Raw genomic sequence first — 41,285 nt, forward strand, 5'->3', positions numbered from 1 at the left:
ACCAGCCGTTGGGCCGGTGCCATCTCGCCGTGCAGGATCGCCTGCCGCAGCTTCGCCAGCGCGAGCTGTTTGGCCTGCTCCCCGGTGCCCGGACGGGCTTCCTCCTGCATCGTGCCCTCCCTGAGTGAGTGCCTGTCGAACCTAAATCTAGGCCAACAGGATTGTCAACAATTTTGTTCTCATGGATGTGGCACTGTTTGCCGGACTGCTCACAGGGCTACGCGCACCGGCAGGATCGCCGCCGAGGGGTGTTCGGGACCGTGAGGGACGCTCTGGTCGGCCGCCCGGAGGGTCGTGGCCGTGGCGAGCGGCTCGCCGGTGCCCGGGCTGCGGGCGTAGCGCGGGAAGGCGCCGCTGGAGACCTGGACCCGGATGCGCCGGCCGCGCCGGAAGCGGTGGGCAGCCGGCCACAACCGGACGGCGGCGCGGCCGAATTCATCGGCACCGGTGCGGCTGGCCAGGCCGTAGCAGACGCCCCGCTGTGGCGATGACCGCCGCCCAGTCCATGTTCGCCGCGCCAGAGTTCGCCGTGCTTGGACACGCTCGGGGCCGCCAGGACGAGATGCGCAAGGCGCTCGCAGATCCGCTCCAGGCCCGCTAGGCCAGCCGTTCGTGGGCGCGGCCGACGTTGGGTTCTCGGATTCGTTGTACGAGCTCGATGCGGCGAAACGTTCCGATTAGGCGACGCCGTCCCGCCGACAGCATGCCTTCTCACCACAGGGCAAGGACAGGGCCGTCCACGCCCGCCACCCCCGTCTCCGTGACTTCTCCCGCCCACTCAGCGGGTGCCGGCCCACGCCTCGCGCCAAGCCCAAAGGCCCACGGGCCCCACCCTGGCTGACGCTGATCGCCCCTTCGGCCTGTTCATGGTCGGTCTGGCCGACTCCGTCGCCTCCATCGCCAACCCCGGACCTCAACACGACCACGGCGACCTGCAATGGCCGACGATCCTGTCTCCTCGTCCTCGCAACCGCATTGATCCTCGGCGGCGATCTCGGCGACCGCTTCGGCCGACGCACCGTCTACCTGATCGGCGTCGCCGGTTTTGCCGTCGCATCCGTCGAAGTGCCAGCGACTCCGGTTCCTGTAATAGGGCGCACCTCACTGGAGAGCCAGCGCGCTCGCGAAGGCCTGAGTTGGGCCTCCGAGCCGGGCCGTCACAGCGGACGCGAATCAGCGAGGGCGGCCGATCCTGTCGGCCGCCCCGGCTCCTTCTACGCGGCCCGCTGCGTCAGCCACGTCCGCTTCGGCCGGCAGACCAGGCTGCCGTCCACAACCTTGCACCAGGTCTGGTAGTCGGAGGAGAACAGCCGCTCGCCCGCCCAGGCGTAGGCGTCCGCGTCGGGCTTGGTGTGGGGCGTGTGCGCCACGAAGTTCGACGCGTCGTCCACACTGCCCGTGCCGTCATAACGGGCGACCTGGGGGTACGGGAAAACCGGCCGCGTTCGCGTCACCGTGCCGTTCGTGATGTTCGACGCGATGATCTTCCCCGGGCTGGTCGCGGTCTCCGTCCACGCCATCACCGGGGTAAGGACGTCGAACGTGTTCGGGCCCTCGCCGCCGCCGCAGTGCGCCACTCCCGGGAATAGGTACAGCTTGGCGAAGCTGTCGGCCTTTTTCGTCTCCGCCGCCTCGCGCAGGGCGTCGTAGTACGCCAGCGTCCCCTGCGGTGAGATGTGCTGGTCGTTCCAGCCGTGCCAGAGGAGCAGCTTGCCGCCGCTCTTGGCGAAGGCGCTGAGGTCGGGGTCCAGGGCGGCGAGGTAGCTGGAGGACTGGACCGTCCTCCAGAACGAGTCCACCGTGAACTCCAGGTCGGAGAGCTGGAAGTCCGGGTCGGGGGCGTTGGTGTGGGCAAGGTAGCGGGTGAACGACGTCACAAAGTTCTCGCTGGCCACCGTCTGGCCCTGGCGGGCCGGGACGAACAGCGTCCATTCCAGCTCGGAACCCCACTCGTGGGCGATCTCCGGCTCCAGCTTGCGGCCCTTCGCGTCCGTGGCACCGTCGTGCAGGCGCTGGACCACGCCTGCCTGGGCCTCGGTGAGGCAGGTCGACGGGGCCTGACTGGCCTCGCACACCAGCGTCTCGGGGTCGAAGTCGCACTGGCGTGGGTCGTCGAGCAAGCCGTCCGTCAGGCCGTCCAGCGCGTCGCAGGCGTCCAGCACAGCCTGGTGGATCACGGGTAGCTTGTCGGCGAGGAGGATGTAGTCACCGTCCGCGCCCTTGTTCGTGAGGACGTTCCACGCGTGGTGAAAGGTGTTCTGAACGACCATGTTGTTCGCGGGTGCACCGGCCGCTATGCCGTCGAAGTCGTCGGGGTAGCGCTGCGCCTCCATCAGGGCTTCACGGCCGCCGTCGGAGCAGCCCGTGAAGTAGGAGTAGGCGGGGCGCTTGCCGTAGAACCGGCCGATGACCGCCTTGGCGACCTGGGACGTGACGTGCACGCTCCGGTAGGCGAAGTCGATCTGCGCCTGCGGGTTGTTCAAGGCCCACGAGCCGTCGTTGAGCCCCTGGTGGCCCATGTCCGTCGTGGCGCTGGCGACCGTGCCGTCCTTGACGACCGGACAGGTCGACGCCTGGCCGTAGTTGATGTTGGCGCTGCCGCACAGGCCACCACAGCCGGTCTGGACGTAACGCTGGGTCCAGCCATTGACCGGCAGGCGCATGACAATGGTGTTCGCCGGAGCGATGGTTCCGCGCGCCTCGCAGTACGGGGCGGACACGTCCGTCGTCACGACCTTCGCTGAAGAGATCGTGACCGAGGCGTCGGTGACGCCGTCGAGGTCGAGTCCCGTCACATCCGCGCACTCCATCACAGGCTTTACGGCGGGCAGGTCCGCCAGGCCGTCCGCTGTGACCGCGGGGCGGGACGCCGTCGCGCCGCTCGCGGAACTCGCACCCAGGAGCGAAGCGAGCATCGCCGCGACCGCCGCGCAGGCGACAGCAGTCGATCTCGTCCGACGCGGGAGGCCAGAAAGGCCACGGGCTGAGGACCTACGCATGAATTGCCCCTTTCGGTCTCAGGCGCGCAGCTGCGAGCTACGGCGCCACCAAACGGATAGCGTGGGGGAAGTTGAAAATATCGTCAACAATTTTGACTGCAATCCGGAGCGGAGGGTAAATTTCCGGCCAGGCCCTTGGGCCCGGCAATACAGGGCAATGCGGCCAACACCGTCGTCAGAGGCGAGCGAGCGTGTCGGATTTCAGCAGGCGCCACCGCCGCCGCTACCGTGGTACCGGTCGTGGTAGGTGGGGGAAGACTCGCGGTAGTGGGGCTTGAAGGCACGGGCAGATAGAGCTGGCCATCGATGGCGATCCGGGAGTCCCCTGTCCCGCCTGGTGAAGGTGCCCGTCCGCTTGCCGGCGGAAACGGGACTGCCGCCGTACTGCGATGTCCAGGTCGACCTGCGCACCGAGGGCGGACACGTATCCCGGATTGAGGTGTGGGTGCCGCTTGCCTGGAACGGACGCTTTCTCGGCGTGACGGGCGGGGGAAACCGCACGGCGCCGGACTACGTCTTCCGTGAGTATGTGCGACAGGCAAACCTGCCGCGAGGCGTCCGCAATGGTTTCGCGACGGCGGCGACGGACGGAGCCAACAAGGATTCGCGTTTCGCGGATTGGGGACAAGACGTTGACACAGGCGAATTGGACTGGGATCTCATTCGGATCTGGGCTCATCTCGCTACTCATCACACCGCCGTTGTCGGTAAGGCGGTGACCCGGGCGATTCACGGGGCCGAGCCCAGGTACTCCTATCTCCAGGGAACATCCGGTGGCGGTCGGCAGACGTTGCTGAGCGCGCAGCGATACCCCGAGGACTACGACGGCATGTGGGCCGGTGACTGCGCGCTCGATTACGCCAAGCTCTCCGTCGGATGTCTGTGGCCGTTGCTCGTGATGAAGGAGCATGACAATTACATGTCACCGGCGAAGCTGTCCGCTTTCCGGGATGCAGCTGCCGCGGCTCTGGAAGGTGAGACCGGCGTCGTAAACGACCACATCGGCGTGTTCGACACCTGGCGCTTCGACCCCTTCCAGATCGTTGGAGCCCTCACGGAGGACGGGCCGATCACAGAGACTGACGCCACCGTAATGCAGATGATTTGGGACGGTCCTCAGCCAGCGGACGGAACGCGACTGTGGGGCGGATTCCCCGCGACCACCGAGACCTGGGGTCAGAACATCGGTCAAGTCGGGATGGCGGTCACCGCCGAGGAGGACGGCCGGCGGGTGCCCGTACCGTTCGTGATGGCCGAGGCGTTCGGGCGCTGGTATTCCGGTGATCCCAACTGGGATTGGAGGACTCTCAATCTCGACAACTTCGAAGAGTTCTTCAACGGTGCCGCCAAGCGATTCGCAGAGGTCGCCACTGTCGACCCTGACCTTTCCGGCCTGAGGGACAGCGGACACAAGTTGCTCCTCAGTCATGCGGTCAACGATGAGGTCATTACGCCGTGGGGAGTGCTCGGCTATTTCCGCAATGTTCTGGATAAGATGGGCGGAGTCGAGGGAACACGTGACTACGTCCGCCTGTTCATGGGCGCGGGCGATGCTCACTCTCACATCACGAAGGGACCGGGGATCTCCTTGGCTGCAGGCATGAAGGCGCTCATGGCCTGGGTCGAGGAGGGTATCGCTCCGGATGTCATCGCCGGGGAGAAGTTCGATCTGAGCGAGGAGCGCATCACCCAGACTCGTCCGATCTACGCGTACCCGTATGCCCCCCGTTACGTCGGAGGCGACCCTCTGGACGCCTTGAGCTACGAGAAGGCTCTCGTCCCCTCGTCTTCACTGGGTGCGCCTTTGTCGTAGCAGGCGCATTTTGCAGGGTGTTATGTCCGTTTCTGACGGGTCTGGTGTCGCCCGTTCGTAGGTACGGAGACATTCCGGACGCCTGTCATGGCGTGTGCACGGTGAGGCCGTGGCATAGAACGAATGCCGTCAACGGACTTGACCGACGAGCAGTGGGTGCTGATCGCGCCGCTGATCACCGCGTGGAAGCTGGAGCGGGTAGCGCGGTCGGCAACGGGAGACCCGGGCGCCTGCGACCTCCGTGAGGTGGTGAACGCGATGTTCTATCAGAACCGGACGGGCTGCCATTGGGAACTCCTGTCCGCGCGACCTGCCGGCCTGGTCGGCGGTGGTCTTCTACTTCACCCTGTGGCGCAAGGACGGTCTTGACCAGCTGATTCAGGAAATCCTGTGGTGCCAGGTGAGAGAGCGGGCCAGACGATTAGCCTCGAACTTTCGTGAAGGGTCGTCGGATTCCCCGGCGACCCTTTTCGGTTGTTCGGGCTGTTCGCAGGGACGGGAAAGTACTGGTCAGCCTGGGTTTGGGAGGGCTTCGCGCCGTGTCAGGGCGGCGGTGATCACATCGGTCCACGGCCAGTGCTTGGCGAGGCGGAGGATGCGGCGCCGATGCGTCATCTGCACCACATGCAGCGAATCGGCGAACCGCCCGTTCTGCGCTTCACCATCCACCTCGGCGTTCCGGTCCGTACGGACTCCACCCCCTGAGGTATGTCTGGAGCTCATCTGGCGTCGGCTCCCTTGGAGTCGGCATCCCCAGGAGCCGTCCAAGGGGTCGATTGCCTGCACGTATTCACGTGTCCACTCCAACCAACGTCGGGTTGTCTCCAGACTCAACTCGTCCACAGCACGGCACAGTTCGGCAAGACGACGTTCCAGGGCATCGCAGTAGGCACCGAGTACGGCGGCTTCCTGCCAGCGTCCGGCCTCCTCCTGAAGCACACCTGCGAGTTGATCCCGAACAGTGGCTTCCTCCATGGCCGCCCGCCGCGAACCTCACCCTCCGCCCTGGCCTTCTTCTCACGCTCCCTGCTCTGTGCGTCCTCCCCCGCTCGCGTCTCGATCTCCTCGAGAATGACACTCAACGCATCCTCAAGCACCCGGAGCTTCCGATCGCGCCAGCGGCCTGGCGCCTTTCGGCCGCCGGCTCCGTGAGTTGGGATGCGGGCCCTCGGTGAGGTACATCTCCAAGCCACGGGCACCGAAGCGGGCCTTCTCGATGCGTCTGCCAGGCGGTTCCAGGCCGTGTCGCTTCGCGTAGTCGACGACGCGCCGCCACTCCACGACCTCGTCGTCATCGGGGTCTGCGAGACGGACACGCCCTTCGCCGAGCAGACGCTGGACCAACTCCTGCACCTTCGCAGGTCGGGCACGAGCGACGGGCCGTTCACTGTAAGGCGTCTGACTGGGCTTGCGATCCGCGCCTCCCCGCCGCCCACCTGCTCCCGCCGACGCTGGAGGCTCAGTGGACGCCTCTTGGACGCCACCGCCCTCAAACGTGGGATCCTCGGGGTGACGGCGGTGCCGGAGGTAGAAGCGGCCAGCCTCGGTGACCTCCGCACGGCCGCGCCCTCCAGCCCGGCCGACCGTCAGAAGCCCACGGTCGCGCAGGGCATAGGCTGAGCGCCACTCCCCGGCGACCAGGCTCGAGGCTCCTCACCGGCCGCGACGCGTTCGAGAAGAGCGCGCTGCCGTTCGTTCAGGGGGACCACCTGTGCACAGCTCACACCGCGCTCCCACACGCCCCATAGAGCCGAAAGAGTGACCCTCAGCCCGGGGCAACCAAGTGTGGCAGAGTTGGCCACTTCTGTGCGCCCCAGCCCCTCGGAAGTCACTCAGCGTGCCTACGCCAGGGAGAGTCTTTCGTCTCGTCGCCGCTGATGACGTCGGCTGTTCCTGGGGAGAATCTGGGGAGTCTCCACGCCGCTGGGGAGCGCGTGGGGAGGATCGGCTACATAACTCGGCACGAACCTGAAAGGCTCTGAAAGACGCATCTACGCAGGTCAGCCACGGGTTCATCTGCATCACCGCAGGTCAGCGCCACCCCATAGACAACTTCAGGACGTACGTCCCCCGGTCGTCCCCCTCGACGAGACCGGGCAGCGATCCACCCTCCCGCAGAGGGGTGATGTAGCGGGTCGCGGCGACCTTGCTCAGCATTTCCTCAGGCCACCCACTTCATTCACCTTGCAATCCACGGTCGACTTCAATGACCGTTCGCCCTGCTTCCGCCTCCGGCATGAAGTGAGCATAGTAACCGAGGGTGATCACCGGCGAAGAGCGGAGTCAGCCACCGCGCCACGGTCACCACGGACTCTCCCGCCGCGCCCACTGCCAGGGCTTCACTCCCTTGTAGGTGTTCCACGAACTCCCCGCGCTCCTCATCGGCGGCTGCCCGATTCCTGCCACGTGGCGAGGCGATCTCATGCTGTAGTGCTCCGCGAGCCGCACCGGTGCGCCCTCAAGCTGCTCTGCGCCGGCGACACCGTCGATCTCGCTGATTCCGGCATTCGTCGAGTCCCAACAGCGGTGGGCTGTGAACGCACCCCACCCACCTCGCCGTCCTCGTCCGCGCCGGGGCACGCTTCGAACGCGGCCGGCTCGGTGAACGGCCACGGACGACTGCGACCTGAACGGAGTGGCGGACCCTCCTCGAAGTTCGAGACCATCCGGTCATGTCGGATGGCGCACCAGGGCAGAACCTTCCGGTCGGCTTCGGATTCCGGCCGTATCGCGGCGACGAAGACCACGACCCCATGGCCGCGGTGCGGCTGGGTTGTGCTGAACGGGACCGGGCCGACCCCCACTCGGTTGTGGAAGGGATACCGACAGCGGCCGAGATCGCCGAAGCCTCGGCCAAGCTGGAGGAGCCGTCCAGGAATCAGATGCTGGTGGTGCACGACGGGGCCGTCATCGGCTACACGACGATCCGGTGGTGGCAAGAGCGGGACGACACATGGCTGTATCTGCACCGCGGCTACCTCTTGCCCCAACACCGCCGCCAGGGCATCGGCTCAGCCATGCTGAGCTGGGCCGAAGCGCGGATCCGCCAGCTCGTCATACAGCATGGAACGGCCCGGACGGCAGTGATCGGCGCGAACGCCATGGCCTCCGAAAAGGAGGCAACGGCGCTCCTGCTCACCGCCGGCTACCGACGTGTCTTCAGCCTGGTCGAACTGAAACTGGGCGATCTCCCGCAATTGCCAGAGCTGGGTAGCGAACTGCCGTCCGGGATACGGACGGGGCCGATCGGGACAAGCCACTACCGTGCGGCCTGGAGGACGGTCGTCGATTCATATGCGGACAACGGATTCACACGGAAATGGACTTTCCAGGACTTCATCGACAGCGCTGACCCGGCGTGCTGGAGAGCCGCGTGGAACGGGCAGGACATGGTCGGCGTCGCCCTCTGCTCCATCCGCCGTCACCACCCCACCGTGGGAGAGGTCGAAGAGCTGAGTGTCCGGACCGACCACCGACGCCGGGGAATCGGCCGGGTCCTGCTGCTGGAAGGGCTGCGAAGCCTTCGCGAGCAGGGTGCAACGACTGCGCGGCTGTACACGGGGACGGCAAATCCTCACCGGGCCTACGATCTCTACGAGAGCGTGGGATTCCGGCGGCTGAACGAGTACGTCCGTTACCGCAAACCGCTTGCTTGATCAACCGGTCATTCAACTGTCCGGGCAGTCCACGGCACACCGTCCAGTTCCTGTGGTCACCAAACCTTCACAGCTGTCGGCTACCGAAAGGGGCTCGGAGGGAAACCCGGCGGGGAACAGTAGAGAGGGAATCGTGTGATCACCGTCGCTGTGTTGCTGTTGCCCGCTTTGGGATTGCTGTTGTGCGCCATGGACCGAATGGAGGACCAGCTGTGGGCCAGGCCACCGAAGGCCCGCCACGCCCGACGCCATCGGCTTCGTCTGGTCCACAGCAACGGCCCCCCTGCCACAGAGCACAGGTCAGGCGGCAAGGTGCGCAGGGCCTCCCCGCAGCATGGCGAGGCCGCATGACGTCCCGCTCCTGGGCTACTCGCCCGGTGCGGGGTTAGGCAGTGAGCCCCCGTCGCGCTCTCCGGGTTCAGCTCGGGGAGCTCGACGCGTTTCCGCCATGCTCTGCACGGTCCCCGCAGGGGGCGGATACTGAACGCAGGGCCGGGCAGACGTGAGGTGTCCACGGCCCCGCGAAAGATCCGGTGATACGCATGGCCTCCTCCGTCTCCGGGCAGGGACCCGGTACGCCTCCCCGTAGCGACGACCTCGTGCACGAGGTCGAGCAGTTGCGCATCGAGAAGGAGCAGCTACGGCGGGCCGTCACCTCCCACGCGGCTGTGGATCAGGCCATCGGAGTCCTTGTCCTCGTAGGGAAGATCACACCCGAGGACGGTTTCACCGTATTGCGTGAAATCTCCCAGCACACCAACACCAAGCTGTCCTCCATCGCTGAGCAGATCGTCAAGCATGCACAGGGCGCGGACCTGCCGGACACCGTCCTGACCGAACTGCGCGCCGCGCTCGCACGCAGGACGTAATCTGCCGCCTCACCGATCTGTGTCGTGCCGCCCCGCTCGCTGTGCCAGGAGTACCTCGACTCCGGCCGTCTCCCCCTTCCCCACGAACCGGAAGAGCCCCCGCTGAACACCCTGTTCCTCGTCCGGCGCCCCGGCGCGGTGGCCAACCCCGATGTCCCAAAAAGCGAGACGGTCCTCCATCAACGAGCTACGCCGACTGTGCGCGCCCGCAGGCGCAAGCGGATCGGAATCTCCGGCCTCCATCCCACGCGCCTCCCCGCATAGGATCCGGGACATGGCGCTGACGATGCACGAAGTGGACCGGTTCGAGGCGGCGAGGCCCCGTCTGGAGGCGATCGCCTACCGCCTCCTCGGCTCGGCGAGCGAGGCGGAGGACGCGGTGCAGGAGACGTTCCTGCGCTGGCAGGCGGCCGACGTCGACCGGGTCGAGGTGCCCGAGGCCTGGCTGACGAAGGTGCTCACCAACCTCTGCCTCAACCAGCTCACCTCGGCTCGCGCACGCCGGGAGACCTACGTGGGCCAGTGGCTGCCCGAGCCGCTGCTCGCCGGCGACCCGATGCTCGGCCCCGCCGACACCGCCGAACAGCGCGAGTCCGTCTCGTACGCGGTCCTCACCCTGCTGGAGCGCCTCTCCCCCAACGAGCGGGCGGTGTACGTGCTGAAAGAGGCCTTCGACTACCCGCACCGGGAGATCGCCGCGATCCTGGACATCAGCGAGGCCGCCAGTCAGCAGATCTTCCACCGCGCGAAGAAGCACGTGGCGGCGGGCAAGGCCCGTACGGAGATCGACGAGGCGGCGGCCCGGCGGATCGTCGAGGAGTTCCTCGCGGCGGCCACCAGCGGAAAGACCGAGCCGCTGGTCAAACTTCTCACCTCGGACGCGATCGCGGTCGGCGACGGCGGCGGAAAGGTCCCGGCCCGCGCCAGGGCGTTCGAGGGCGCCCTCGCGGTCGCGAAGTTCATGCGGGGCCTGTTCAAACCGGCTCCGGTCAAGCGGGCCTTGGTCGGCGGCTCACCCGAGATCCACATCTCGACGGCCAACGGCGGCCCCGCGGTCCTGGCGGTGGTCGACGGCCGAGTCGTCGGGGTCATCTGCCTGGAGATCGGCGGGGACGGCATCGCCGCGTTCCGCAGCCAGGTCAACCCCGACAAGCTGGAACGCGCGACCGAGGTGTGGGCGGCCACCGAGCACGGGGAGCCCCTGTTCCATGCCTTCTGAGCCGACTGATCGCGGCTGCTGAGCCCGCTGGGCCTCTCCTCCAGCATGGTGTGACCTGCTTCACATGCTGTTCCTGTCAGGAAAGCCGGGGCTGCTCGGTTCAAGGGGCGTGACCGAGCAACGGCAAGCCTCGAACCCGCGCAGACAGGAGCAGAAAATGCAGCACCGCATCATCGTCCTCGGAGCCGGCTACACCGGAGCGACCGCCGCCGGGCGCCTCGCCAAGCGGCTGCACCGCGCCGACGTCGCCATCACCCTCGTCAACGCCGAGCCCGACTTCGTCGAACGCGTCCGGATGCACCAGCTCGCGGTCGGCCAGGAGCTCAAGCCCCGTCCCTTCGACGAGATGTTCGCGGGCACCGGCGTCGAGGTGAAGCTCGCCGAGGTCGCCGGGATCGACGCCGACCGCAGGACCGTCACCGTCGTCGACCCGCACGGCGCCGGACAGCAGGAACTGGAGTACGACACCCTCGTCTACGCCCTCGGCAGCGGCTGGAACCCGCAGGGCGTCCCCGGCACCGCCGAGCACGCCCACGAGATCTCCGGCCGCACCGGCGCGCTCCGGCTGCGCGAGCGGCTGGCCGGGCTGGACGCGGGGCAGCCCGTGGTGATCGTCGGCGGCGGACTCACCGGCGTGGAGGCCGCGACCGAGATCGCCGAGACCCGCCCCGACCTGGACGTCGCGCTCGTGGCCCGCGGCGGCTTCGGCGACTGGCTGTCCGACAAGGGCCGAGGACATCTGCGGAAGGTCTTCGCCGGGCTCGGCGTCACCGTGCACGAGCACACCGCCGTCACCGCCGTCGAGGCCGACCGCGTGCTGACCGACGGCACTCCCGTCCCGGCCGCGGTCACCGTGTGGGCCACCGGCTTCGCCGTCCACCCGATCGCCGGGGCCAGCACGCTGGAGGTCTCCGGCACGGGCCAGATCGTGGTCGACGGGACCATGCGCTCGGTCTCGCACCCCGAGGTGTACGCCGTCGGCGACGCGGCCCTCGTGATGGGCCCCGGCGACAAGCCGCTGCGGATGTCGTGCGCCTCGGGGGTCCCGACCTCGTGGCAGGCCGCCGACACCATCGCGGCCCGCCTGACCGGCGGAAAGCTCCCGAAGATCGAGCCCCGCTACTACCAGCAGTGCATCTCGCTGGGCCGTAAGGAGGGCCTGATCCAGTTCGTGACCGCGGATGACCAGGCCCTCCCCAAGGCCCTCACCGGTCGCTTCGCCGCCTTCTACAAGGAGATCATCTGCAAGGGCGCGGCCTGGGCCGTCGCCCACCCGACCGTGGGCATGCCGGTGCGCCGCCGCCGTACGGCGCAGCCGACCCCTGCGGGCGAGGTGATTCCGACGGACGCGACGGCAGAGGTCACGGCCTGAGCCACACGGCACCACCCTTCCGCCGACGTCGCCGATCGCCGACCGACAGCTTTCAGACAGCTGGTTTTGACACTGTCGTGATCCCGGACAGGCCAAGATGTGCACCCTGTCTGAACGTTCAAGCACAGGTCCGCCGTATCCATGGGCGAAAGTGCGAAGCCATCTCGGAAGGAACCGTCAGCATGACCAGCGAACCGACCAAACCCGCTTCGATCCCGGGCCGTCGCACCGTCATGGCGGCCGCCGGCGTGGCGGGACTCGCCGTCGCGCTGACCGCGTGCGGATCGGACGACGACTCGTCGACCTCCGTCTCGTCCGGCGCCGGGGCCGGCGACACGACCGGTGGTGACACGACCGGCGGCAGCACGGGCGGCGGCGACAGCGCGGGCGGCAAGGAGATCGCCAAGACCTCGGACATCCCCGAGGGCGGCGGCAAGATCTTCGAGAGCGAGGGCGTCGTCGTCACCCAGCCCGAGGCGGGCACCTTCAAGGCGTTCTCCTCCGCGTGCACCCACCAGGGGTGCGCGGTGAAGACGATCGCCGACGGAGTGATCAACTGTCCCTGTCACAACAGCAACTTCTCGATCGCCGACGGCAGCGTGAAGAGCGGACCGGCGACAAAGGCGCTGCCGGCCAAGACGGTCACCGTGTCCGGTGACTCGATCACCCTCGCCTAGCGTTCTCTAGGCGCCCGTGGGCCGGCCCGCGGGCCGCTCGAAGCAGGCCACCACCTCGTCCGTGGTCGCGACCGTGGCGACCAGCGCGAGGGTGTGGCGGATCATCGCGGGGGTGTAGTCGGCAGGCACCCCCGCGATGGCGTCACCGGGCACGACGACCGTGTAGCCGAGGTTGACCGCGTCGAACACGGCGTTCGGCACGGCCACGTTGGCCGAGACCCCGGCGACGACCAGGGTGCGGCAGCCCAGGTTCCGCAGCAGCGCGTCGACATCGGTGCCCGCCAGCGGGGACAGCCCGTGCAGCCGCCGTACGATCAGGTCCTCCTCGGCGACCTCGATGGGCGGCGCGATCCGTACGGCCGCGGTGCCCGTCAACTGCCGTACGGGCAGCCGTTCGGCCGCGCGGAACAGCCGGGCGTTGCGGTTGGCGCCCCGGCCGTCGGCCCGCCGCTCGGCGACGGCGTGCAGGACCTGGACCCCGCACCCGTGGGCCGCGGTGACCAGCCGGGCGACCCGGCCGAGCGCCCCCGACGACCGGGCCTCCCGGGCGAGTTCGGGCAGGGCACCGCCGGGCCCGACGACCCCCTGCTGGCATTCCACGGTGAGCAGGACGGTGGTGGCGGGATCGAGGAGCCCGCCCAGCTCCGGCCGCCGCTTCGACTCACTCGCGTTCGCGGGCATGCCATCCCCCTGTCACCGGCGATCGGGCGGTGGAGCGTAACGCCCCTTGCGCGGGGACGGAAGACGACCGATGCTCTTCGGACGCCACGCCAGAGAAGGGGACTCCATGACCGCCACCCAGCGCCGGGGCCGCAAGATCATGATGGAACCCGCCGAACTGGACGAGTTCCTGAGCGCACAGCGGACCTGCCGGGTGGCGACGGTCGCGCCCGACGGCGCCCCGCACGTCAGCCCGCTCTGGTTCGTCTGGGACGGCACCTCGCTCTGGCTCTACTCGATCACCCGCAGCAGACGCTGGTCCGCGCTGCGCCGCGATCCGCGCGTGGCCGTCGTCGTCGACGCGGGCGAGGAGTACGGCGAACTGCGCGGCGTCGAACTGTCCGGCACCGTCGAATTCGTGGGCGAGGCGCCGCGCACGGGCGAGCCGGTCCCCGAACTCGTCGAGGTGGAGCGGCTGTTCGCCCGCAAGAACTTCGGCATCGACGAGATGCCCCACGACGGCCGGCACGCCTGGCTGCGCCTGACCCCCGCCGCCGTCGCCTCCTGGGACTTCCGCAAACTGGGGTCCACGTAACCGGAAAGCCGGGATCCACCTCACCGGACCGGGCCGTCCGGGTGCGGCGCCGGTCCGCCCCGCGAGCCGAGGCGCACCACAAGCCGACGCGCCCGCCCCCAGCCGTCACCCCACCTGCCGCCCGGACCCCCTCACGCGTCCCCCGCCGCCCGTAGCGCCTCCACCGCCGCCCTGATGGACGGCCGCCGGTCGGCGTCCGAGCGCCACACCGCGTAGACGCTGCGGTGGACCCGATGGCGCACCGGCACGGTCCGCACCCCGGCCGGCATCGGGTCTCGGCCGAGTCGGGGCGCGATGCAGACGCCCAACCCGGCGGCGACCAGGGCGAGTTGGGTGTGGTGTTCGCCTGCGCGGTGGGCGATGTGGGGCTCGATGCCGTTGGCCCGCAGTGTGTAGAGCAGCCATTCGTGGCAGAACTCGCCCTCGGGCCAGACGACCCAAGGCTCCTGAGCCAGCTCCCGCAGGTCGATCTCGTCCCGGTCGACGAGCGGATGGTCCTCGTGCAGGGCCACCTCCACCGGGTCGTTGAGGATCGCGGCCCTGGCCAGCCCCTCGGGCACGGGCAGCGGCTTGTTGTACCAGTCGAGCACGACGGCCAGGTCGACGTCGCCCCGGATCACCGCGTTGACGGCGAGTTCGGGTTCCAGTTCCCGCGACCGCACGCGCAGCGCGGGATGGTCCTCGCGCAGCGCGCGGAAGACGGCGGGGAAAAGCCCCCGGAGGGCCGTGGGGAACGCGGCCAGCCGAAGCTCGCCGACCACCTGCCCCCGCTGCGCCTCGAGTGCCGACTGCGCCAGCTCGACCTGCGACAGGATGCGCGCGGCATGCTCGGCGAGCAGCCGCCCCGCGTCGGTGAGGCGCACTCCCCGCCCGTTCTTGGCGAGGAGTTGCTGCCCCACCTCTCGCTCCAGCTTGGCCATCTGCTGCGAGACGGCCGAGGTCGTCACGTGCAGCCCGTCCGCCGCCCCGCTGACCGAGCCGTGCCGGGCGAGGGCGTCCAGGGTGCGCAGGCGCTCCAGATTCAACATGTAAGCGATGCTACGAGAATCAGCTCACCAAATCTCGCTTGTGCTACGAGATCATGAGGCGCCATCGTGGTGCGCATGACCACCGCCACGCCCACCCGAGCCCCCGGTCGTGTCCCCGACCGCTCTCGCGCCACCGTCGACTGGCGGCTGCGCTTCGCCTTCCTCTCCCTTGTCTGGGGTTTCAGCTTCCTCCTGATCAAGGTGGGCACACAGGCTTACGCGCCCTTCCAGGTCACGTTCGGGCGGCTGCTGTTCGGCACCCTGGTCCTCGCAACGGCGATGGCGGTCAGGCGGGAGCGCCTCCCACGCGGTGCCCGCACCTGGGGACACCTGACCGTGGCCGCCTTCTTCCTCAACGCCCTGCCGTTCTCCCTGTTCGCCTACGCGGAGCTGACCATCCCGTCCACGCTGGCGGGCATCTGCAACGCGACCTCACCCCTGTGGGGCATGGCCCTCTCCCTGGTCGCGCTCTCCGAGGACCGCCCCACCCGGGTGCGGGTCGCCGGTCTCGGCCTCGGCTTCCTCGGTGTCCTCACCGTGCTCGGCGCCTGGCAGGGTTTCCACGGTCTGGACGCCACCGGCACGACGATGGCCCTGCTGGCCTCCCTCAGCTATCCCGTCGGCTGGATCTACGTCCGCCGCACCCTGGCCGGCACGACCGCGTCGCACCTCTCCCTCACCGGGGCCCAACTGCTGCTCGCCACCGCCCAACTGGCCGTCGTGACACCGCTGTTCACGAGTCTGCCGACCAGCTTCCCGGTGCTGCCCCTGCTGGCGGTCGTCGCGCTGGGCGCTCTCGGCACCGGGGTCGCGATGCTCGTCCAGTACGGCCTCGTCTCCGAGGTCGGCCCGACGACGGCCCAGATGGTCACGTACTTCATCCCGGTCATCGCCACGGCGGCCGGTGTCGCGCTCCTCGGCGAGTCCCTGGCCTGGTCGACGCCGGTCGGCGCGGCGATCGTCCTGGCCGGTGCGGCACTGACACAGGCGAGGCCGCGCACCCGCGCCGCGCTCACGCACCGCCCGAGGCGACGTCACACGTAGCCCGACCCCGGCCCCGACCCCGACCCGATCGCCGAGGCCACCGCGTCCGCCACCCTCCCGATCTCCCCCTCGGTGAGGGTGGAAACGGTGATCCGGATCCCCTGCGGGGCGCTCATCCGGAAGCGCGCCCCGGGCGCGACGGCCCAGCCCGCGTGCAGCAGCCGGGCGACCGCGCCGGTCTCGTCCGGCACCCGGATCCACACGTTCATCCCGCTGACCCCGTGCGCCTCGACCCCGCGCCGCGCGAGGGCGCCGATCAACGCGTCCCGCCGCAGCCCGTACGCCGCCGCCACGCGTACGGCGTCCACCGCACCGCCGGACCACAGCCGGACGACGGCCCGCTGCACCAGTCGGCTCACCCAGCCCGGCCCCAGCCGCTGCCGTCCCCGCACCCGGTCGACGGTGGCCGCGTCGCCGGTGAGCACCGCGAGCCGCAGATCGGGGCCGTACGCCTTGGCAACCGACCGCACGAAGGCCCAGCTGCGGGTGCCCCCGGCGAGCGGATGCAGGGGCTGTTCGACGATCCGGTAGCCGTGGTCGTCCTCGATGAGCAGGGTCTCCGGATGTTCCCGCAGCACCGACCGCAGGGCACGCGCGCGAGCGGCGCTCACGGCCGCGCCGGTCGGGTTCTGCGCCCGGTCGGTGACGATCAGGGCCCGCGCCCCGCCCTCCAGCGCCTTGCGCACGTCGTCGGGGAGGGGCCCTTCGTCGTCCACGCCGACCGGCACGACCCGCAACCCGAGCGCCGGCACCAGATCGAGCACGCTCCCCCAACCGGGGTCCTCGACGGCGACGGCGTCCCCCGGTTTGAGATGGACGGCCAGCACCCGTTCGATGGCGTCGAGCGACCCCGAGGTGACGGTGACCGGTCCGTCCGGCACCCCGTCGGCGTCCAGGTCGGCCCGCGCGATCCGCGCCAACTCGGGCTCCACCGCGCCCGATCCGTAGAGGACGGGTTCGCGGTCGCCCTGCTCGGCGGCAGCAGCGAAGACTTCCGCCAGGCGCGGCAGCAACGCGGGGTCGGGATTGCCGTCGGCGAGGTCCCGGACCCCCTCGGGCACCTCCACCCGGATGTACTCCCGCCCCGTCGTCGCCGGCCGGGACCGCACTCGGCTCCCCCGGCGTCCGGCGGTCTCGATGACCCCGCGCTCGCGCAGTGTGCGGTAGGCGGCCGCGACGGTATTGGGATTCACCCCGAGCCGGTCCGCCAACTCCCGCATGGGAGGCAGCAGTTGACCCGGCTCCAGCCCGCCCGAGCCCACTGCCTCCTCGACGCTCGCCGCGATTTCGGCTGCGCGCCGTCCACTGATCCGGTATTCTCCTAGCACAAAGCAGATTATGCACTAGTGCAATGGAGAGCGCAATGACGGGGACCCAGCGGTCGACGACACCCGAGCCGACGACACAGCCGCCCGCCGCCTACACCTCCACCGAGCGCACCGTCCCCACCCGGGGCGCCCAGAAGGCCTCGTACGACAGGGAACTGGTGCACTCGATACTGGACGAGGGGTACGTCTGCCATCTCGGCTTCGTCCGCGACGGCGCCCCGGTGGTGCTGCCGACGCTGTACGGCCGGGTGGGCGAGACGCTCTATGTGCACGGTTCGACGGGCTCGCGCCCGCTGCGGATGACGGGCCAGGCCGACCCGGGCCTCCCGGTGTGCCTGACGGTCACCCATGTGGACGCGCTGATCCTGGCCCGCTCCGCCTTCCACCACTCGATCAACTACCGCTCGGTGGTGGTGCACGGCACCGCACACCAGGTGACCGACCCGGAAGAGCGGCGGATCGCCCTGGACGCCCTGGTCGACCATGTCGTACCGGGTCGCTCGCAGGACTCACGCCCCGCCAACGGCAAGGAGTTCGCGGCCACGGCCGTGATCCGCCTGGACCTGAACGAGGTCTCGGCCAAGACGCGCACCGGCGGCGTCAACGACGAGCCCGATGACCTCGCACTCCCCCACTGGGCCGGCGTCGTCCCCCTCCGCAAGGGCTACGAGCCCCCGATCCCGGACCCCGACCTGACCCCGGGCACGGAACTCCCGGCCTACCTCAAGACCCTGTAACCGCCGACCACCCCGCGCCCCGAAGGGGCGCGGGGAACTGCGCGATCAGCCACACTCAACCTGCTGTCCGCAGTCGGCAGAGGCCCCCGCCCCCATCCCGCACGCCGCAAGCCCCCGACTCCTTGGTCACCCCCGCCCCACCGACACCTCGGCCGCCACCCCTTCCCCACCGGACGCCACCTTCCTCGACGCCCTCCTGCCCGGCGCGGACCGCTGCGCGACGAACGCCCCCGCCAGCACCACCAGTCCACCGACGATCTGCGCCACCCCCAGATGCTCGCCCAGCAGCACCCACGCGAGCACGGTCGCCACCACCGACTCCAGGCACCCCAGCACCCCCGCCACCTGCGGAGACAGCCACCGCACGGCCATCACCCCGGTCCCGTAGGCGAGCACCGTGGCGATCAGCACCACCCACCCGAGCAGCAGCCACGCCGGAACAGCCGTCCCGTCCATCAGCGCGGTACCCCCGAGCACCTCCCACTCCATCCCCCACGGCCGGGCCACCACCGTGAGCGCCACAGCTCCCACCAGCAGCCCGTAGGCGATGACACCGAGCGGGTTCGGCGCCTCGGTGCCCGCCTCGCTCCCCTGGTCGGACAGGAGGAAGTACCCGGCCTGACAGCAGGCGGCCCCGAGCGCCAGCAGCAGCCCCAGCGGATCGAAGCTCAGCCCCGACCAGATCTCGACGACACAGGCGAGGCCGCCGACCGCGAGAACGACCCCGACCGCCGCGGCACGCGTCACCGGCCGCCGCTGCACGAACCTCACCCACCCGAGAACGATGGCGGGCCCGAGGTACTCCACGAGGAGGGCGACCCCGACGGGGATTCGCGAGATCGACGCGAAGTAGAAGGCCTGCACACCGGCCACGGCGAACAGCCCGAACCCGACGAGCAGCGCGGGCCGCCGCCACACCAGGGCCCGGTGCCGCACGGCCAGCGGCAGCATCACCAGGGCGGCGCCCACGACCCGCAGCCACACCACGTGCAGCGGGTCGAGCCCCGCCTCGATGAGCGGCTTGGCCGCCGTACCCGATCCGCCGAACGCGAGCGCCGACCCGAGCGCGAGCACCAGCCCGACACCCCGACCGCGTGGTCCGTGACTCCCCTGAGACGTATGCACCGGCACATGATGGCAGCCGACGACAGGAGCGTCACCCCCAATGACACCTGTCTCACCGACTGGACCGGGCCCGACTCAGGACCGGGGATCGGCGCACGGAATCAGCAGCCCTCGCCCGTCCCCACAACTTCGGGCCCCACGACCGGCGTCCCCACGACGTCCGGCCCCACGACGGGCGTCCCCACGACCGGCGTCTCCACGACCCGCCGCGCCACGCCCCCGACATCGACACCCACGGTGCCCAGCACCTCCACGGCCCGCGACCCGTTGGCGGCGACCAGTGCGGCGAGCAGATCGACGCCGTGCGCCGACCGCTCACCCCGCCGCCGGGCGCGGTCGTACGCCTGGCTCATCGCGCGGGCCGCCACCGGCGACCAGCCGGGCATGCCCGGCGCCCCCGGGACGACTCCGGCGTCCTCTACACCGATCTGCCAGCGCAGTCCGTAGCCGATGCTGCGCTGCACCAGATACCCGAGCAGCCGGGCAACCTGGGGTCCGTCGAAGAGGGCGCGGACATCGGGGTCCGACTCCATGAGCGCATGCAGCAGATGAGCGGTGTCGATCTGCCGGTCCCCGTCCCGGAGAACCCGTCTACGCGCGGCGGCGATCGCCGAGGCCAGCTCGTCCGTGAGCCTGCCCTCGATCTCCACGTGGTCCGAACCATGGTCTACGGCCGACTGCCGGGGGAAAGGGGGTCGCACGCCCTCCACCCCATCAGTCCCACCGCCGCCGGGTCATCCACGAGAGGAAGCATCTTCGGGTCCCACACAGGTTGCGTAGGGAGCACCCGCTTCTCCTCCCTACGGATGAGAACAGACGCTCACGCCCCAGGGGCGCGCGCCCGCTTGCCCACGCCCCACACGCAACCGCATGGCACCGGCGCTCGTCCCTCACCGCATGGAGAGCGGGTGCTGGCTGGTGACCCTGCCGGCGATCGACGGCAGGCAGTACGTGTACCGGGTCTACGCTCCCGAGAACGCCCGCCGACTTCACCACCCCCACCCCGCACACACGAGAGCGCCCCGCGGAATCCTCCGGGGGCGCTGTCGCGCTTCAACGGCTCAGCCGTCCGTCAGTCCTCGTCGGCGAGGATCAGGTACAGCTTCTTGCGAGCTTCGTTGATCACCGCCAGCGCCTTGTCGCGCTGGTCCTTGTCGCCGGTCTTCCAGACCTGGCCGAACGCCTCCATCAGGCCGAAGCCGGCCTGCCGGATCTCGCTCAGTGCCTCCCAGTCGACCCCGCGCGAGGCCTCTTCCCAGGGGGCCTCGGGCCCCTCGTCAGCCGCGGTGCGACCGGCCTCGGTCAGCGAGAACAGCTTCTTGCCGCCCTCGGTCGCGCTGGCGATCAGCCCCTCGTCCTCCAACAGCTGGAGGGTGGGGTACACCGAGCCGGGGCTGGGCTTCCACGCGCCGCCACTGCGCTCGGCGATCTCCTGGATCATCTCGTAGCCGTGCATGGGCCTGTCCTTGAGGAGGGCCAGGAGCGAGGCACGCACATCGCCGCGCCGCGCCCTTCCCCTGGGTCCGCCTCGGCCACGCCCGCCCCAGGGGCCACCGCCGAAGGGTCCGAACGGTCCGGGACCACCATGGCCCGGCCCGAACGGCCCGAAGGCAGCGCGCAGCGCATCGAAGTCACCGCAGCCGCGGGGGCGCCCCCCACCACTCGGTCCATGCCCACGCTCGAATCCGAAGTCCTGTCCACGGGAACGCATCACGATCACTCCATTCCATCGTTGATCTGTCGCGATGCTTCAACGATATATCGGAAACTGTCGCCCGACAACCCCCTGGCTTCAGACGTCCTAAGGTGCAGGAATGATCTCCCCCAGCTACCTCTCCGAACTGTTCTCGCTCGACGGCAGGGTCGCCCTGGTGACGGGCGGCAGCTCCGGTATCGGCAAGGCCATCACCGCAGCTCTCGCCCGGGCCGGGGCGAGCGTGGTGATCGTCGCGCGCAAGGAGGCGGAACTGGCGGCCACGGTCGACGAACTGACCGCGGACGGCTGCCGGGCCGCCTGGGTGAGCGGCGACCTCGGCACCCGGGCCGGCGTGCGCACGGCGGCGGAGCAGGCGGTCGAGGCGTTCGGCGAACCCGACATCCTCGTCAACAGCGCCGGCGTCAACCTGCGTCCCCCGCTGACCGAGCTGGGTGAGGACGTGTGGGACACCACCATGGCGGTGAACCTGGAGGCGCCCTTCCTCCTGGGCCAGCGCTTCGGCCCCGGCATGGCCGAGCGGGGTTACGGCCGCATCCTCCACATCACCTCACAGCAGGCACACCGGGCGTTCGTCCGCAGCGGCGCGTACGGCGTCTCCAAGGGCGCCCTGGAGTCGCTGGCGCGCTCGCAGGCCGAGGAGTGGTCGCCCCACGGAGTCACCTGCAACACCCTGGTCCCCGGCTTCGTCCCGACGCCGCTCAACACCCGGCTGTCGTCCGACCCGGAGCAGGTCGCCGCGCTCGCCGCCCGCACCCTGACCGGCCGCAACGGTGTGCCCGACGACTTCGCCGGAGCCGCGGTGTTCCTGGCCGGTCGCTCAGCCGGCTACATCACCGGGCAGACGATCTTCGTGGACGGCGGCTTCTCCGTCCACTAGCCCGCCCCCGGGGCGAAGTGGCCCAGGAAAACCGGTCCACCCTCCCGGAATTGGCCTTGGCCCGTGGCTCCCCGCACCGCCTAGCGTCGTCCCATGCGCATTCGAATCGTCGACGCCTTCACCGACCGCCCGTTCTCCGGCAACCCCGCCGGGGTCCTTCTCCTCGACGCCTTCCCGGACGACGCCTGGCTCCAGAACGTGGCCAAGGAGGTCAACCACGCCGAGACCGCGTTCGCCCACCCCCTCCCGGCGGGCGGCGAGGCCGACTGGGCGTTGCGCTGGTTCACGCCGGTCGCCGAGGTGGCGATGTGCGGCCACGCCACACTCGCCACGGCACACGTCCTGAACAGCACCCGCACCCATGAGGGCCCCGTACGGTTCGCCACACGCAGCGGTGTCCTCATCGCCACGCCGCAGCCGGACGGTTCCCTCACCCTCGACTTCCCCACCGCGCCCCTCACCCCGGTCCCCGTCCCGGACGGAGTCGCCGAGGCCCTGGGCGCCGAGCCGGTCAGCGCCGTCGACACCGGGCCCCAGGTGGGCGACCTGCTGCTCGAACTGGCCGACGAGAAGACGGTCCTCGGTCTGGCCCCCGACCTCCGGTCCCTCGGCCGCTACTCCGAGCGCGGCATCATCGCCACCGCCCGCGCCGAGGACCCAGCCGCCGGCCACGACTACGTCTCGCGCTGCTTCTTCCCGAACATCGGCATCGACGAGGACCCGGTCACGGGCAGCGCCCACACCGCCCTCGCCCCGTTCTGGTCGGAACGTCTGGGCAGCCCGGATCTCACCGGCCTCCAGGCCTCCCCCCGCTCCGGCCACGTCCGCACGGGACTCCGCGGCGACCGCACCCTGCTCTCCGGCCGCGCGGTCACGGTCATCGACGGCGAACTCCTCGCCTGACAGACGGCCGCCGGGCACCACCTTCGGACGCAGCCGGGGGACGCCCGGCCACCCGTCACGGAGTGGGCAGCCAGTCCACCTTCCCGGCGAGCAGCGCGTACCCCACGAACGCCCCGATGTCGAGCAGCGAGTGGGCCACCACCAGCGGGCCCACTCGCCCCCACCGCCGGTACAGCCAGACGAACACCACGCCCATCACCATGTTGCCGACGAAGCCGCCGATGCCCTGGTAGAGGTGGTACGAGCCGCGCAGCACCGAACTTGCGGCCAGCGCGCTCCCCGGCGACCAGCCCAGTTGCTGGAGCCGACGCAGCAGATACCCGACGACGATGACCTCTTCGAGGACCGCGTTCTGGATCGCGGAGAGGATCAGCACGGGGTACTTCCACCACACCTCGGGCAGCGCCTCCGGCACCACGGTGAGGTTGAAGCCGAGGCCGCGCGCGGCGAGGTAGAAGGCGATCCCGGTGCTGCCGATCACCGCGGCGATCGCCGCGCCCCGGCCGAGGTCGGGCCACGGTTTCGTCCGGTCGAAGCCGAGAGTCCGCAGCCCGGCGCCCTCACGCAGCAGGAAGTGCGCGACCAGGGCGACGGGCACCAGGGCGGTCGTGATCCCGAAGAGCTGCCACGCGAGGTCGAGCCAGGGCCGGCCCGGCGCGGCCGAGGCGTTCATGGTGGCCGCCTGGTCCTTGAGCCCGCCCGGTTTCGTGACCGACCCGATGAAGCTGATCAGCGCGGACACCCCGCTCGCGCCGAGCGAGAGCGCGAGCACCAGGAGCGTCTCGTCCCTCAGAATCCGCCGGACCGGCCGCTCCCCCGGCACCGCGCCCTCCACCGACTCCGCCTGCCCCTGCACCCACGCCTCCAGTTGTCCGGCCCCGCCGAGGGTCCATCATCACCCGCGACGGTCCGCGACTTTCCGGCGGCGTCCCCCCACAGCGGCTCACCCGGACGGACCTGACGCCGTACAGGGACAGCCCGCGGCCCGGCAGGAACAGCCCGCAGCCCCTCCGAAGGCGACCTCAGCCCAGCGGCACCGGCTCCGGCAACCCCACCGGCCAGCTGTGGACCGGCTCACCGGAGTGCATCAGCTCGCCGTAGCGCCGTGTCGTGGCGGCCAGCGCCGCGTCCCGGCCGAGCCCCTTGGCCAGAGCCCGATGGAACGTTTCGACCTGCCAGGACGCCCCGTTGACCCGGCGCCGGCAGCGCTCCTCGATCACACCGAGGTAGAAGTCCCGGTCGACCGGCTCGACCCCCCACGCGTCCAGCCCCGCCTCGGCGAGCGGCAGCAGCTCGTCCCGGACGAGGTTCACCGCGTCCACCGGCCCCACCCCGCCGTAGCGCCCGCGCGGCCACTGCAGCCGCGCGTCGATGCCGTGCCGGCAGGCCTCGTCGAAGTTGGCGGCGGCAGCCTCGAACGGCAGCCGCGTCCACACGGGCCGCGACTCCTCGGCGAGGGCGCGTACGACGCCGTAGTAGAAGGCGGCGTTGGCGATCACGTCCGTGATGGTCGGCCCGGCGGGCAGCACCCGGTTCTCGACGCGCAGGTGCGGGACCCCGTCGGCGATGCCGTAGACGGGCCGGTTCCAGCGGTAGATCGTGCCGTTGTGCAGGGTGAGTTCGGCGAGTGAGGGCACGCCGCCCGCGTCGAGGACGGCCATCGGGTCCTCTTCGTCGCAGATGGGCAGCAGCGCCGGGAAGAAGCGCAGGTTCTCCTCGAAGAGATCGAACGCCGAGGAGATCCACCGCTCCCCGAACCAGGTGCGCGGCCGCACTCCCTGGGCCTGCAGCTCGGGCGGCCGGGTATCGGTGGACTGCTGGAACAGCGGCGGGCGCGACTCGCGCCACAGCTCGTGCCCGAACAGGAACGGCGAGTTGGCCCCGATGGCGACCTGCGCGGCGGCGACCGCCTGGGCGGCGTTCCACACGTCGGCGAACCGGCCCGGAGTGACCTGGAGATGCAACTGCACGGAGGTGCAGGCCGCTTCGGGCGCGATGGACTTCGAGGTGCAGACGAGCCGCTCCACCCCGTCGATGTCCAGGGTGAAGTCCTCGCCCCGGGCGGCGACGATCTGATCGTTCAGCAGGGTGTAGCGGTCGCCCGCGGAGAGGTTCGACGAGACCAGGTCGTCACGGCCCAGCGTGGGCAGAATGCCGATCATCACGATTCCCGCACCGACTTCGATCGCCTTGCGGTCGGCGTACGCGAGGGAGGTGCGCAGCTCCTCGGAAAGCTGGTCGAATACCCGGCCACCCAGCCGATGTGGAGCAATGTTGACTTCCAGATTGAACATGGCGAGTTCTGTTTGGAAATCTCGGCTGGCAATCCGCTCCAGCACTTGCGCATTCATCATTCTGGGGAGACCCTCGCCGTCGACGAGGTTCAGCTCGATCTCCACCCCCATGAGGTTCTTGGGGCGATCGAACCGCTTCTCCTCCAGCAGCCGCGCCAGCCCCGCCAGGCACTGCCTCAACTTGTCGCGGTACTGCTGGCGATCGGAGAGGCCGAACGGCCCCGCCACGACCTTCTCTCCCATCTAGGGGTCCCTCCTTGGATGGGCAGGCCGACCAACCGGCCACTGCTGTCTCGGGTCCACGGATGATGATGCCCCGGTGGAGCCGCTGATAACGTCCCCGGCGCGACCTGCGCACGCTAGGCTGAAGGCGGTCACCTCCGACACTATTCACTCGGCGTGCTTCTGGCACATTCAGCGGGCAATAATGAGCACGCGCTTTCTACCTGTTGCGCTTTCGTGAAAAGCGCCGACGAGAACCGGCCGTCCGCTACGTGCTGGTAATCCGAGGTCACCGGCGCACCCCCTTGGAAAAGCGGGGTGCTGGACAGGTCCCGGCGACCGGATACCGCCTTGTTCTTCATATGCGGAACGGCTAGACGAAACCTCGTGTGAACACGTGTCGTATAAACTCCGCAATCGAGGCTGAGAGTCGGCACTCGCGGTCCTCGGTCCCGCCGTCAGGCCACGCGCGGCGGACCCACCCACGCACCCGGACCCCGGGCACCCGTCTCTCCGATCCCCGAGAGCTGACAGCGCCGTCCGCCCCCGCCCTCGCGCCATCGTGCCTGTCGAACTGAGAGGCGACCCACCATGCCGCTGCATGTCCCCCCGGCTCCCGCGCCCGCCCTGCGCACCGTCCTCATGGCACTCGGTTCTCCCACCGCCGTCCACGAGGCGCGAACCCCTTCCCTGAAGAACGCCTCGGGCCCCGCCACACCCGAACTGCCGCTGCCCGTCCACGTACTCGACCGGATCGCCCCGGAGGGCACGGGCACCGCCCGGCTCACCGGCTGGCGGTTCCTGATCCGCTGCGGCGACCGCGCCGTGGCCGCCGCCGAGACCCGGCTGACCCCGGACGGCTGGGTGTTCTCGCACTTCTTCGAGGGCCCGTACATCACCTCCGCCGAGCGCGCCCTGCGCCAGGCCGAGGCCGTGCCACAGCCCTACCAGCCACGCCTGCTGTCGGTGCCCGAGCTGTACATGCACATGCTCTGGCTGCACGCCGACCCCACCGCCGACGGCGCCACCGGCCATCCGGCACCGAACGACCTGCTGGTCCCACTGGCGCCCGCGCCGCCCGGTATCGCCGCCCACCGCCCGCACCGGGTCGCCGAACTCCTCCCGGTACTGACCACCCGGCTCACGCCCGCACCCCTCCTGGGCTCACCCGCCTGAACCAAGGCCACCCCGCTTATTCGCACCGCCCGCGCCCCGCCGCCGATTTCCCGGCGGCGGGGCGCTTGTTTTCCCTCTTCCCGCCGCCGGGAATGCGCGCTCTTTAGGGCGGCAATACGCTCGTACGAGCTATTGGCTTGCCGTCCCCGCCACCTGACTAGCCCCATCCGACCATGGCGAACCACCCGAAGGGACAGTGCGGTGGGGATGAACCGTCCGCGCGAGGGATGCGTCATCAACCTGTGAAGAAGCCGTGCTGCGAAATGCCTGCGGATTGACGCCCGTGGGGCAACACTGGGACCGGACCGATTTATCACAACGGGGGGCGGCCATGAACGAGGCTTCACGCCGCGGGTCGGACAAACCAGCCAACTCAGACCACACGACAAACCGAAAGATCCCCACAACCATGTGCCAGCACCAGCCACTGTGCCCGACTGCCGAATCCGCCGACCGGGAAGGCGCCCGACTCGTGGCGCACCACCCGGAGCAGGGATGGAGCCTGCTCTGCAACGGCGTTCTGCTCTTCGAGGACACCGGTGAGCTCCTGCCGGACGGCCAGATCATCGCGCCGCACCGCCCGATGGGCACCGTGGTGACAGCCGCCTGAGCCGCACGGACGTGCGCACAGGGTGAGCGTCCCCGCACGGGACGCCCACCCGGACGGAAGAAGGGGCCGGCCGGAGAACGCACTCTCCGAACCGGCCCCGACGCGTATCCGCGGGCGACTACTCTTCGTAGGCGTCCAGCGGCGGGCAGGAACAGACCAGGTTGCGGTCACCGAAGGCCTGGTCGATCCGGCGCACCGGCGGCCAGTACTTGTCGGCGGGCGAGACCCCGGCCGGGAAGACCGCCTCCTCGCGGCTGTAGGCGTGCTCCCAGGCCCCGCCGAGCGCCGCCGCGGTGTGCGGGGCGTTGCGCAGCGGGTTGTCGTCCGCCGGCCACTCACCCGAGGCGACCTTCTCGATCTCCGAGCGGATCGCGATCATCGCGTCGCAGAACCGGTCCAGCTCACCGAGATCCTCCGACTCGGTCGGCTCGATCATCAGCGTCCCGGCCACCGGGAACGACATCGTCGGCGCGTGGAAGCCGTAGTCGATCAGCCGCTTGGCGATATCGTCGACGCTCACCCCGGTCGCCTTGGCCAGCGGCCGCAGGTCGACGATGCACTCGTGCGCCACGAGCCCGGCAGGGCCGGTGTAGAGCACGGGGTAGTGCGGCTCCAGGCGCTTGGCGATGTAGTTGGCGCTGAGCACCGCCACCTGGGTGGCCCGCTTGAGGCCCTCTCCGCCCATGAGCCGGACGTACGCCCAAGAGATCGGCAGGATGCCCGCCGATCCCCACGGCGCCGCCGAGATCGGTCCCACACCCGTCTCCGGCCCGGCCGCGGGCTGCAGCGGGTGGTTGGGCAGGTACGGCGCCAGGTGCTCGCGCACCGCCACCGGGCCGACGCCCGGCCCACCGCCGCCGTGCGGGATGCAGAACGTCTTGTGCAGGTTCAGGTGCGAGACGTCGCCGCCGAAGTGCCCCGGCTTGGCGAGCCCCACCAGCGCGTTGAGGTTGGCGCCGTCGACGTACACCTGACCACCGGCGTCGTGCACCTGCGCGCAGATGTCGGCCACGTGCTCCTCGAACACGCCGTGCGTCGACGGATACGTGATCATCAGCACGGACAACTCGTCGCGGTACTGCTCGATCTTGGCCCGCAGGTCATCGACGTCGATCTCGCCGTCCTCGGCGGTCTTCACCACCACGACCTTCATACCGGCCATGACGGCGCTCGCCGCGTTGGTGCCGTGCGCGGAGGACGGGATGAGACACACGGTGCGCTGCGCGTCGCCGTTGGCCCGGTGGTACCCGCGTACGGCCAGCAGCCCGGCCAGCTCGCCCTGCGAGCCCGCGTTCGGCTGCAGCGACACCTTGTCGTACCCGGTGGCCTCCGCCAGCCGCTCCTCCAGCTCGCGGATGAGCGTGAGGTACCCCTGCGCCTGTCCGGCGGGCGCGAACGGGTGCAGCTGCCCGAACTCCGGCCAGGTCACCGGCTCCATCTCGGTGGTCGCGTTGAGCTTCATCGTGCAGGAGCCCAGCGGGATCATGCCCCGGTCCAGCGCGTAGTCCCGGTCGGCGAGCCGGCGCAGGTAGCGCAGCATCGCGGTCTCCGAGCGGTACTCGTGGAACACGGGGTGCGTGAGGTAGTCGTCCGACCGCAGCAGCGCCTCGGGCAGCGTGTCCTCCGCGGCGGCGTCCAGGGCCTCGACGTCCCCCTCCACGCCGAAAGCGGTCCATACGGCACCCAGCTGCGCCCGGGTCGTGGTCTCGTCGCAGGAGATCGACACCAGGTCGGCGTCCACGAGGTGCAGGTTCACGCCATGTTCCCGCGCGGCCGCCACGACCTCGCCGGCACGCCCGGGCACCCGCACGGTGAGCGTGTCGAAGTACGCGCCGTGCACGACCTCGATCCCACCGGCCGCGAGCCCCGCGGCGAGCACGGTGGCGTACCTGTGCGTACGCCGGGCGATGGTCCGCAGCCCCTCCGGCCCGTGGTAGACGGCGTACATGCCGGCCATCACGGCGAGCAGCACCTGAGCCGTACAGATGTTGCTGGTCGCCTTCTCCCGGCGGATGTGCTGCTCCCGCGTCTGCAGGGCGAGCCGGTACGCCTTGTGTCCGTCCGCGTCCACGGAGACGCCCACGAGCCGCCCCGGCAGGCTCCGCGCGAACTTCTCCTGCACGGCCATGTAGCCCGCGTGTGGTCCGCCGAAGCCCATCGGCACCCCGAACCGCTGGGTCGTCCCCACCGCGATGTCGGCACCCAGCTCACCGGGCGACGTCAGCAACGTCAGCGCCAGCAGATCGGCGGCGACGGTGACGAGCGCGCCGAGTTCGTGCGCCTGCTCGATGACCGGCTTCAGATCGCGTACGACACCGGAGGCGCCGGGGTACTGCAGCAGCACCCCGTTGATCTCCCGCTGGGCGATGTCGGCCGGAATGCCCTCGCTCAGGTCCGCGACGACGACCTCGACACCGGTCGGTTCGGCACGGGTCTCGATCACCGCGATCGTCTGCGGCAGGGCGTCCGCGTCGACGAGGAAGAGACCCTTCTTGTTCTTCCCCATCCGCCGGGACAGCGCCATGGCCTCGGCGGCCGCGGTGCCCTCGTCGAGCAGGGAGGCCCCGGAGGTGGGCAGCCCGGTCAGGTCGGCGACGGCGGTCTGGAAATTGAGCAGCGCCTCCAGCCGCCCCTGGGAGATCTCGGGCTGGTACGGCGTGTAGGCGGTGTACCAGGCCGGGTTCTCCATGACGTTCCGCAGGATGACGGGCGGCGTGAAGGTTCCGTAGTACCCGAGCCCGATCATGGAGCCCAGCACCTGGTTGCGGTCCGCCAGCGAACGCAGCTCCGCCAGTACCTCCGCCTCGGTGCGGGCGCCCGGCAGCTCCAGAGCCTCGGCGTTCTTGATCACATCGGGAACCGCGGCGGCCGTCAGCTCGTCGAGCGAGCCGTATCCGACGTGCGCGAGCATCTTGGCCCGGGCCTCGACGTCCGGGCCGATGTGGCGCCGCTCGAAGGGGATTCCCTGTTCGAGCTCGGAGAGCGGAATGCGATGGGCGGTCATTGCGGAGGCCTCCTGGTCTGACACGACCTGCGAGGGCACCACGGCACGGGTGCCCGGACGGCCTCCCCCTCTGTCATCTCAACCTGAGAGCTTCACCGGTCCTGGTTCGGGCCGGTTTTCACCGTCGGTGAGAGCGGGAGCCGTGACACCCGCTCTACTTTCCAGAGTGACCTCGTCCATGCGGTACGTGAGCCTGAGAGATTCCGGGGAGGATTTGCTCCTTCGGCGCCTCCGGATGGTGTCCGGAGGACTCTCCCGCACGGGGTCAACAGCCGCTGCCAGCGTATCAGCGCGGTCAACGCACGGGTCTTCGAGTGGCCGCCGCCCCCGATGTGCCGTTTCGTAGGGGTGAGAGATGATTCGCCGCCGCTCTGCGACCACTTGGAGGGCCCGTGCAGACCGACATCGATCCGCGCCACCTGATCGGCCGCAAGGCGTTCGACCGCAAGGGCAGCAAGATCGGCACCGTGGACGAGGTCTACCTCGACGACGCCACCGGCATCCCCGAGTGGGCCGCGATACGCATGGGCTTCTTCGGCCGCGACGCCTTCGTCCCCCTGGAGCCCAGCGAACTGGTCGAAGGCACCCTCCGCGTCCCCTTCGAACGCGCCCTCATCAAGGACGCCCCCGACTTCGGCGTCGGCCGCCACCTCTCCCCCGAACAGGAACTCCAGCTCTACCACCACTACGGCCTGGACACGGCCCCACCCCCACCCCTGGACCACGACTTCGGCAACGTGCCGGGCAGAGACGACACCTGACGCCCCCGGAGCCCCACCCGCCGCCCCCGGCCACCCTCCAACCACCTCAGGCTGCGCCCCACTCTCCCTGATTCCACCTTCGCCCCTTCCGCAGGCGCCTACCTGCGCCTGCCTCTCCCGTCGCAACGGCGCTCAGCCACAACCACGCAGACCAGCGGTGCCACTCGGCTTCAGCTCCGCACCCCGCCCCGCGTCAACGGCAACGGCTCCGCCGGCTCCAGTCCCGGATCGTCGGTCCGGAAGGTCCGCACGCGCCCGGGCTCGACGTCTTCCGGCGTCTCGAACCGCACGGTCACCCGCCCCAGCCCACTCCCCTGCACCCACCCGTGCCCGTATTCGACATGCCGCACGTCATGCCCGGCCCTCCACTGCCGCTCCCCACCCGCACGCTCCTCCAGCGCGGGCACCTCCACAGCGTCCCCGGCCTCGTCCTCGACAAGTTCCACCTCACCGGCCGCCTGCGCGAACAGGTCCTCCTGCGTGTAGTCGGCGAGGCCGCTGACGCCCACCCCCAGCAACCGCACCCCACCCGTCGTGTCCACGGCCTCCAGCAGCCGCCCCGCGGCCTCCCGCACCACCGCGGGGTCGTCCGTGGGCCCCCGCAAGGTCTCGGACCGGGTCAACGTCGAAAAGTCGTACCGCCGCACCTTCAGCACGATCGTCCGCCCCGACAGACCAGCCCCCCGCAGCCTCCGCACACACCGATCCGCGAGCCGCTGGACCTCCATCCGCACCCGCACCCGGTCATGGATGTCGACGTCGTACGTGTCCTCCACCGACACCGATTTCGTGTCCCGCTCGGCCACCACCGCGCGGTCGTCCCGCGCCAGTGCCATCGCGTACAGCCCGTGCCCGTGCGCCTTGCCCAGCAGCCGTACGACCTCGTCCTCACCGGCCTCCACGATCTCCTCGACCGTGGTGATCCCGGCCCGCCGCAGATGGTCCCCGGTCGCCGGCCCCACCCCCGGCAGGATCCGCACGGACATCGGCCCCAGCAACGCCCGCTCGGTCCCGGGCTCGATCAGCACCAGCCCGTCCGGCTTGGCCTGCTCGGAGGCGATCTTCGCGAGCATCTTGGAGGCCGCGAGCCCCACCGAGCCAGTCAGCCCGGTTACCGCCCGGATGTCCGCCCGCAGCCTCCTCCCCACCAGCCGCGCGGACTCCTCGTCCCAGGCCGCGTCCCCGGCCTCCAGGTCCACGAACGCCTCGTCCAGACTCAGCGGCTCCACGAGCGGCGACAGATCACGCAGCAACCCCATGACCTGATCACTGATCGCCCGGTAGAACTCGAAGCGCGGCGTGAGGTACGCGGCGTTCGGCGCGAGCCGGCGCGCCTGCCCCATCGGCATCGCGGAGTGCACCCCGAAGACCCGCGCCTCGTACGAGGCGGTCGCGACCACTCCGCGCGGCCCCAGCCCGCCCACCACAACGGCTTTCCCGCGCAGACTCGGCTTCGACGCCTGCTCCGCCGAGGCGTAGAAGGCATCCATGTCGAGATGCAGGATGGTGGGCGCGGTTCTCACATCTCCGATGCTGCCCTACGCCACTGACAACGCCCCGCGTCCCTCGGACGCGGCGGCGCCTCCCTCAGACCGCCCGGTTGCGTCGCCGCGCGAGCTCGTCCGACGGGTTGTGGCCGACCAGCGTCTCCCCCGTGTCCACCCGCTCCCCGTGCAACTGGGAGAGAGCGCTTTCCACGTCACGCCAAACGACCCCCACGGCAATCCCGAAGACCCCCTGGCCGCCCTGGAGCAGGGCGTGGACCTCATCGGGCGAGGTGCACTCGTAGACCGTCGCCCCGTCGCTCATCAGCGTCATCCGCTCCAGATCGCTGAAGCCCCGCTCCCTCAGGTGCTGGACGGCGGTGCGGATGTTCTGCAGCGAGACCCCCGTGTCGAGGAACCGTTTCACGATCTTGAGGACGACGACGTCCCGGAAGCTGTAGAGGCGCTGAGTCCCCGAGCCCTGCGCGGAGCGCACACTGGGCTCCACGAGGCCGGTACGGGCCCAGTAGTCGAGCTGCCGATAGGTGATGCCGGCGGCCGCGCACGCGGTGGGGCCGCGGTAGCCGACGTTCTCATGCGGTTCGGACGCCGCCCCCGCGCTGTCCTGCACCACCGCGGGACGCTGCGGGACGTGACCGGCCGCGCTGCCGTGAAGCTGGTACGGGCCGCCGTCCCCCAGCCTGCGTCCGGGGGCACCCCCAGCCGTACCGTCGCCGCTGCTTCTCACGCCGACCTCCGTCCTTGACCTGCCTCATCGACGGTAGGCAGCCACCCGGGGTGCGTCAACGACCACCGCACTCGCCACGCCGAGTGATAATCACCCTGAGAGTGGTTTCCCGTGCCCTCCCGCGGGGAAAGGCTAGCCGAATGCCCTCCGACCGAGCCGCTCGACGGCGCACCGGCTCCTGGCATATGCGGAGCCCCGCTCGGACGCCGTCACCGCAGCACGAGCCCTCCACCTGCAGGGGAACGGCGACCGGCGGCGCCGAGGCCTCACGGCCCCTCACGACCACCCGCCGGGCTCACTGACTGTTCGTACCGAAGTCCTCGGGCGAGATCTGGTCGAGGAACTCGCGGAACTTCTCCACCTCGTCCTCCTGCTCGTCCGGGATCGCGATGCCCGCGTCGTCGAGCACCCCGTCACTACCGAAGATCGGCGTACCCGTACGCAGCGCCAGCGCTATGGCGTCGGAGGGCCGCGCACTCACCTCGACCCCACTGGCGAACACCAGCTCCGCGTAGAAGACGCCCTCACGCAGGTCGGTGATACGCACTTCAGTGAGCTCCTGGCCGACGGCCTCCAGCACGTCCTTGAACAGGTCGTGCGTCAGCGGTCGTGCGGGGGCCATGCCCTGCTGGGCGAAAGCGATCGCCGTCGCCTCCCCCGGCCCGATCCAGATGGGGAGGTAACGGTCGCCTCCCACTTCGCGCAGGAGCACGATCGGTTGGTTGGAGGGCATTTCGACCCGGACACCTACGACATCGAGCTCGTTCACACAGCAACCCTAGGCCGTGCTCGGGATGTTTGGGTAGTCGGGCAGAGATCGGCCGACCGATCCGCCACGGGCGAACACCACGCCTCAGCGCAGTCGCACGCCCAGCGCACTCTGCACCAGGGCGGCGTGCAGCTTCACCGTGAGCCCCGCCAGCTCCCGCGTGCGGTCCTCCGCATGGGCCCTGGTCTGCGGATTCCGGTGCAGCCGCAAGGGCGCCACGACCTGCTCCACGAGCCCCGCCTCACGGTCCGCGGCGGCCCGCATCACCCGCAGGTGCCGTGGCTCGATACCGAACCGCCCCAGTTCCACCACCAGCGTGGCGACGGTCAGCGCCTCCGCGTCGTACGACCCGTCCGGCAGCGCCGCCACCAGCCCGTACGACTCCCACTCCGCCAGCTGCTCCTCGTCGATCCCGGCACCGGCCATCAGCTCACCGCGCCCGATCCGGGCCGCTGTCGGCTCCTCCGGCTCCCCGAAGAGCTCACTCAGGCGCTCTCCGTCGCCGACGTCCCGCTGGCGCCCCACGGACGGCAGCCGTACGTCCTCACCGCGCTCCAGGGCCTCCAGATACTCACGGATCACCTTGAGCGGCAGGTAGTGGTCCCGCTGCATCCTGAGGACGTGTCCCAGGCGCTCGACGTCCTCGGCGCTGAACTTGCGATACCCCGAGGGGGTCCGCTGCGGCTCGATGAGCCCCTCCGACTCCAGGAAACGGATCTTGGAGATGGTTACCTCGGGGAACTCCTCGCGCAGCGCGTTCAGCACCGTGCCGATGCTCATCAGGCCACTGTCCGCGGCGGCGGTGCCGTGGTCGGCACCACCGCTCGTTGTTCGAAGCATGGACCTTCCCTGGGGTCCCCCCGGACACGGTCCGGGGGAGGGTCAGTAGCCCCGCTGGCTCGCGTAGAAGACCAGCCGGTACTTGCCGATCTGCACCTCGTCGCCGTTGTGCAGGGCGACCTGGTCGATCCGCTCACGGTTGACGTACGTGCCGTTCAGGCTGCCGACGTCGGCGACCGTGAACGAGCCGTCCTGGCCCCGGCGGAACTCCACGTGGCGACGCGAGACGGTCACGTCGTCCAGGAAGATGTCGCTCTGCGGGTGACGGCCCGCCGTGGTCAGGTCGCCGTCCAGCAGGAAACGGCTGCCCGCGTTCGGGCCGCGACGCACGACGAGGAGTGCCGAGCCGAGCGGCAGCGCGTCGACGGCGGCCTGGGCCTCGGGAGAGAGCGCCGGCAGCTGGGTCTGGCCGGTGACCTCGGAGTCGTACGCCTCGAGGCCGGAGATGGAGATCGTGGAGGTCGTCTCGGACGGACGCTCGGGGGTCGCGCCGGCCCGCAGCGGAGCACCGCAGTTCGAGCAGAAGCGGCTGTTCTCCGCGTTGCGGTTACCGCACCTCGTACACACCAGGGCCGACATCGACGGATCCTCCTGCCGCGGCTGCCCCGCCGGGGCATTGGACGCATACGGGTCTGTGGCAAACCCTCCACCCGTACCTGAGGTTGACGGTTCCCCGAAACCTATGCGGCCCGACTGGGCAGGGTCAACAGACGGCGCGCCCTGACCTCCGGAAATGTCACCTCCCGGACCAGCGACCTGGTCCCGGAACATGGGGCGCTCACCGCCCTGGCCCTCCGCCTCCGAAGGCTGCGCGCGATGGCGGGAGGTCGCGTTGTCGCTACCCTCTCGCGCGCTCTTGCCGAACAACTTCGCAAACAACTTCACGGGCGATTCCCCTTGACCGAAACAGACCCGCCCGTGGGGCAGGACGAACCCTGACTGAACACACCGGCCGAGCCGGACAACCTCACAACGTCCGTACCCACCGGACAGTTTCCACCACGCACCACCCATTCGGTGCGCCGACCCCCCGCAACCTCATGCCCTGGCCGGACGGTCCCCATGCACCTGCGGTTCACTGGGAGGACGACCGAGCGTAGTCAGGCCGCTCCGCCGCTCGCAAGGCGTCCACGACGATCTTGTCCGCCCGCTGCACGGTCACGGTGGCCTGCTCCTTCTCCAGTGTCTGCACCACGCCTCCGGGGATGTTCAGTGCGGGCTCGAGGTCCTGCGGATTGCCGATGACCTTGAAACGAAAAGGCTGGGTGATCTTGTTCCCGTCGACACTGATCCCGTCGTCGGAATCGGTGAGATACGTGCTGGCCACGACCCGTACGCCGTTCACCTGGATCGCCTCCGCGCCGGCCGCGCGCAGCTCCTGGATCGCGTCGAGCAACATATCCGCCTCGACCGTCCCCTTCGTGTCGTCGATCGTCAGTGTGATGCCGGGCCCCTGCGCCGCCACCGTGCCCGCCAGAATGCCGAGTTGCCGCTCCTTCTCGACCGTCTGTTTGCGTGCCTCCTCGGCCTGGTCCGAGCTGTTCTCCAACTCGGTGCGCTGATCCTCGAGACCCTGCTTCTCCTCCTCCAGACGCTGCGTACGGTCATCCAGTTCATCGAGGATGCGAACGAGGTCCTCCTGGCGTGCCCCGCGCAGCGCGCTGTCGTCGTTGTTGGACGCCACCTGGATGGCCAGCCCGAAGCCGAGGCCGAACAGCAGCAGGGCCACGATGAGTTGGGCGCGGGTGAAGCGCGGCGGCCACAGTCCCTGGGCCAGCCGCTGCCGCCCGGTCAGCTTGTCCTTCTCCTCCTGAGGCGCCCCACCGGGCTCCTCGGCGGCTGCGGGGGCCACTTCCTGGGGCAGTTCCCGGCGCAGCCGGGCCGTCGGTGTGTCGTCCCCTCCGGCACCGGGGGTCGGCTTCGGATCCGGCGTCTTGTCCTGGTCGCTCATCGGCCTCACGCCCGGAACACGTGCCGACGGATCGCCGCGGCGTTGGAGAAGATGCGGATCCCGAGGACGACCACGACGCCCGTGGACAGCTGGGCGCCGACGCCCAACTTGTCACCGAGGAAGACGATCAGGGCGGCCACCACCACGTTCGACAGGAACGACACGACGAAGACCTTGTCGTCGAAGATGCCGTCCAGCATCGCGCGCAGACCACCGAAGACGGCGTCCAGCGCCGCCACCACGGCGATGGGGAGATACGGCTCTACCACCGCCGGCACCTCGGGCCGGACCAACAGTCCGGCCACGACTCCGAGGACGAGGCCCAGTACGGCGATCACGATGTGCCCTTCTCTGTGCTGGGTTCTGCTGTTCGTACGATCACGCTCGGCGCGGCCGGCACCTTGATGTCGTCCTCGACGGAGATGCTCGTCCGGATGCCGAAGTTCTCCTGGAGGGCGTGCAGATACAGCCCGTCGGGGCTGTTCTGGAACGTGGTGCTCAGCCGCTGCCCGTCCCCCACCGCGAGGACCGTGTAGGGCGGTGCCAGCGGCTTGTTGTCGACCAGTATCGCGTCGCCCGCGGCCCTGATCGCCGACAGTGCGGTGAGCCGCTGACCGTTGATCGAGACGGCTTCGGCGCCGGACTCCCACAGCCCGTTGACGACCCGCTGCATGTCCCGGTCCCGCACACGGCCGGTGTCCGAGAACCCGGACGTCTCGCGCGGGTCGCCGTCACCGCCCTGACCTGCACCCTTGGCGTCGTTGACGACGAGACGGACTCCGGGGCCGTGCACCTCGACGGCGCCCGACAGGATGCCCACCAGGTCGTCACCGTCGCTGCCCCCGCCGTCCTCCTTGAGTGCCTTGCGCTGTCGGGCGCTCACGTCGTCCCGGAGCTCGTCCACGGAGTCCTCGAGCTTGTCCGCGGCTGCCGTCTCCTCCTGGATACGGTCGATGAGCTCCTCGCGCTCCTTGGCGACCACGGGAGCACTGATCCGCGCCTGCGCGGCACCCACGGTCACCACCAGGGCGGCGAGGACCAGACCGACCGCGAGTCCCAGCTTGGCCCGCACCGTCTTCGGCATGCCCTCGGCGCCTGCGGCCTTCCTGCGGGCGGCCGCCTCGGCGTATCCGTCGTCGAGGCTGTGGTCCATGACGTTGTTGAGCAGCGACATGGAGGCGTCCGGACGCGACGGGCGCGCGGGTGTGCTCCGAACGGGGGGCTGCTGCGGCATGCCGCACATCGTCGCATGTCGCGACCACTACCTCCGAATGGCCCCACCGGCGTGCCGGACAGGCCCCGTTGGGGGCACTTGTCCGGCACGCGCGCGTGCGAGGCGATTCAGCGACCGGCGCTGTCCACGACCGCCGCCCACTCGTCGAGCAGGGACTGCGCGGAGGCGTCGTCGGGCCCCTCGGCCCACAGATGCGTGACGGCTTCGGCCGGGTCCGGCAGGACCATCACCCACCGCCCGTCGGTCTCCACGACCCGCACCCCGTCGGTGGTGTCCACGAAACGGTCCCCGGCCGCCTCGACGACCCGGCGCATCACCAGGCCCTTGACGGCCCACGGAGTGGCGAGATCCCGCTTCAGGACGTGCGCCCGCGGAATCCGGGCGTCGATCTGGCTGAGCGTGAGCTGCGTCCGAGCCACCAGTCCGATGAGCCGTACGAAGGCCGCCGTCCCGTCGAAGACGCTGCTGAACTCCGGCACGATGAAGCCACCGCGTCCGTCGCCGCCGAAGATGGTCGTCTCGTCACCGCCGACCCGCGTGAGGTCGTCGGGCGAGGTGGTCGTCCACTCGACCTGCGTGCCGTGATAGGCGGCGACCTGCTCGCCGATCCTGGTGGTGGTCACCGGTAGCGCGACCCGTCCGCTCCGCCGCTCGGCGGCGACCAGGTCGAGCATGACCAGCAGGGCCCGGTCGTCCTCGACGATCCGACCCTTCTCGTCGACGAGCGACAGCCGTTCACCGACGGGGTCGAACCGGACGCCGAACGCGGCCCGCGAGGACGCGACGATCTCACCCAGCCGCACCAGCCCCGACCGCCGCATGTCGCCGGTCTCCGTCGGCCTGGACTCGTCGAGACCGGGGTTGATCGTCAACGAGTCCACACCCAGCTTGCCGAGCAGACTCGGCAGCACGAGACCGGCGCTGCCGTTGGACGCGTCCACGACGACCTTGAGCCCCGACTCGGCGATCCCGGTCGTGTCGACGTTCCGCAGCAGCGACCCGGTGTACGAGTCGAACACGCTGGCCGGGAAGTGCAGGTCCCCGATCTCACCCGGGAACGCGCGCCGGTACTCCTGGCGCGCGAACACCCGGTCCAGCTTCCGCTGACTGGCCTGCGACAGGTCGGCGCCCTGTCCGTCGAAGAACATGATGTCGACAGAGTCCGGAACTCCCGGAGTCGTCCGGATCATGATCCCGCCGGCGCTGCCCCGGGCGGTCTGCTGCCGTGCCACCGGCAGCGGTACGTTCTCCAGGTCCCGTACGTCGATGGCGCTGGCCTGCAGCGCCGAGATGACCGCGCGCTTCAGCGCGCGGGCGCCTCGGGAGTGGTCACGGGCGGTGGTGACCGTGGAGCCCTTCTTGAGCGTCGTCGCGTAGGCCCCCGCGAGTCTCACGGCCAGTTCGGGGGTGATCTCCACGTTGAGGATGCCGGAGACGCCCCGGGCGCCGAAGAGATGGGCCTGCCCTCGGGACTCCCAGATCACCGAGGTGTTGACGAACGCGCCGGCCTCGATCGTCTTGAAGGGGTAGACGCGCACGTTCCCCTGGATGATCGATTCTTCGCCGACGAGACACTCGTCGCCGATCACCGCGCCGTCCTCGATCCGTGCGGCGCGCATGATGTCGGTGTTCTTGCCGACCACACAGCCACGCAGATTGCTGTGCTGGCCGATGTAGACGTTGTCGTGGACCACGGCCTTGTGCAGAAAGGCCCCGCTCTTCACGACGACGTTCGAGCCCACGACGGTGTGCTCACGGATTTCGGCGCCGGCTTCGACCTTGGCGTAGTCCCCGATGTAGAGCGGCCCGCGCAGCACGGCGTCAGGGTGCACCTCGGCACCTTCGGCGATCCACACACCGGGCGAGAGCTCGAACCCGTCGATCTCGACGTCGACCTTGCCCTCCAGCACGTCGGCCTGAGCCTTCACATAACTCTCGTGCGTGCCGACGTCCTCCCAGTAGCCCTCGGCGACATAGCCGTAGACCGGCTTGCCCTCCTTCATCAGCTGCGGGAAGACGTCGCCGGACCAGTCAACCGGGACATCGGCCTCGACATAGTCGAAGACCTCGGGCTCCATCACATAGATGCCCGTGTTGACGGTGTCGGAGAAGACCTGACCCCAGGTGGGCTTCTCCAGGAAACGCTCGACCTTGCCCTCCTCGTCCACGATCGTGATACCGAATTCCAGAGGGTTCGGTACCCGGGTCAGACAGACGGTGACGAGCGCGCCCTTTTCCTTGTGGAAATTGATGAGCTCGGTGAGGTCGAAGTCGGTGAGGGCATCGCCGGAGATGACGAGGAAGGCATCGTCCTTCAGCGCCTCCTCGGCGTTCTTGACGCTCCCGGCGGTACCGAGTGGCTTCTCCTCATTGGCATAGGTGAGCTCCATCCCGAGCTCCTCGCCGTCCCCGAAGTAGTTCTTGACGAGTGACGCCAGGAACTGGACAGTAACGACGGTCTCATTGAGCCCATGCCTTTTGAGCAGCCGCAGTACGTGCTCCATGATCGGGCGGTTCGCCACGGGCAGGAGCGGTTTGGGCATGCTCGAGGTCATGGGGCGAAGGCGTGTGCCTTCGCCTCCGGCCATCACGACGGCCTTCATGTCGGAAGCGTCCTCCTTGAAGAGACGGTCTAGCCGACTTCACCCGTCCAGATTGTCCCGCACTTTTCCGACGCGGGCCATCGAGCCACTAACGGCCGCCCACTGGCGGGCTCAATCGGCCATGGCGTCCGCACTGACGAGTCGGCGGACCTGAACCACGTAGAGGATTCCTGCCCACCAATACAGCGTTGTACCCCATCCGGCGAACGCCCATCCGAAAATAGCAGCGAGTGACGAGATCCATCCACTTCCGTCACTGAGCAGCAGCAACGGGAAGGCATACATCAGGTTGAACGTCGCCGCCTTGCCGAGGAAGTTCACCTGCGGCGGCGGATAGCCGTGCCGTCTGAGGATGCCCACCATCACCAGCAGAACCAGCTCACGCAGGAGCAGTACAGCGGTCAACCACAATGGCAGAATCTCGCGCCACGTGAGGCCTACCAGAGTTGACAGGATGTACAGCCTGTCAGCCGCGGGATCGAGAAGCCGGCCGAGGCTGCTGATCTGGTTCCAGCGGCGCGCCAGCATGCCGTCCAGATAGTCGCTGACGCCGCTGAGAGCGATCACCAGGAAGGCCCAGCCGTCGACCTTGGGGCCGCCGAACTCGGGCCAGAGAACCAACCACAGGAAGACGGGCACGCCGACGAGCCGCGCCATGCTGAGAATGTTCGGGATGGTGAGGACCCGGTCCGTCTGGACCCGGGTCTCCTGTACCTCCACCCGGGGGCCTCCTGTGGGAAATGAGCCAACGATGCCCCCTGACCTTACCTCAACGCAAAAAAGCTCTGGCTCCTGGGCTTGATGCCCAAGAGCCAGAGCTCTAAAAGGAGTTCGGCGGCGTCCTACTCTCCCACAGGGTCCCCCCTGCAGTACCATCGGCGCTGTAAGGCTTAGCTTCCGGGTTCGGAATGTAACCGGGCGTTTCCCTCACGCTATGACCACCGAAACACTATGAAACACTCAACCGCAC

At 69.5% G+C, this 41,285-nt stretch carries 38 protein-coding genes, 1 rRNA gene, 4 pseudogenes and 1 riboswitch; of the genes and pseudogenes, 17 read left to right on the forward strand and 26 right to left on the reverse strand.

Translation table 11 applies throughout. From position 1 onward, the window contains the following. Positions 1-110 (reverse strand): annotated as a pseudogene (locus PUR53_RS07135) (GntR family transcriptional regulator); the annotation flags it as partial. A gap of 99 nt (positions 111-209) precedes the next feature. After that, positions 210-581, reverse strand: a complete 372-nt coding sequence (locus PUR53_RS48095; protein WP_443080270.1) for a CocE/NonD family hydrolase C-terminal non-catalytic domain-containing protein — start codon at positions 579-581, stop codon at positions 210-212. A 256-nt stretch (positions 582-837) separates the two neighbouring features. Between PUR53_RS48095 and PUR53_RS07145 the strand changes: the two are divergent. Continuing rightward, a pseudogene (locus PUR53_RS07145) lies at positions 838-1,068 on the forward strand (MFS transporter); the annotation flags it as partial. Between the two features lie 146 nt (positions 1,069-1,214). Here PUR53_RS07145 and PUR53_RS07150 read toward each other — a convergent pair. Next, positions 1,215-2,795 (reverse strand): tannase/feruloyl esterase family alpha/beta hydrolase, encoded by a 1,581-nt coding sequence (locus PUR53_RS07150; RefSeq protein WP_329907760.1) that lies wholly within the window; start codon positions 2,793-2,795, stop codon positions 1,215-1,217. Between the two features lie 559 nt (positions 2,796-3,354). On the opposite strand from PUR53_RS07150, the gene PUR53_RS07155 reads away from it, so the two are divergent. Together PUR53_RS07155 and PUR53_RS07160 are read left to right on the forward strand one after the other, a co-directional pair. After that, positions 3,355-4,812: a tannase/feruloyl esterase family alpha/beta hydrolase gene (locus PUR53_RS07155; RefSeq protein ID WP_329907762.1), complete on the forward strand. Its 1,458-nt coding sequence runs from the start codon at positions 3,355-3,357 to the stop codon at positions 4,810-4,812. Positions 4,813-4,926: 114 nt separating this feature from the next. After that, positions 4,927-5,236, forward strand: a pseudogene (locus PUR53_RS07160) (transposase); the annotation flags it as partial. A gap of 86 nt (positions 5,237-5,322) precedes the next feature. Here the strand turns inward: PUR53_RS07160 and PUR53_RS07165 are convergent. Further along, complete coding sequence (locus PUR53_RS07165; RefSeq protein ID WP_329907781.1) at positions 5,323-5,481, reverse strand: hypothetical protein; 159 nt, start codon at positions 5,479-5,481, stop codon at positions 5,323-5,325. 161 nt (positions 5,482-5,642) lie between these two features. Further along, entirely contained in the window at positions 5,643-5,909 is a 267-nt protein-coding gene (locus PUR53_RS07170; protein WP_329907763.1) for a hypothetical protein, read from the reverse strand. A gap of 145 nt (positions 5,910-6,054) precedes the next feature. On the opposite strand from PUR53_RS07170, the gene PUR53_RS07175 reads away from it, so the two are divergent. After that, positions 6,055-6,432, forward strand: a complete 378-nt coding sequence (locus PUR53_RS07175) for a hypothetical protein (RefSeq protein WP_329907765.1) — start codon at positions 6,055-6,057, stop codon at positions 6,430-6,432. A gap of 426 nt (positions 6,433-6,858) precedes the next feature. On the opposite strand, the pseudogene PUR53_RS07180 reads toward PUR53_RS07175, so the two are convergent. Continuing rightward, a pseudogene (locus tag PUR53_RS07180) lies at positions 6,859-6,969 on the reverse strand (HipA family kinase); the annotation flags it as partial. Between the two features lie 515 nt (positions 6,970-7,484). Here PUR53_RS07180 and PUR53_RS07185 point away from each other — a divergent pair. The 5 genes from PUR53_RS07185 (at position 7,485) to PUR53_RS07205 (ending at position 12,605) form a co-directional block, all read left to right on the forward strand. Beyond that, positions 7,485-8,468, forward strand: coding sequence for a GNAT family N-acetyltransferase (locus PUR53_RS07185; RefSeq protein ID WP_329907767.1), 984 nt, complete (start codon positions 7,485-7,487; stop codon positions 8,466-8,468). 542 nt (positions 8,469-9,010) lie between these two features. Further along, complete coding sequence (locus PUR53_RS07190; RefSeq protein ID WP_329907769.1) at positions 9,011-9,337, forward strand: ANTAR domain-containing protein; 327 nt, start codon at positions 9,011-9,013, stop codon at positions 9,335-9,337. Positions 9,338-9,611: 274 nt separating this feature from the next. Then, positions 9,612-10,556, forward strand: coding sequence for an RNA polymerase sigma-70 factor (locus PUR53_RS07195; RefSeq protein ID WP_329907771.1), 945 nt, complete (start codon positions 9,612-9,614; stop codon positions 10,554-10,556). Positions 10,557-10,713: 157 nt separating this feature from the next. Beyond that, positions 10,714-11,928 carry an NAD(P)/FAD-dependent oxidoreductase gene (locus PUR53_RS07200; protein WP_329901107.1) on the forward strand — a complete coding sequence of 405 codons (1,215 nt, stop codon included), beginning with the start codon at positions 10,714-10,716 and terminating at the stop codon, positions 11,926-11,928. A 182-nt stretch (positions 11,929-12,110) separates the two neighbouring features. Then, positions 12,111-12,605 (forward strand): Rieske (2Fe-2S) protein, encoded by a 495-nt coding sequence (locus PUR53_RS07205; protein WP_329901106.1) that lies wholly within the window; start codon positions 12,111-12,113, stop codon positions 12,603-12,605. A gap of 6 nt (positions 12,606-12,611) precedes the next feature. On the opposite strand, the gene PUR53_RS07210 is transcribed toward PUR53_RS07205, so the two are convergent. After that, a complete protein-coding gene (locus PUR53_RS07210) occupies positions 12,612-13,286 on the reverse strand; it encodes a cysteine hydrolase (RefSeq protein WP_329901105.1) in 675 nt (224 codons plus the stop codon). A gap of 106 nt (positions 13,287-13,392) precedes the next feature. On the opposite strand from PUR53_RS07210, the gene PUR53_RS07215 reads away from it, so the two are divergent. Beyond that, a complete protein-coding gene (locus tag PUR53_RS07215) occupies positions 13,393-13,860 on the forward strand; it encodes a pyridoxamine 5'-phosphate oxidase family protein (RefSeq protein WP_329901104.1) in 468 nt (155 codons plus the stop codon). 131 nt (positions 13,861-13,991) lie between these two features. Here PUR53_RS07215 and PUR53_RS07220 read toward each other — a convergent pair whose 3' ends face one another. After that, a complete protein-coding gene (locus PUR53_RS07220) occupies positions 13,992-14,888 on the reverse strand; it encodes a LysR family transcriptional regulator (protein ID WP_329901103.1) in 897 nt (298 codons plus the stop codon). A 75-nt stretch (positions 14,889-14,963) separates the two neighbouring features. On the opposite strand from PUR53_RS07220, the gene PUR53_RS07225 reads away from it, so the two are divergent. After that, positions 14,964-15,932: a DMT family transporter gene (locus tag PUR53_RS07225; protein WP_329901102.1), complete on the forward strand. Its 969-nt coding sequence runs from the start codon at positions 14,964-14,966 to the stop codon at positions 15,930-15,932. Here PUR53_RS07225 and PUR53_RS07230 read toward each other — a convergent pair. Then, positions 15,923-17,260 carry an aminotransferase class I/II-fold pyridoxal phosphate-dependent enzyme gene (locus PUR53_RS07230; RefSeq protein WP_329901101.1) on the reverse strand — a complete coding sequence of 446 codons (1,338 nt, stop codon included), beginning with the start codon at positions 17,258-17,260 and terminating at the stop codon, positions 15,923-15,925. The genes PUR53_RS07225 and PUR53_RS07230 overlap by 10 nt on opposite strands. Positions 17,261-17,295: 35 nt before the next feature. Between PUR53_RS07230 and PUR53_RS07235 the strand changes: the two genes are divergently transcribed. Continuing rightward, positions 17,296-17,997, forward strand: a complete 702-nt coding sequence (locus PUR53_RS07235; protein WP_329907773.1) for a pyridoxamine 5'-phosphate oxidase family protein — start codon at positions 17,296-17,298, stop codon at positions 17,995-17,997. A gap of 126 nt (positions 17,998-18,123) precedes the next feature. Here the strand turns inward: PUR53_RS07235 and PUR53_RS07240 are convergent, their stop codons facing one another. From PUR53_RS07240 to PUR53_RS07250, 3 genes are all read right to left on the reverse strand, one after another. Beyond that, on the reverse strand, positions 18,124-19,128 hold the full coding sequence (locus PUR53_RS07240; protein ID WP_329907775.1) for an EamA family transporter: 1,005 nt from the start codon (positions 19,126-19,128) through the stop codon (positions 18,124-18,126). Between the two features lie 95 nt (positions 19,129-19,223). Then, a complete protein-coding gene (locus PUR53_RS07245; protein ID WP_443080269.1) occupies positions 19,224-19,832 on the reverse strand; it encodes a Clp protease N-terminal domain-containing protein in 609 nt (202 codons plus the stop codon). A 362-nt stretch (positions 19,833-20,194) separates the two neighbouring features. After that, positions 20,195-20,833 carry a PadR family transcriptional regulator gene (locus tag PUR53_RS07250; RefSeq protein ID WP_329901097.1) on the reverse strand — a complete coding sequence of 213 codons (639 nt, stop codon included), beginning with the start codon at positions 20,831-20,833 and terminating at the stop codon, positions 20,195-20,197. Positions 20,834-20,936: 103 nt separating this feature from the next. On the opposite strand from PUR53_RS07250, the gene PUR53_RS07255 reads away from it, so the two are divergent. Both PUR53_RS07255 and PUR53_RS07260 read left to right on the forward strand, forming a co-directional pair. Next, positions 20,937-21,716, forward strand: a complete 780-nt coding sequence (locus tag PUR53_RS07255) for an SDR family NAD(P)-dependent oxidoreductase (RefSeq protein ID WP_329907777.1) — start codon at positions 20,937-20,939, stop codon at positions 21,714-21,716. Between the two features lie 93 nt (positions 21,717-21,809). Next, positions 21,810-22,619, forward strand: coding sequence for a PhzF family phenazine biosynthesis protein (locus tag PUR53_RS07260; protein ID WP_329907778.1), 810 nt, complete (start codon positions 21,810-21,812; stop codon positions 22,617-22,619). A 55-nt stretch (positions 22,620-22,674) separates the two neighbouring features. Here the strand turns inward: PUR53_RS07260 and PUR53_RS07265 are convergent, their stop codons facing one another. Beyond that, positions 22,675-23,475, reverse strand: coding sequence for a CPBP family intramembrane glutamic endopeptidase (locus PUR53_RS07265; RefSeq protein ID WP_329901090.1), 801 nt, complete (start codon positions 23,473-23,475; stop codon positions 22,675-22,677). A gap of 166 nt (positions 23,476-23,641) precedes the next feature. Then, positions 23,642-25,156: a glutamate--cysteine ligase gene (locus tag PUR53_RS07270; protein WP_329901089.1), complete on the reverse strand. Its 1,515-nt coding sequence runs from the start codon at positions 25,154-25,156 to the stop codon at positions 23,642-23,644. A gap of 570 nt (positions 25,157-25,726) precedes the next feature. On the opposite strand from PUR53_RS07270, the gene PUR53_RS07275 reads away from it, so the two are divergent. Both PUR53_RS07275 and PUR53_RS07280 read left to right on the forward strand, forming a co-directional pair. Continuing rightward, a complete protein-coding gene (locus PUR53_RS07275; protein ID WP_329901088.1) occupies positions 25,727-26,311 on the forward strand; it encodes a hypothetical protein in 585 nt (194 codons plus the stop codon). Positions 26,312-26,720: 409 nt separating this feature from the next. Then, a complete protein-coding gene (locus PUR53_RS07280; protein ID WP_013005137.1) occupies positions 26,721-26,921 on the forward strand; it encodes a DUF5999 family protein in 201 nt (66 codons plus the stop codon). Positions 26,922-27,039: 118 nt separating this feature from the next. Here the strand turns inward: PUR53_RS07280 and gcvP are convergent, their stop codons facing one another. Beyond that, positions 27,040-29,925, reverse strand: coding sequence for an aminomethyl-transferring glycine dehydrogenase (gene gcvP / locus PUR53_RS07285; RefSeq protein WP_329901087.1), 2,886 nt, complete (start codon positions 29,923-29,925; stop codon positions 27,040-27,042). 171 nt (positions 29,926-30,096) lie between these two features. After that, a riboswitch (glycine riboswitch) is annotated at positions 30,097-30,193 on the reverse strand. 124 nt (positions 30,194-30,317) lie between these two features. Between gcvP and PUR53_RS07290 the strand changes: the two genes are divergently transcribed. Then, entirely contained in the window at positions 30,318-30,686 is a 369-nt protein-coding gene (locus tag PUR53_RS07290; RefSeq protein ID WP_329901086.1) for a PRC-barrel domain-containing protein, read from the forward strand. Positions 30,687-30,856: 170 nt separating this feature from the next. Here PUR53_RS07290 and PUR53_RS07295 read toward each other — a convergent pair whose 3' ends face one another. The 11 genes from PUR53_RS07295 to rrf all read right to left on the reverse strand — a co-directional run bounded on the left by PUR53_RS07295 (position 30,857) and on the right by rrf (position 41,261). After that, on the reverse strand, positions 30,857-32,209 hold the full coding sequence (locus tag PUR53_RS07295; protein WP_329901085.1) for a DNA polymerase IV: 1,353 nt from the start codon (positions 32,207-32,209) through the stop codon (positions 30,857-30,859). Between the two features lie 64 nt (positions 32,210-32,273). After that, positions 32,274-32,801: a MerR family transcriptional regulator gene (locus PUR53_RS07300; protein WP_443078299.1), complete on the reverse strand. Its 528-nt coding sequence runs from the start codon at positions 32,799-32,801 to the stop codon at positions 32,274-32,276. 412 nt (positions 32,802-33,213) lie between these two features. Next, positions 33,214-33,687 carry a bifunctional nuclease family protein gene (locus tag PUR53_RS07305; protein WP_005475662.1) on the reverse strand — a complete coding sequence of 158 codons (474 nt, stop codon included), beginning with the start codon at positions 33,685-33,687 and terminating at the stop codon, positions 33,214-33,216. A gap of 84 nt (positions 33,688-33,771) precedes the next feature. Further along, positions 33,772-34,527 (reverse strand): transcriptional regulator FtsR, encoded by a 756-nt coding sequence (ftsR, locus tag PUR53_RS07310; RefSeq protein WP_329907779.1) that lies wholly within the window; start codon positions 34,525-34,527, stop codon positions 33,772-33,774. A 42-nt stretch (positions 34,528-34,569) separates the two neighbouring features. Further along, on the reverse strand, positions 34,570-35,541 hold the full coding sequence (locus tag PUR53_RS07315; protein ID WP_329901082.1) for an FHA domain-containing protein: 972 nt from the start codon (positions 35,539-35,541) through the stop codon (positions 34,570-34,572). A gap of 61 nt (positions 35,542-35,602) precedes the next feature. Further along, positions 35,603-36,478 (reverse strand): DUF881 domain-containing protein, encoded by an 876-nt coding sequence (locus PUR53_RS07320; RefSeq protein ID WP_329901081.1) that lies wholly within the window; start codon positions 36,476-36,478, stop codon positions 35,603-35,605. Positions 36,479-36,483: 5 nt separating this feature from the next. Further along, positions 36,484-36,816 carry a small basic family protein gene (locus PUR53_RS07325; RefSeq protein ID WP_009343209.1) on the reverse strand — a complete coding sequence of 111 codons (333 nt, stop codon included), beginning with the start codon at positions 36,814-36,816 and terminating at the stop codon, positions 36,484-36,486. Beyond that, a complete protein-coding gene (locus PUR53_RS07330) occupies positions 36,813-37,721 on the reverse strand; it encodes a DUF881 domain-containing protein (RefSeq protein ID WP_329907780.1) in 909 nt (302 codons plus the stop codon). Before PUR53_RS07330 ends, PUR53_RS07325 begins: the two co-directional genes overlap by 4 nt. A gap of 98 nt (positions 37,722-37,819) precedes the next feature. Next, positions 37,820-40,315 carry a mannose-1-phosphate guanyltransferase gene (locus PUR53_RS07335; protein WP_329901079.1) on the reverse strand — a complete coding sequence of 832 codons (2,496 nt, stop codon included), beginning with the start codon at positions 40,313-40,315 and terminating at the stop codon, positions 37,820-37,822. 111 nt (positions 40,316-40,426) lie between these two features. Further along, positions 40,427-41,035, reverse strand: a complete 609-nt coding sequence (locus PUR53_RS07340; protein WP_033528917.1) for a CDP-alcohol phosphatidyltransferase family protein — start codon at positions 41,033-41,035, stop codon at positions 40,427-40,429. Positions 41,036-41,144: 109 nt separating this feature from the next. Further along, positions 41,145-41,261 (reverse strand): 5S ribosomal RNA (rrf, locus tag PUR53_RS07345). Positions 41,262-41,285: the final 24 nt, after the last annotated feature.

This window comes from Streptomyces sp. SP18BB07, assembly GCF_036322545.1.
Lineage (GTDB): Bacteria > Actinomycetota > Actinomycetes > Streptomycetales > Streptomycetaceae > Streptomyces > Streptomyces deccanensis.

Coding starts and splice junctions, on each gene's coding strand:
- PUR53_RS07185 (WP_329907767.1), top strand. CDS start 7,485: ATGTCGGATGGCGCACCAGGGCAGAACCTTCCGGTCGGCTTCGGATTC.
- PUR53_RS07190 (WP_329907769.1), top strand. CDS start 9,011: ATGGCCTCCTCCGTCTCCGGGCAGGGACCCGGTACGCCTCCCCGTAGC.
- PUR53_RS07195 (WP_329907771.1), top strand. CDS start 9,612: ATGGCGCTGACGATGCACGAAGTGGACCGGTTCGAGGCGGCGAGGCCC.
- PUR53_RS07200 (WP_329901107.1), top strand. CDS start 10,714: ATGCAGCACCGCATCATCGTCCTCGGAGCCGGCTACACCGGAGCGACC.
- PUR53_RS07205 (WP_329901106.1), top strand. CDS start 12,111: ATGACCAGCGAACCGACCAAACCCGCTTCGATCCCGGGCCGTCGCACC.
- PUR53_RS07210 (WP_329901105.1), bottom strand. CDS start 13,286: ATGCCCGCGAACGCGAGTGAGTCGAAGCGGCGGCCGGAGCTGGGCGGG.
- PUR53_RS07215 (WP_329901104.1), top strand. CDS start 13,393: ATGACCGCCACCCAGCGCCGGGGCCGCAAGATCATGATGGAACCCGCC.
- PUR53_RS07220 (WP_329901103.1), bottom strand. CDS start 14,888: ATGTTGAATCTGGAGCGCCTGCGCACCCTGGACGCCCTCGCCCGGCAC.
- PUR53_RS07225 (WP_329901102.1), top strand. CDS start 14,964: ATGACCACCGCCACGCCCACCCGAGCCCCCGGTCGTGTCCCCGACCGC.
- PUR53_RS07235 (WP_329907773.1), top strand. CDS start 17,296: ATGACGGGGACCCAGCGGTCGACGACACCCGAGCCGACGACACAGCCG.
- PUR53_RS07250 (WP_329901097.1), bottom strand. CDS start 20,833: ATGCGTTCCCGTGGACAGGACTTCGGATTCGAGCGTGGGCATGGACCG.
- PUR53_RS07255 (WP_329907777.1), top strand. CDS start 20,937: ATGATCTCCCCCAGCTACCTCTCCGAACTGTTCTCGCTCGACGGCAGG.
- PUR53_RS07260 (WP_329907778.1), top strand. CDS start 21,810: ATGCGCATTCGAATCGTCGACGCCTTCACCGACCGCCCGTTCTCCGGC.
- PUR53_RS07270 (WP_329901089.1), bottom strand. CDS start 25,156: ATGGGAGAGAAGGTCGTGGCGGGGCCGTTCGGCCTCTCCGATCGCCAG.
- PUR53_RS07275 (WP_329901088.1), top strand. CDS start 25,727: ATGCCGCTGCATGTCCCCCCGGCTCCCGCGCCCGCCCTGCGCACCGTC.
- PUR53_RS07280 (WP_013005137.1), top strand. CDS start 26,721: ATGTGCCAGCACCAGCCACTGTGCCCGACTGCCGAATCCGCCGACCGG.
- gcvP (WP_329901087.1), bottom strand. CDS start 29,925: ATGACCGCCCATCGCATTCCGCTCTCCGAGCTCGAACAGGGAATCCCC.
- ftsR (WP_329907779.1), bottom strand. CDS start 34,527: ATGCTTCGAACAACGAGCGGTGGTGCCGACCACGGCACCGCCGCCGCG.
- PUR53_RS07315 (WP_329901082.1), bottom strand. CDS start 35,541: ATGGGTGGTGCGTGGTGGAAACTGTCCGGTGGGTACGGACGTTGTGAG.
- PUR53_RS07320 (WP_329901081.1), bottom strand. CDS start 36,478: ATGAGCGACCAGGACAAGACGCCGGATCCGAAGCCGACCCCCGGTGCC.
- PUR53_RS07330 (WP_329907780.1), bottom strand. CDS start 37,721: ATGTGCGGCATGCCGCAGCAGCCCCCCGTTCGGAGCACACCCGCGCGC.
- PUR53_RS07335 (WP_329901079.1), bottom strand. CDS start 40,315: ATGAAGGCCGTCGTGATGGCCGGAGGCGAAGGCACACGCCTTCGCCCC.